General features: G+C 42.7%; 47 protein-coding genes (1 of these 47 running past the window's edge). 16 read left to right on the forward strand and 31 right to left on the reverse strand.

The window, feature by feature from the left end; all coding sequences use genetic code 11:
• On the reverse strand, positions 1-573 hold a 573-nt coding region (locus tag ABYB02_RS00005), incomplete at its 3' end, for a LysR substrate-binding domain-containing protein (RefSeq protein WP_372759861.1).
• A 269-nt stretch (positions 574-842) separates the two neighbouring features.
• On the reverse strand, positions 843-2096 hold the full coding sequence (locus ABYB02_RS00010) for a D-amino acid dehydrogenase (RefSeq protein WP_372759762.1): 1254 nt from the start codon (positions 2094-2096) through the stop codon (positions 843-845).
• A gap of 112 nt (positions 2097-2208) precedes the next feature.
• On the opposite strand from ABYB02_RS00010, the gene ABYB02_RS00015 reads away from it, so the two are divergent.
• Together ABYB02_RS00015 and ABYB02_RS00020 are read left to right on the forward strand one after the other, a co-directional pair.
• Positions 2209-3135: a LysR substrate-binding domain-containing protein gene (locus tag ABYB02_RS00015; RefSeq protein ID WP_372759764.1), complete on the forward strand. Its 927-nt coding sequence runs from the start codon at positions 2209-2211 to the stop codon at positions 3133-3135.
• Between the two features lie 238 nt (positions 3136-3373).
• Positions 3374-4339 (forward strand): TDT family transporter, encoded by a 966-nt coding sequence (locus ABYB02_RS00020; protein WP_372759766.1) that lies wholly within the window; start codon positions 3374-3376, stop codon positions 4337-4339.
• Between the two features lie 25 nt (positions 4340-4364).
• On the opposite strand, the gene ABYB02_RS00025 is transcribed toward ABYB02_RS00020, so the two are convergent.
• Positions 4365-4538 carry a DUF2986 domain-containing protein gene (locus tag ABYB02_RS00025; RefSeq protein ID WP_372759768.1) on the reverse strand — a complete coding sequence of 58 codons (174 nt, stop codon included), beginning with the start codon at positions 4536-4538 and terminating at the stop codon, positions 4365-4367.
• Between the two features lie 174 nt (positions 4539-4712).
• Here ABYB02_RS00025 and ABYB02_RS00030 point away from each other — a divergent pair, with 174 nt between their 5' ends.
• The gene (locus ABYB02_RS00030) at positions 4713-6200 is read left to right on the forward strand and encodes a dipeptidase (RefSeq protein ID WP_372759770.1); all 1488 of its coding nucleotides are present in this window, start codon (positions 4713-4715) and stop codon (positions 6198-6200) included.
• 63 nt (positions 6201-6263) lie between these two features.
• Here the strand turns inward: ABYB02_RS00030 and ABYB02_RS00035 are convergent, their stop codons facing one another.
• The 5 genes from ABYB02_RS00035 to ABYB02_RS00055 form a co-directional block, all read right to left on the reverse strand.
• The gene (locus ABYB02_RS00035) at positions 6264-6701 is read right to left on the reverse strand and encodes an OsmC family protein (RefSeq protein ID WP_372759864.1); all 438 of its coding nucleotides are present in this window, start codon (positions 6699-6701) and stop codon (positions 6264-6266) included.
• A gap of 183 nt (positions 6702-6884) precedes the next feature.
• Positions 6885-8186 (reverse strand): MFS transporter, encoded by a 1302-nt coding sequence (locus ABYB02_RS00040; RefSeq protein ID WP_372759772.1) that lies wholly within the window; start codon positions 8184-8186, stop codon positions 6885-6887.
• A 198-nt stretch (positions 8187-8384) separates the two neighbouring features.
• Positions 8385-9227 (reverse strand): glutathione-dependent disulfide-bond oxidoreductase, encoded by an 843-nt coding sequence (gene yghU, locus ABYB02_RS00045; RefSeq protein WP_372759774.1) that lies wholly within the window; start codon positions 9225-9227, stop codon positions 8385-8387.
• 28 nt (positions 9228-9255) lie between these two features.
• Positions 9256-9837: a rhomboid family intramembrane serine protease gene (locus ABYB02_RS00050; RefSeq protein ID WP_372759776.1), complete on the reverse strand. Its 582-nt coding sequence runs from the start codon at positions 9835-9837 to the stop codon at positions 9256-9258.
• 102 nt (positions 9838-9939) lie between these two features.
• Positions 9940-10623 (reverse strand): type 1 glutamine amidotransferase domain-containing protein, encoded by a 684-nt coding sequence (locus tag ABYB02_RS00055; protein ID WP_372759778.1) that lies wholly within the window; start codon positions 10621-10623, stop codon positions 9940-9942.
• A gap of 152 nt (positions 10624-10775) precedes the next feature.
• Between ABYB02_RS00055 and ABYB02_RS00060 the strand changes: the two genes are divergently transcribed.
• On the forward strand, positions 10776-11699 hold the full coding sequence (locus ABYB02_RS00060) for a LysR family transcriptional regulator (RefSeq protein WP_372759780.1): 924 nt from the start codon (positions 10776-10778) through the stop codon (positions 11697-11699).
• Between the two features lie 197 nt (positions 11700-11896).
• On the opposite strand, the gene ABYB02_RS00065 is transcribed toward ABYB02_RS00060, so the two are convergent.
• The 5 genes from ABYB02_RS00065 to ABYB02_RS00085 form a co-directional block, all read right to left on the reverse strand.
• Positions 11897-13204, reverse strand: a complete 1308-nt coding sequence (locus ABYB02_RS00065) for a glycerophosphodiester phosphodiesterase family protein (protein ID WP_372759782.1) — start codon at positions 13202-13204, stop codon at positions 11897-11899.
• A gap of 68 nt (positions 13205-13272) precedes the next feature.
• Entirely contained in the window at positions 13273-14124 is an 852-nt protein-coding gene (locus tag ABYB02_RS00070) for a DMT family transporter (protein WP_372759784.1), read from the reverse strand.
• Between the two features lie 88 nt (positions 14125-14212).
• On the reverse strand, positions 14213-15643 hold the full coding sequence (locus ABYB02_RS00075; protein WP_372759786.1) for an amidohydrolase family protein: 1431 nt from the start codon (positions 15641-15643) through the stop codon (positions 14213-14215).
• A 150-nt stretch (positions 15644-15793) separates the two neighbouring features.
• Positions 15794-17929 (reverse strand): M3 family metallopeptidase, encoded by a 2136-nt coding sequence (locus tag ABYB02_RS00080; RefSeq protein ID WP_372759788.1) that lies wholly within the window; start codon positions 17927-17929, stop codon positions 15794-15796.
• Between the two features lie 212 nt (positions 17930-18141).
• A complete protein-coding gene (locus ABYB02_RS00085) occupies positions 18142-18351 on the reverse strand; it encodes a hypothetical protein (protein ID WP_372759790.1) in 210 nt (69 codons plus the stop codon).
• A 183-nt stretch (positions 18352-18534) separates the two neighbouring features.
• On the opposite strand from ABYB02_RS00085, the gene ABYB02_RS00090 reads away from it, so the two are divergent.
• On the forward strand, positions 18535-19407 hold the full coding sequence (locus ABYB02_RS00090) for a mechanosensitive ion channel family protein (RefSeq protein ID WP_372759792.1): 873 nt from the start codon (positions 18535-18537) through the stop codon (positions 19405-19407).
• Between the two features lie 36 nt (positions 19408-19443).
• Here ABYB02_RS00090 and ABYB02_RS00095 read toward each other — a convergent pair whose 3' ends face one another.
• A complete protein-coding gene (locus ABYB02_RS00095; protein ID WP_372759794.1) occupies positions 19444-20010 on the reverse strand; it encodes an HdeD family acid-resistance protein in 567 nt (188 codons plus the stop codon).
• A 390-nt stretch (positions 20011-20400) separates the two neighbouring features.
• Between ABYB02_RS00095 and ABYB02_RS00100 the strand changes: the two genes are divergently transcribed.
• The 5 genes from ABYB02_RS00100 (at position 20401) to yegD (ending at position 26117) form a co-directional block, all read left to right on the forward strand.
• Positions 20401-22665 carry a TonB-dependent receptor gene (locus ABYB02_RS00100; protein ID WP_372759796.1) on the forward strand — a complete coding sequence of 755 codons (2265 nt, stop codon included), beginning with the start codon at positions 20401-20403 and terminating at the stop codon, positions 22663-22665.
• A gap of 113 nt (positions 22666-22778) precedes the next feature.
• Positions 22779-23078, forward strand: coding sequence for a hypothetical protein (locus tag ABYB02_RS00105; protein ID WP_372759798.1), 300 nt, complete (start codon positions 22779-22781; stop codon positions 23076-23078).
• A gap of 60 nt (positions 23079-23138) precedes the next feature.
• The gene (locus tag ABYB02_RS00110; RefSeq protein WP_372759800.1) at positions 23139-23795 is read left to right on the forward strand and encodes an HAD family hydrolase; all 657 of its coding nucleotides are present in this window, start codon (positions 23139-23141) and stop codon (positions 23793-23795) included.
• Between the two features lie 32 nt (positions 23796-23827).
• A complete protein-coding gene (locus ABYB02_RS00115) occupies positions 23828-24670 on the forward strand; it encodes a DNA ligase (RefSeq protein WP_372759802.1) in 843 nt (280 codons plus the stop codon).
• Between the two features lie 82 nt (positions 24671-24752).
• A complete protein-coding gene (yegD, locus tag ABYB02_RS00120; protein WP_372759804.1) occupies positions 24753-26117 on the forward strand; it encodes a molecular chaperone in 1365 nt (454 codons plus the stop codon).
• Here yegD and ABYB02_RS00125 read toward each other — a convergent pair whose 3' ends face one another.
• From ABYB02_RS00125 to ABYB02_RS00140, 4 genes are all read right to left on the reverse strand, one after another.
• The gene (locus tag ABYB02_RS00125; protein ID WP_372759806.1) at positions 26118-26582 is read right to left on the reverse strand and encodes a methylglyoxal synthase; all 465 of its coding nucleotides are present in this window, start codon (positions 26580-26582) and stop codon (positions 26118-26120) included.
• A 20-nt stretch (positions 26583-26602) separates the two neighbouring features.
• Complete coding sequence (locus ABYB02_RS00130) at positions 26603-27235, reverse strand: LysE family translocator (protein ID WP_372759808.1); 633 nt, start codon at positions 27233-27235, stop codon at positions 26603-26605.
• Positions 27236-27331: 96 nt separating this feature from the next.
• Positions 27332-29167, reverse strand: coding sequence for a S8 family serine peptidase (locus tag ABYB02_RS00135; RefSeq protein ID WP_372759810.1), 1836 nt, complete (start codon positions 29165-29167; stop codon positions 27332-27334).
• 292 nt (positions 29168-29459) lie between these two features.
• On the reverse strand, positions 29460-30650 hold the full coding sequence (locus ABYB02_RS00140; RefSeq protein WP_372759812.1) for a multidrug effflux MFS transporter: 1191 nt from the start codon (positions 30648-30650) through the stop codon (positions 29460-29462).
• 181 nt (positions 30651-30831) lie between these two features.
• Here ABYB02_RS00140 and ABYB02_RS00145 point away from each other — a divergent pair, with 181 nt between their 5' ends.
• Complete coding sequence (locus ABYB02_RS00145; RefSeq protein ID WP_372759814.1) at positions 30832-31305, forward strand: hotdog fold domain-containing protein; 474 nt, start codon at positions 30832-30834, stop codon at positions 31303-31305.
• A 1-nt stretch (position 31306) separates the two neighbouring features.
• Here the strand turns inward: ABYB02_RS00145 and ABYB02_RS00150 are convergent, their stop codons facing one another.
• From ABYB02_RS00150 to bcsR, 12 genes are all read right to left on the reverse strand, one after another.
• Complete coding sequence (locus ABYB02_RS00150) at positions 31307-31792, reverse strand: polymer-forming cytoskeletal protein (RefSeq protein ID WP_372759816.1); 486 nt, start codon at positions 31790-31792, stop codon at positions 31307-31309.
• Positions 31782-32939, reverse strand: a complete 1158-nt coding sequence (locus ABYB02_RS00155) for a M23 family metallopeptidase (protein ID WP_372759818.1) — start codon at positions 32937-32939, stop codon at positions 31782-31784. Before ABYB02_RS00155 ends, ABYB02_RS00150 begins: the two co-directional genes overlap by 11 nt.
• Before the next feature lie 141 nt (positions 32940-33080).
• On the reverse strand, positions 33081-34394 hold the full coding sequence (fahA, locus tag ABYB02_RS00160; protein ID WP_372759820.1) for a fumarylacetoacetase: 1314 nt from the start codon (positions 34392-34394) through the stop codon (positions 33081-33083).
• Positions 34395-34603: 209 nt separating this feature from the next.
• Positions 34604-35650: a 4-hydroxyphenylpyruvate dioxygenase gene (gene hppD / locus ABYB02_RS00165; protein ID WP_372759822.1), complete on the reverse strand. Its 1047-nt coding sequence runs from the start codon at positions 35648-35650 to the stop codon at positions 34604-34606.
• Between the two features lie 311 nt (positions 35651-35961).
• Complete coding sequence (locus ABYB02_RS00170) at positions 35962-38703, reverse strand: metallophosphoesterase (protein ID WP_372759824.1); 2742 nt, start codon at positions 38701-38703, stop codon at positions 35962-35964.
• 154 nt (positions 38704-38857) lie between these two features.
• On the reverse strand, positions 38858-40342 hold the full coding sequence (locus ABYB02_RS00175) for a peptide MFS transporter (RefSeq protein WP_372759826.1): 1485 nt from the start codon (positions 40340-40342) through the stop codon (positions 38858-38860).
• A 257-nt stretch (positions 40343-40599) separates the two neighbouring features.
• Positions 40600-44418 (reverse strand): cellulose synthase subunit BcsC-related outer membrane protein, encoded by a 3819-nt coding sequence (locus ABYB02_RS00180; protein ID WP_372759828.1) that lies wholly within the window; start codon positions 44416-44418, stop codon positions 40600-40602.
• Positions 44409-45536 (reverse strand): cellulose synthase complex periplasmic endoglucanase BcsZ, encoded by a 1128-nt coding sequence (gene bcsZ / locus ABYB02_RS00185; protein ID WP_372759830.1) that lies wholly within the window; start codon positions 45534-45536, stop codon positions 44409-44411. Before bcsZ ends, ABYB02_RS00180 begins: the two co-directional genes overlap by 10 nt.
• Positions 45536-47785, reverse strand: a complete 2250-nt coding sequence (gene bcsB / locus ABYB02_RS00190) for a cellulose biosynthesis cyclic di-GMP-binding regulatory protein BcsB (protein WP_372759832.1) — start codon at positions 47783-47785, stop codon at positions 45536-45538. The genes bcsZ and bcsB overlap by 1 nt, the downstream gene beginning before the upstream one ends.
• Positions 47778-50447, reverse strand: coding sequence for a UDP-forming cellulose synthase catalytic subunit (bcsA, locus tag ABYB02_RS00195; protein ID WP_372759834.1), 2670 nt, complete (start codon positions 50445-50447; stop codon positions 47778-47780). Before bcsA ends, bcsB begins: the two co-directional genes overlap by 8 nt.
• Positions 50444-51163 carry a cellulose biosynthesis protein BcsQ gene (gene bcsQ, locus ABYB02_RS00200; protein ID WP_372759836.1) on the reverse strand — a complete coding sequence of 240 codons (720 nt, stop codon included), beginning with the start codon at positions 51161-51163 and terminating at the stop codon, positions 50444-50446. Before bcsQ ends, bcsA begins: the two co-directional genes overlap by 4 nt.
• Complete coding sequence (gene bcsR / locus ABYB02_RS00205; protein ID WP_372759839.1) at positions 51145-51366, reverse strand: BcsR/BcsP family cellulose biosynthesis protein; 222 nt, start codon at positions 51364-51366, stop codon at positions 51145-51147. Before bcsR ends, bcsQ begins: the two co-directional genes overlap by 19 nt.
• A 116-nt stretch (positions 51367-51482) precedes the next feature.
• Between bcsR and bcsE the strand changes: the two genes are divergently transcribed.
• The 5 genes from bcsE (at position 51483) to ABYB02_RS00230 (ending at position 57209) form a co-directional block, all read left to right on the forward strand.
• A complete protein-coding gene (gene bcsE / locus ABYB02_RS00210; protein WP_372759841.1) occupies positions 51483-53126 on the forward strand; it encodes a cellulose biosynthesis protein BcsE in 1644 nt (547 codons plus the stop codon).
• Positions 53116-53289, forward strand: a complete 174-nt coding sequence (locus ABYB02_RS00215) for a hypothetical protein (RefSeq protein WP_372759843.1) — start codon at positions 53116-53118, stop codon at positions 53287-53289. Before bcsE ends, ABYB02_RS00215 begins: the two co-directional genes overlap by 11 nt.
• Positions 53289-54860, forward strand: coding sequence for a cellulose biosynthesis protein BcsG (gene bcsG / locus ABYB02_RS00220; RefSeq protein WP_372759845.1), 1572 nt, complete (start codon positions 53289-53291; stop codon positions 54858-54860). The genes ABYB02_RS00215 and bcsG overlap by 1 nt, the downstream gene beginning before the upstream one ends.
• Before the next feature lie 130 nt (positions 54861-54990).
• Entirely contained in the window at positions 54991-56547 is a 1557-nt protein-coding gene (gene tyrR, locus ABYB02_RS00225) for a transcriptional regulator TyrR (protein WP_372759847.1), read from the forward strand.
• Between the two features lie 125 nt (positions 56548-56672).
• Positions 56673-57209, forward strand: coding sequence for a thioesterase family protein (locus ABYB02_RS00230; RefSeq protein WP_372759849.1), 537 nt, complete (start codon positions 56673-56675; stop codon positions 57207-57209).
• A 64-nt stretch (positions 57210-57273) separates the two neighbouring features.
• Here ABYB02_RS00230 and ABYB02_RS00235 read toward each other — a convergent pair whose 3' ends face one another.
• Positions 57274-57671, reverse strand: partial view of an OmpW family protein gene (locus ABYB02_RS00235; protein WP_372759851.1) — the 3' portion only. It continues 259 nt past the right edge of the window; the window shows 398 of its 657 coding nt (coding positions 260-657); its start codon lies off the right edge, out of view; the stop codon is at positions 57274-57276.

The following is a 57671-nucleotide window of genomic DNA, read 5'->3' on the forward strand; positions in this document are numbered from 1 at the left end:
GGCGCTATTCGTTAAGTCGTTAAAGTTAATATGCGTTTTGGTGGCCAGTGGGTGTGAGGGCGGCGCAATGACACACATTTCATCGTGGCTAAAGACACTTGAGATCAAATCAGGGTGGTGCGCTTGACCTTCTATCAGCGCTATGTCGAGTTCAAAGTCGTGTAGTTTTTGACAAATAAGTGCTGAATTTGAGATAAAGATTTGCTGTGAATAATGTTTTTCTTGTTCTCTAAAATCGCTCAGTAAAGTGGGGAGAATATGATTGCCAATAGTATCACTGGCGCCTATTTTTAATGCTCCTGCTACCTGAGCATTATCGGTAAATAAAGCATCAATACTACTTGCCCTATTAAGCAATTCATCGGCTAAAGGCAGTAGTTTTTGCCCCTCTTGGTTTAAAATAAGTCGATGGTTGACGCGATCAAACAACGGGTGCCCCAACTGCTTTTCAAGCTCACTAAGTGCCATACTCACAGCTGCTTTAGATAAGCACAGTGATTCGGCGGCAAGCGTTAGTGTGCTGTGCTGAGTAATACTGACAAACACATTAAGTTGTTTAAGTGAGATATTCACGGCCATAGTTAAAAAGTCAGCAGGCTATTTTAACGATTACAGCAGGCATGTTTAGCATTGCTGCGTCGTTACAATTAGCTTGTTTTAGTTGCATTATTGGCTTTTATAATAGCATTAATTAACGCAGGAAATTGACTATTTAATGCAGCTAAATAGTCAATTAAGCTTGTGCCAGCGCTATACTTAAGCGCATATTATGCTGAAATTGCATTCAGTCAGTCGCATACAAGTCGCATTATCAACGTCGTTTACATACGCAGTACAGCGAGTTACGCATAGCGAAAAGAACTTAAGCCCCTGTTATCAATATCGGTTTCATTGCCCGAAACAATATCGGCCAGTAGCTTTCCTGAGCCGCATGCCATCGTCCAACCAAGTGTGCCATGGCCGGTATTAGTAAATAAATTAGCAATTTTTGTTTTACCTATAATGGGGGTGCCATCTGGGGTCATTGGTCGTAGCCCGGTCCAATATTGGGCTTTAGCAAGATCGCCCGCGCGTGGAAATAAATCATCGGTCACCATGGCAATAGTTGCTTTACGCTTTGCGGCTATGTCTAAGTTAAATCCCGCTAATTCAGCAGTGCCCGCCACGCGAATGCGGTTATCAAACCGAGTAAGTGCCACTTTAAAGGTTTCATCCATCACTGTTGAGCGGGGGGCAAAGTCAGCATTGGTTATCGGTATTGTTAGCGAGTAACCTTTTACTGGATAGACAGGTAAATTAACCCCGAGTGGTTTCAATAGCGGTGCAGAGTAGCTACCTAAGGCAACCACGTAAGCATCAGCACACAGCGTGCCTATTGACGTATTAACTGCGGTGATTTTTTCATTGTCAGTGACTAAATTATTTACTTGTACATTAAATTTAAAGGTCACGCCTGCCTGTTTGGCCAGTTCCGTAAGCTGTTGGCAAAACTGAAAACAATCGCCGGTTTCATCATCAGGAAGGTGTAAGCCAGCCACTATTTTATTTTTCACAAATGCTAAACCGGGCTCCGTTTGCACGCACTCATCAACATTAAGTAGCTTAAAGCGGGTATCGCTATTTGCTAATAATTGCATATCTTTTTGCACCGCATCTACTTGCGATTGATTTCTAAATACCTGCAACGTACCCTGTTGGCGTCCTTCATAGGCGATAGCTTGTTGCTGGCGTAAATCGAGCAGGCATTGACGGCTGTAATTTGCAATGCGTAGCATTCTACTTTTATTGATTTGGTAATTTTTTTCACTGCAGTTTTTTAGCATTTGCGCCGTCCAGCAATACTGCTGCGGCGAGGTGCCTGGCTTTATAATCAATGGAGAGTGTTTTTGAGTTAACCATTTTAGTGCTTTTAATGGCACCCCTGGGGCCGCCCATGGTGATGAATAACCATAAGAAATTTGCCCTGCATTAGCAAAGCTAGTTTCTTCGCCGCTGCGCGCTTGGCGGTCAATAACGGTTACCTGGTGGCCCGCTTGGGCTAAATACCACGCAGAGGTTAAACCAACCACACCAGAGCCTAACACCATCACTTTCATATCTATGTTACTTTGCTAATAAAATATCAGTAGACAATGCAAAAAATTCATTTCTTTAGCAAACGATATTAATTAACATCAGTGTTTAGTTATTCTAAAGGCTGAGGTGGGCATGGCATTATCAGGCAGTATATATTCTGGCTTAGTTACGTTTGAGGTGGCTGCTCGGTTAGGCAGTTTTACTAAAACCGCGGCACATTTAAATATTACCACGGGGGCAATTAGCCAGCAGATAAACTTATTAGAGCAGCAATTGGCATTTAAATTATTTGAGCGCCACTCGCGCGGCATTGGCTTGACTGAGGATGGCAGGCAGCTTTATCAAGTGGTATCACATAACTTTGCAGCGATAGAGAGCGTTATTGATGATTTGCGTCAGGGACAATCGCCGGATGGCGAAATAAAGCTAAAGCTCACCCCCTCATTTGCCTATAAGTGGCTGATCCCTCGATTGCATAAGTTTTATAAGCTGTACCCAAATATAAGCATTCAAACCTATGCTGAAGGCGCTTTAGTTGATCATCAAGATAGTAACTTTGATTTGACCATAGATTATGGGCAATCACCTTACGCCAACCCTAGTGCCGAGCTATTGCTGAACGAACAACTAATTCCGGTGATGAGCCCAAGTTACTTTAAGCGCTTTGACTGGCAAGATAGCACGTTAGCAAATCAACAGCGCATTTGGCAGTCTATCACCTTATTGCATGATGCGATGCCATGGCGACATGCAAAAAAACATGCAGAATGGCGCTATTGGTTTACGCAAATGAACATTCAGGCTGAAAGTAATCAAGGGCATTTTTTTAATCGTACTGATATGGCAATGGCGGCTGCAGAGGCGGGGTTAGGGGTTGCACTGGCGCGCTATGCGTTAATCGCTGACGACTTTAAACAAGGGCGCCTCACATCCCCCTTTAAACCTATCAACGCGCATACCGGGTATTACATTATTCAGCATCGCTCATCTGCAATAATCGAATGCTTTAAATCATGGCTGTTAACGCAAGGAAAAGTGATAAACACAGAGGGAGAATAAACAAACGGCACAGAGGGGCTTAGTCTTATTTTATCAGCCTATCGCGCGTTGTTTAATAGCCACCGCTTAGGCAATGTTTTCGAGCGTAATCAATAGGGCGAATGTTACGCTGTGAGTAGTACGTTGTTGGTTTTGTGTTTATAATTTTTGAACGCTTGTTTTGTTTTATTAGATTTAACTTAACAGATTACCCGCATATACTTTAATTAAATAAGGTAAGTGAGTTTGGAGTTACGTCATGTTTAATAGTATAAAATGCAAAGTAAAAGCTGCACCCACGGCTATGAGTGGCTTAGCATTAGGGATTGCTAGCCTTGGTTGGGCATGGGAAAGCGTAATCAATGCTAACGGTTATAGCCAGTATCTAGGTGCGGCTTTGGCAGCTGTGTTACTGGCGATGCTAAGTATTAAATTTGTGTTACATCCGCGTTTATTAATCGCTGATTTAGCGCATCCAGTAGTGGGGAGCGTGATACCTACTTTTGCGATGGCGACTATGGTGATTGCTAACGCGGTCGGGCAATTTAATCCCGTGCTGGGAGATGCGCTTTGGGTGCTCGCCTTTATGTTGCATTTAAGCTTTCTGAGTAGTTTTGTATACCATCGTACTCGTGATTTTAAACTAGAGCATATGGTGCCAAGCTGGTTTGTGCCCCCGGTTGGTATAATTGTGGCGGATGTGACTTTTTCAGGCAATGCTGCTTTAGCGTGGTTGGCACAAGGGGCATTGGTATTTGGCATGGTCATTTACGCGATTATGTTGCCTATCATGATTTACCGTATTATTTTTGCTACACAAATACCCGATGCGGCGCAGCCAACGCTAGCTATTTTAGCGGCCCCGGCAAGCTTATCGTTAGCAGGGTACTTCACGGTCGTTGAGAGCCCATCCCCGCTAATTGTCGGCTTATTATTTGGGATTGCGGTGTTGATGACCTTTATTATTTATGTGGCATTTTTTAACTTACTGCGCCGCCCATTTTGCCCAGGCTTTGCCGCGTTTACTTTTCCTATGGTAATCGGGGCCACGGCACTCTTTAAAATGGCGGAGTGGATGCTAACCTTGCAAGTAAATACACAGTATATAAACCAAATACAGTGTTTAGCAGTCGTCGAATTGCTCATTGCCACTGCGGTTGTCGGGTATGTTGCTGTGCGTTATCTCGGGCACTTTAGTCCGTTCACAGCGAAGCAGGTAGGGTAAATAAAATAAGCGCCGTAACCGGCGCTTATTGTTGCTCTAAATTTACTGCCGTTTCCACTTCAGCCGTTAGTTGTTGTGCAGCAAGCTTTTCACGTTCAGCTTTTGAAATATAAGCAGGTTTACTGCTTTTATGCAGTTTAGCGTTGGCACGCTTGTCTTTCTTTTGAAATTTGGTAACAATTTTTTTGCGGCGGTTCATAGTTAATACTCATCATGTTAAGGGGCGTATTATATCGCAGCTAATGTAAAAGCAACTAATTAAATATGAAGCTATTTCACTGACACTGATGTGGCTTTATCGCAAAGCGCTGTAGATAGGTTGTAGATAAGGTTATAGTTGCGTTTATGAGTGATTAATTAACTGGAAATTGTTTTGCAAAAATTAGCTTTAGCCTGCGCTGCGTTATTATCGTTTCATGTTGATGCCCAATTAAATAAACGCGTTGAAGATATTGCCGAATACGCGGTAAATACTTATCAAACAACCCAAGTGCATACGCTCACTAACTTAGTCTCTTTTCCTACGGTAAATAAAGCAACGGTAAAAGCACCGCAAAACCCCGACTTTATCGGCTTTAAAGCCTTATTAAAAATGAAGGCCGCCGAGCTTGGGTTTGATTATCAAGACTTAGGTTATACGGTACTTATCGGTATGGGGGAGCAAAGTGAAAAAGTGACGATTGTAACCCATGGCGACGTACAACCCGCTAATGCGAGTAAGTGGCAACAAAGCCCATTTATTATTGATACGTCAGAGCCGGGCAAGTTAATTGGTCGTGGCACCGAAGATGACAAAGGCGCTATTGCCACCGCACTGTATGCAATGAAAGCGATTAAAGATAACAACATCAGTTTAAACAATCGCATTGAACTGATGATTTACCTTGCTGAGGAGTCTGACTGGGGCCCACTGCAAGAATTTATGAAACGCTATTCGCAGCCTAAGTATGCAGTGACTATTGATGCCTCTTACCCGGTGGTGGTGGCTGAAAAAGGCTGGAGCTTAATCGCCCCGACTTTTGCAAGCACTTCAGACCAATCAGGGGTATACGTGAGTGATGTGACAGGCGGTGCGTTTGCCAGCCAAATCCCAGAAGATGCGAGCTTAGTACTACATAATGCAAGCACTGAGTTAGTTGCGCAGCTTAAACAAAAGGCCACTACACTGAAGCAAGTAGAATATACTTTTACTGAGCAAAACGGCGGCGTTTTAATTAGTGTGAAAGGCCGGTCGGCGCATTCATCTGAGCCCGAGTCTGGTGATAACGCGATTGCTTATTTAGCTGAAATATTTAGAGGCATTGAACTTGAAAATAACAGTGATGGCCAGCTAATTAAATTTGTAAATCAGCTGATTGGCCTAGATATACACGGTAAACAATTTGGTGATATTGCCTATCAGCATGATTTTATGGGGCCGATGACCGTGGCGCCGACGGTAATAGAGCGTGATGGTAATAAATTAACCCTTGTGGTGAATGCTCGACGCCCGATGGGCAAAGATGAAAGCTTACTGCAGCAGCAAATTGAAACGGCGTTAACCCAGTGGCAAAGCCACAACCAAGTGACACTGCAGGGTATAAAAGTTTCTATCGGCACGCCTATGTTGCTCGATAATGCGCCGCATGCGCAAAAGCTACTTGATATTTTTAAACATTTTACTGGCGATAAAGACGCGGGCTTTGTTTCAATTGGTGGCGGCACTAATGCTAAATTGTTCAATAACGCGGTGTCGTTTGGCCCATCAATGCCGGGTAAGCGTTACACTGGCCATTCTGAGCATGAGTTTATAACGCTTGAGCAATTAGAGCTTAATTTGCGGATGTACACCGCAATGATGATTGAACTGGGTAATATGTAGCCTAAATTAGATGCCAGCGTGATAAGCTGGCATCTAATTTATTATTACGTTTTCAAACTCAGCTTAAAAACTTGTTTGCAAGTTTGCTGTAAGTGATATTTCGGCGTTCATTAATTTGGAAATAGGGCAGGTGTTTTTCGTTTTTTCACATAGAACCTGAAATTGCTCATCTGAAATGTCATCGATTTTAGCATTCACTTCAAGTGCAATGTGGGTGACGGCAAAGCCATCGTCTACCTCATCTAAACTTACCACAGCTTCGGTATCAATGTTATCAGCGGTAAATCCGGCTTCTCCAAGCTCAAGTGATAACGCCATACTAAAGCAAGCGCTATGCGCAGCGGCAACTAATTCCTCGGGGTTTGACCCTGGCTTGTCTTCAAAACGGGTATTAAAGCCAAATGGTTGCTGTTGTAACGCGCCACTTTGAGTCGAAATACTCCCTTTACCCGTTTTAATGGCACCAGACCATGAGGATTTAGCCGATTTTTTTATAGTCATCATTTTCTCCTTGTTACGAGTCATGTAATTTTTTCAGTGTTGTCATCGATTATGAGTAAAATAAACCGACATTGACGCAAAAATTCATGTGCTAACTAACCCGCTGCAAGAACAGCGCCAATGGCTATTTATTGCCTTTCAGCACGGTATACAATAAAGCAGGCGTTGCTCATTGTGTTGCAACTATTTTGTTTGCGGTAAAAAGAACGCACTGATAGCACCTATAAAACCAAGCACACTGTAGAGTAAAATAAGCTCAGCGGTTGATACAAATGATTCCAACAAGCCAATACTGCCTAGCATCAAGAGTAAAATACCAATAACGGTATTACTGACCGACACATAGTCGGTGCGTTTGTTTCCCTCTGCCATATCGACAAGGTAAGTTTTGCGTCCTAAACGCACACCCTGATGCGCAACCGAGAGTAAAAAGTACAACATTGGCATCAGCCACCAATTAAGCAGCAGATCGCCATACCAAGTAGCAATAACAAATACAGCCAGCCCATTAATAGTGACCAAAACGGCACTGAGTACCAGCACTCGTTGGCTAGATAAGTCGCTTAAGCGCCCCCAGATAGGCGCAGAGACTAAACTAGCAAAGCCTGAAACGGCAATAAAGGTGGCAAGTAACGAAAATTCAAACGACTGTTTACTGGCTAAAATAATATAAAATGGGGCACTTAGGGCTGAGCAAAGCAGTAACGCTCGAGTAATGACAAAATGAGCAAATTGTGTGTCTTGGTATAAAATTCTCAACTTCGCAAGTGCATGCAACAGGCCATTGTTAGCCCCTTCGGTGGCGCCGCTATACTCGTTAATTTGTGCGTAAAAAAATGCGGCAATGAGCCACATAAAAGCACCCAGTAATAACGCGGTGATCACTATGTCTTGATCTTTTTGCTGTGAAAAAAACCACATCATTAAGCCAAACGTTAAGGTGGCAAAGCCTGCAATACTTGCAGCAAGCCCACTAAGGTTACCACGTTGTTGTTTAGGAATAACCTTGCCCAGCACATCTTTTGCGGCCACGGAATTAAAGCCTCTGGCCAAGCTAAATAAAATTAATAGGCTAATAATGGCGTAGCCTGCTGGTGTACCTTGGAGTGTAAAAGCCACCCCGACCATAGCTAAAATACACAGCGATTGCACACAAGCACCTATTACCCATACCCATTTACGAATAGGAAGTTTGCGCACAAAACTGGCAATTGCCAATTGCGGTAGCATTGAACCTGACTCTCTAATGGGCACCAGCCACGCAATAAAACTTGCCGGTACGTTTAAGCTTTGCATTAACCATGGCAAGGTGATTTTAGGGTTCAGTAAGGCATCGGCAAATTTACTAAACAGCTGACTGAATAGTAAAATAATAAAGTTGCCAGGGACTTGCCGACAGGCGTTGGCATCTATTGCTTTACAGGCGCGCGCGTCTTCTTCATTGCTTAAACGTTTATATATTTGCTCTTTATTCAGCTTTTTCACAATCGGTTACCCAAGTAAAATAACGCTATATTTAAATTTACGACTGTTCGACAGCGCGTGCAGATATTGTGCGGTAAATTAAAGTTAATCAAAAGCAAGTGGTATTAACCCTAAAATTTACAACACAGAGGGGCCATAACAGGGCGTTATAGGTAACAGCAAAAAATCAGCGCACGCTGATTTTTTGCTGTTGTGTAATCAATTAAAGTCGCTTGCATCGTGGCGCTCTGGCATTTGTTCTGCTTCAGGCCCCCAGATACGATTCACTCGGCGGCCACGTTTTACCGCAGGTCGCTCTGATATTTGTTTGGCCCAGCGCTGTACGTGCGTATATGAGGCAACATCTAAAAACTCTGCGGCATCGTACAAGTTACCAAGTACTAAAGAGCCATACCACGGCCAAATAGCGATATCGGCTATTGAGTATTCATCGCCCGCCATGTATTCATGCGCGCTTAAGTGGCGGTTTAATACATCAAGTTGGCGTTTGGTTTCCATGGTGAAGCGGTCTATCGGATATTGCATTTTGCTGGGTGCATAGCTGTAAAAGTGACCAAAGCCACCGCCTAAATAGGGCGCCGAACCCATTTGCCAAAATAACCAATTGCGGCACTCTGTTTTGGCTTTAAAGTCTGTGGGGACTAAAGCACTAAATTTTTCAGCTAAGTATTGCAATATAGCACCGGACTCAAAGATGCGCGTAGGCGGGCTGGTGGAATGATCCATTAACGCTGGAATTTTTGAATTTGGATTAATCGCCACAAAGTCACTGCCAAATTGATCACCTTGGTTAATATCAATTAAATAGGCGTCGTACTCGGCAGCGGTTAACCCCAGCTCTAATAGCTCCTCAAACATAATGGCCGCTTTTTGACCGTTAGGTGTTGCCAAAGAATACAGCTGAAAAGTATGTTTACCAATTGGCAAGGTTTGCTCATGTGTAGCCCCTGCGATGGGGCGATTAATACTCGCAAACTTACCGCCACTTCCATTTTCCCAGCGCCATACTTTTGCTGGCGTATACGTATCTTGATCACTCATAAATAACCTCAATGAATATTGATTACAGTTACCGACTTTTACGTTTGTCGGCTTTTGCAAGTTTATACCCTAAAAGTAGCCCACTGATTGCGCCAAACATGTGGCTTTCAAACGATACATAAAAACGTTGTGGTAGTACCCCCCAAATAAAGCCACTGTAAAGTGCAGCCACCACCACAGCGATAATAATTGATTTAAATGAGCGCCTCACTATGCCATAACACAATATAAAGCCCCACAGACCATAAATGACACCGCTTAAGCCTAAATGAAAGCTGCTACGCGCAAACAGCCAAACTAAAAGCCCTCCCAGTAACGCTGTCACCACAAACACCGTATAAAAACGCTTTACGCTGTACTGGCAAATTAACCAACTTAACACTATAAAGGGCAGCATATTACTTGCAAAATGCCACCAACTACCATGTAAAAATGGCGCACAAAGAATGCCAACGAGCCCTGTAATACTGCGTGGGTAAATGCCGAAACCATGCAGGTTAATACCCGGTAAGCTATTGATAAGTTGCAATACAAAGCACAGCATCACAATGCTTACAATAGCAAAGCGGGTACTGTTGAGAGGTAAAGCTGCGCGTGGTTTCGCGGCCATAATGTCGTCCTAGTTAACTACAAGAAAGGCCAGTATAGGAGTTGTTGTTAACAATGAAAAGCACAGCTTAATTGCTGTGCTTTTCATGGTGATTAATGTTAATTAACCCAGTTTGGTAAGTAGCTTTTTAGCCGCTAATTCTGAACTGGCGGGGTTTTGACCGGTGATCACTAAGCCATCTGCAACGGCAAGGATGCCCCAATCATCTGTTTTTTGATAGTCGCCGCCTTTTTTAATGAGTTCGTCTTCCACTAAAAATGGCACTATGTCAGTTAGCTCCACAGCAGCTTCTTCGCTGTTAGTAAAGCCGGTGACTTTTTTACCCGCAACTAAGGCATTACCCTCGTTATCTTTTACGTTTAACAATACGGCGCTGGCGTGGCAAACCGCCGCAACCGGCTTTTGCTGTTTAATAAAATTTTCGAGCAGCGTAATAGAAGTTGTGTTGTCGACTAAATCCCATAATGGGCCGTGGCCACCGGGATAAAACACGGCATCAAAGTCGCTGGCATTCACATCACTAAGCTGCTTGGTGTTAGCCATTAATGTTTGTGCGGCACTGTCGTTGTCGTAGCGTTTAGTGGCGTCTGTTTGGAAGTCAGCCATAGTACTGGTTGGATCTATCGGTGGTTGCCCGCCCTCAGGGGAAGCTAAGGTGACTTCTGCACCTGCATCAATAAAGGCATAATAAGGAGCGGCAAATTCTTCAACCCAAAAACCTGTTTTTTCGCCTGTGTTGCCCAGCTCGGCATGAGAGGTAAGTACCATCAGTATTTTTTTAGCCATTAACGTATTCCTTTTGCTGGTTTAAATGAATTAATTTTGCTTAACACTCACTATATGCACTAAGTGATATTTTAACAACGATGATAACTTTAACAATATTGGTTTAATAATTGATACAATTGGTAGGGGAATAGTAAAACAGTGGCATATTGATGAAAGTATCGTTTGAACAGTTGAAAAGTATGGTGGTGTTTGCGCAAATTGTAGAGCAGGGCAGTTTAACAGCGGCGGCCAAACAATTAGGCTTAACGCGCGCTGTGGCGAGCTATCATTTAAAAAAATTAGAAACTCAGTTAGAGGTCACATTGCTTAATCGTTCTACTCGCACTATGGCACTGACTGAAGCGGGTATAGCGTATTACGAGCGTTGTCGAATAATTACCGAGCAAGCCAATGCGGCTAATCAGCAAATTGAAAATATAAAAAGCGAGCCTCAGGGGTTATTAAAAATTAGCTGCCCAGTGAATGTAGGTATGCAATTAATTGTGCCGGCAATTAATCACTTTAAACGTCAATACCCAAAAATCCACATCGATTTACAGCTTAGTGACGATGTGGTTGATATTATAAAGTATGGCTTTGACTTCGCTATTCGTGGAGTAGCGCTGCATGACTCTAACTTACAAGCCGTTAAACTCACCACTATGAGTACCTGTATTTGTGGCGCTCCTGATTACTTTAGCCATTTTGGCAAACCAAAAAAACCGGCAGATCTTGCTGCGCATCAATGGGTGGTTTATCAGCTTGGCAGTTGCACACTGACGTTACAAAAAGAAGGCAAAAAACACAGTATTGAAATGCAAGGTAGTTTAAGCACCAATAATGCCGCAGCCCGTACCGCGTTTGTTGAAGCTGGGCACGGCTTGGGTCGCATTCCTCTGTATGATGCGTGGCCAAAAGTACAAGCTGGGGTGCTTGAAATTGTTTTAGATGATTATAAAAGCAAAGACATTGATCTATATGGGGTGTTTCCCCCTGGGGCTGCGGGTTCTAAAAAATTACGTGTGTTTATTGATTATTTAAAAGCCTACTTTGTTAAACAGCAGACTGCCTTGCGTGTGCATAACAGTGATTAAGCGCTGTTACACCCGTGAGGTTAAAACTGCGATGGGAGCAAGTGCTGCATCGTAGCGATTGCTTCCATCGCGCATAAAAGCATGCTGTGCACTCATTGCCTGGCAGTGGTAGTTTATTGCTGTAATAACGACGTGTTGATAAATTTTAACAGGGCTTTATGAATTGTGTAATTGAACGGCGTAAATGATTCGCTTAATTACTGGCTCGCAGGCATTTTATTACAGCTGGCGTAGTAACTGACAGTGGCAGGCCAGTCGGAAAAAATACCCATTACCCCCACTTGTTGGGCAAGTACATCAACGACTTTCATCATGTCGCCATCGTTAGTTATTACATCTGCAATGGATTGATAGTAATAGCCGCCGCCTTGGTTTAGAGGGCCTGAACGCTCAAGGCTCCATGTCATCAGTGCTAATCCCGCCGCTTTGGCGTCAATTGCGTATTGTGATGGCACAATATTACGGTCGCTATCTATAGTTAGCAGCATCCAAATGGGGGGAGCTAAAATCTTTATCCCTGCTGCAGCCAGTTCATTCATGCTAGGTTGCCACGTTGTTGGGTTGTTAGCATCAAACCCCGTATCTCTGTCACGGCCATCAAGGTAGACACTTTTATTAGCAAAATCCGGATTAGTATTAATCCAGTATTTTACGTCATCTAAATTAAATGATTGCGGAAAAACATGCTCAGCGGGTACGTTCAGTTGCGTATATTCATTCAACATTTTTTGTGCGTATTGCTGTTGCGACATACCATTGAAAGGCATGCTTACTTGGGGGGATTTAAGTTCTGGCGTCATTTTTACCCCAAGTGTTTTAAATAGCGCAATACTTTGTTTATGCGTCATTAGTGTGCCGCTCGTTGCGTATAAATCGGTACGCCAACGGGGTGTGCCTTGCATATACTGCGCAGCGGTCGTAGCTTGTGTATTCGCGCCATCCATTTTTCCTTCAAGGGTTAAAAACTCCGCAAGGGTAATATCGCTGGTACAGCACTTAGCAGAAGCAGGCGTACCACTGTTAGCATCCGCAGGTGTAAAGGGCACACTGCACTTTGCAGCTAGTTCGGGCACCGCTAAAATATTGGTAGTAGTGTGTAAATCGCATTGCGAATGGCGGCAAACAAGCTCATTATCGCTGGTAAAAGTAACATCGCACTCTACCACGCCTGCTCCCATTCGAGCTGCCGCAATATAAGCTTCTTTAGTGTGTTCAGGGTACTGCATCGCGGCACCACGATGGCCAATTGAAAAATCGGTGCGGTAAAAAGGGCCTTCACTACACGATGCTAATTGCGCTTTTAATTCGCCAGCGTCCATTTCGTTAATTAAATAATAGGGGCGAGTACCTAGTTGAATTGCAGCAGCGTCACCGTTAGGCACTTTTACAATAACAGAGCTAGGCACTTTAACAATGAGTTCTCTTTCTTGTGTTTTTACATTGTTTTTGCAGCCAGCCTGAAAGGCTAACAATAGGCAACTGGCAAGTAGGGGAGTCAGCTTCATTATTGTTCCTTAAAAAATTAACGCTTACTACCCTAACTAAGGTTAATGACAATTTAGCGACAAAGTGATTAATTTACTTGTTTATTAAAGTATTGATTCACTAATAAGGCGGCGAAAATAATGCCTGCGCCAAGGCTCAGTCTGAGTAGATCGGCGTCTCTGTTCCAGATGACAACATTAACCACAATACCGGCCGGAATAAGCATGTTATTCATCACCGCCAGTGTGCCGACATTCACCTGAGTAATGCCTTTATTCCAGACAAAGTAACCCACTCCCGATGCAATGGCGCCTAAATAAATCAGTATTCCCCATTGCGTGGCTGTGGTGGGTAATTTTTCACTATTACCAAATACGCTATAGCACACGACTGCGACACACAGTGCGCCAATAAAGAACCAACCAAACACCGTTTTTTGTGCTACCGCGCTGTGGTGCATGACGCGTTTATAAGCGACTTGCCCTGCAGCAAAGCAAAGGTTAGCCCCTTGCACCAGTAGTAAACCAAGCACAAAGTCACTGTTAATACCTTCATAGCGGATCGCAATCGCGCCCGCAACGGCAATTAGCGCGACAATAAAAAAACGCGGGTTAAAGTGTTTTGCTAACGCATCATTAAGTAAAGTGATGTAAATGGGAGTCATAACGGTAAATAACAGTACTTCTGGCACGGTTAAATATAAAAAGGAGTGATAGTAAAAGCCGTACATAGCCCCCAGCTGCACGGCACCGATGAGCATTAGTTTAAACGCCAAAGGCTTAGCTGTGTGTTTAAACTTTAAGAACGGTAAGAACACTAACGCTGCCATTGCGACACGCATTAAAACACTAAACCATGCATCCACTTGGCCTGCTAAATACACCCCAATTAAACTAAACGAAAAGGCCCAAAGTAAAGTAACGGCAAATAAATAGCCCATAGTATTGTTTGCTCCAAACTAAAAATGCGAGTGTATACCACAACGGGTATGAAAGGGAGGGCTCAGCAAGCTAAGCCCATTAGTTGATTTACTGTTGTGAGCTAACGAATTGCTTGGCTTGTGCTTTAAGGTTTTCTAATGCAGCTTTATCGTAATAGCGATTGTGGCTGATCACCCCTTGTAATGATTGGGTATTACGCACGTTGATTAATGGATTGCTATCTAAAATAATAATATCGGCCACTTTACCAACCTCTAAAGAACCAAACTGTTGTGCTTTATCTAAAAAGGTTGGCCCTGCTTGGGTCGCACTGTGTAGTATTTGTTGAGGGGTAAGGCCATAGTCACTAAAAATAGCTAGCTCCTGATGAAGCGACAGCCCAGGGTAAATATAAGAATTTAAAAAGCCTGCATCGGTGCCCGCAATAATAGGCACACCCGCCTCTTGTGCCCAAGGTAGCAGTTGAGCGGTTTGAACAAAGCGTTGTTTGCGTGCTTTTATTTGTGCGGGGGTATCTTTATTTGCACGATCAACACGCCACTGGTAGGTGTCTTTTAAACCTTTACCTAAGTAATTTAAAAACTCATCTTGCTGGTGGTTATCTTCGTCAATATAAGCGGTAACTTGGCCGCCAATTAAGGTTGGTACAATCGCAGTGTTATTTTTGGCTAAAAGACGGTACTTTTTCATTGCGGTGTCTTTATCTATGTTATCCATCACAACGGGTAAGGCGCTGCGATAGCTCAGTTCACCCGCTTTTACTTTAGCTGAAATATCATCTTCGTTTTTAGCTGCCGCCTTGAGTAAATAAGTCATATGCTCTATTGCGTCTAAACCTGCGCTAGATACATCAGTAACGGATAAAGAAAACGGAATATGACCTGATATTTTGTAACCACGCTTTTTAACTTCTTTTACTGCTTGTAAATAAAGTTCTGGAGTTAATGCGCTATCAGTAATTTTAACAAAGTCGACATTCATCGCATCTAGTTTATCAATAGCTGCATGCATTTCTTGGGTTGTTTCAACCTCAAGATCGCCTGGCCAAATAGAGTCTTTACCCTCTAGTTTGGGTCCTGAGGTATAAATAGTGGGACCTATTAGCTCACCTTTAGTTATTTGCTCACGCCAGCTTAAAACCGAGGGGCTTAAATCAGCAGCCGCATCACGCACCGTAGTAACGCCGTAGGCTAAATATAAAGGCAGCAATTGTTTGTTTTCTTCAATTAATGCGTCGCCACCGCCAAAGTGTACATGCATATCCCAAAGGCCTGGCATAACAAAGCGCCCTTGAGCATCTACTTGTGTAGTGGCATGGTAATTTAACTTAAGAGCGTCATCGCCACGGGCAATAATTTTAGCATCGGTAATAGCAATAGTCTGATTGGGGATCACCACTGCATTTTTAATATCAACCACATTGGCATGATGAATGAGTAGGTCGACATGTTGTTTTTCATTAGCAAAACTCAATGTACTTAGTAACAATGAGAATGGGAGTAGGAGAGTGTATTTCATAAAGGCACCTTAATTTTTTATTAAGGTTAACATGGGCAAGCTAGGTTGTGAGTAAGTTTGAGTTTAAGTGTGTTGTAAATCAGCTAAAGTGTTTGATATACATAAAATAAAAGCCCGCGAGCGGGCTTTTATTAACGACATTATGGTTTATTAGTCAACTAAACCACGGCGCTTAAGCAATGCGTCAGTGGTTGGTTTTTGACCTCTGAACTCAATGTAGCTTTGCATTAAGTCGCGGCTGTTACCTTTAGACAGGATCTCTTTACGGAACTTGTCGCCATTTTCACGGGTTAACCCGCCATTATTTTCCATATACGCAAAAGCATCTGCTGCGAATACTTCAGTCCATAGGTAGGCGTAGTAACCTGCTGAGTAGCCCCCAGCAAAAGTATGGCTAAAGTAGTTTGATTTATAACGCGGCGGCACCGGGTAATACGCAATACCATGGGCTTCTAACGCTTGTTTTTCAAACTGTTGCACATCGGTTACTTTTTTATCTGAACCAAATGAGTGCCATTCCATATCAAGTAACGCGGCGGCTAAGTACTCAGTGGTGCCAAAACCTTGGTTGAATTTTTGCGCTTCAAGCATTTTATTAAGTAAATCTTGTGGGATTGGCTCACCGGTTTTGTAATGCTTTGCATAGTTTGCCAGTACCGTAGGCTCAATCATCCAGTCTTCGTGCGCTTGTGATGGAAATTCAACAAAGTCACGGGCTGTTGCTGTGCCTGCTAAGCTTGGGTATTTAACGTCTGAGAATAACCCGTGCGCCGCATGACCAAACTCATGGAATAAGGTAGACACTTCATCGAAAGTCATCAGGGTTGGCTCGCCTGCGGCAGGCTTTGGAATATTTTGCGCGTTATAAATAACCGGCTTCGTGCCTTTTAAGCCACTTTGGCCTACGTAGGCGCTCATCCATGCACCACCACGTTTACCTTCACGTGCATAAGGGTCCATGTAAAATAAACCAATAGCGCTGCCATCGGCATTAAATACTTCAAATGCCATTACATCTTCGTGGTATAGCGGTAAGTCTTTACGCTCTTTGAAGGTAATGCCGTACAGTTTCTCCATTGCAAAGAATAACCCATTATGGATCACCGACTGCATTTCAAAGTAGGGCTTAACAAGTGCTGGGTCTAGGTTGTATTTTTCGGCACGTACTTTTTCAGCATAAAAAGCCCAATCCCATGGCTTAAGTTCAAAATTTTCGCCAGAATCGTAAATAACTTTTTGAATTGCTGCAGCTTCAGCTTTCGCTTTTTCAACGGCTTTTGGTGCCAGATCATCTAAAATGCCGTACACATTTTCAGTGGTTTGTGCCATACGGGTAGTCATTACATAAGAAGCCCAATCTTTATAGCCTAATAGCTCCGCTTTTTGCGCGCGTAGATTGGTTTCTTTAATAATGATAGGGCCGTTAGTTTTGGCGGCGCGATTGGTAGAGGCTTTAAAAATTTGCTCACGGAGTTCGCGGTTTTCTAGGCTGCTTAAAATAGGCTGCTGAGTAGTATTAACTAGCGTGATCATGTAACCGTCTTTGCCGGCTTTTTTAGCTGCGGCAGCAAGACCGGCAATTTCACCGTCAGAAAGACCAGCTAATTTGCTTTTATCAGTAACAACAATCACATCTTCTTTAAACGATTTTAATACGTTTTGCGAAAACGCGGTCGATAGCTTGGCAAGCTCAGAGTTGATCTCACGCATTTTAGCTTTTTCGGCTTCGGTAAGTTTTGCCCCAGCATTAACAAACTTTTTATAATAAAAATCAACTAAGCGTTGATCTTCGGCGTTTAACGCCGCTTTATTGTCATAAATTGTTTGTACACGGTTAAACAACGCTGCATTGAGGTAAATGTCGTCAGAGTGAGCAGATAGCACCGGTGCCATTTTTTGGCTAATGCGCTGATACTCGTCATCAGAAATCAAACCCGATAAGTTGTAAAAGGCGGTAGAAACGCGGTCCAGCAACTCACCCGACAGCTCCATTTCAACTAAGGTATTTTCAAAGGTCGCAGCAGCCGGGTTGTTTGCAATAGCTTGAATTTGTGCTGTGTGCTGTGCAATACCCGCGTCAAATGCAGCTTCGTAATCTTTGGTGCCGAATTTATTAAATTCAGGTGCCATATATTGCAATGGACTTGGCTTAAACAATACATTGTTTGCGTTGATATTTTGCACTTGTGTAGCGCTCTCTTTTGCCATGTTGTTTGAATCGTTTGTTGTACAGGCAGATAATACAAGAACACTAGCAATGGTAGTGGCGATCAATGTTTTACGCATAGTAACTCCATAAAAGATGAGCCGAAATAGGCTGTGTGAGTCGAAAAACACAGTTAACTTACCAAATTTGCAGTTATATACAACAATGTTTATCGGTATTAAGCGGGGTTTAAACGCAAATAACGCAGAATTTTAGTGAAGGGTGAGCAAAAGTAGCTCTAAAAGTATTCGCGAGCTACTTAAAGTTAATAAAAGAGGAGGTCGGTAGAAAATTAATTGTAACCCAGTACAAATTTTTTATCGGCTTCAAAATTAGGCGATTGCTGTTGCCCGAACTGTTTATTAATGGATGCGATTTTTTGCTCTTGTATGGCCAGTAAAGATAAAATTTTATTACGATACTCAAGGCTGTTTTCAAATAAAGTCAGGTCTACCTGAGGCTGCAAAATAGCGACTCTTTGCGTTAACGTTAGTTGCGTCATAATGATATTCTCCCATGCAGTTACACTATTTATATAGCACTTAGTGAGCAATAAAGTTAGTTAAACATGCACTTTATGTTAATTGATTTTAATCTCTTAATAGTATGGCGTGCTAAACTTAGCAGACCCTGAACCTTATAATTTACGCATAAGTAAGGTTTATTAACTAAATTTGGACAATAAATGACATTAGAACAATTCCAGCAAATACTCGCCTTTGTACTGTTTAGCTATAACGAGGTACAAATCACGGTCGCTAAAATTATTCAAGTTCCACTCATTTTATTTACTTTATGGTTTGTCGTAACTCGCATTGGGAAGTTGATACGTCGCTCGCTATTAGCGCGTAAAATTAGCCAAGATGCGGTGCACTTATTTACGCGTTTTTATTTCATTTTAAGTATTACCATTTTAGTTTTTACCTCGCTAGAAGTACTTAACATTCCGCTCACCGCATTTGCTTTTGTATCAGGTGCTATTGCGATTGGGGTTGGTTTTGGTGCACAAAATATTATCAATAACTTTATTAGTGGCTGGATATTAATGTGGGAACGCCCCATACGTATTGGCGACTTTTTAGAAGTTGGTAACGCCAAAGGAGTTGTAGAAACGATTAATACCCGTTCTACCCGTATTCGTCGTAACGATGGCGTGCATATGTTAGTTCCTAATAGTCAGTTATTAGAAAACACCGTGACTAACTGGACGTTAATTGATCGCAATGCGCGTACTTCGGTGAATGTTGGGGTTATGTATGGCTCAGACGTGGAACTGGTGGCAGATATCATTAAGCAGGTTGTTGGCGAGCACCCGGCGATATTACCTAATTTACCCAAAGCGGTGTTGTTTGACGACTTTGCTGAAAGCGCGTTAATGTTTACTGCTATTTTTTGGGTATATGCCGAGTCTGAAACTATGTTACGCCAGGTACGTAGCGATATTCGCTTTAGCCTTTATAAGCAATTTAAATTGCATAATATTAAAATTGCCTTGCCGCAACGGATTATTCATATTGATGAAAATAAATTAACCCCCACGGCCAAATCGCATAGCTAAGCTGTATTAGTAAAGTGCTTAGACTTTAAATGAGGCTTAGTTATTCTGAGTCTCATCAATAGTATGCTGTAGCGTTTTTAACTTTAACGCGAGGCCAATCGCTAAGCTACCAAATATAACGGCGTAGGTTGCCACCAACCACAGCAAGGTTATGATGCCGGCCCCAGGATTAACGATTAAGTAACCACCAAATAATATTGAGATCACACCACTGAGCACTAATATCCATTCGTTACTGATTTCATGGCGTAACTTTTGTGCTAATAGAATTTCAACGGCACCAATTGCAATTGCCCAAGCGGCAACATAATAAAGTAATAATAACGCCGTTATATTAGGCGCAGTTAAAGTCACAATGGCGGCAATAATACTCAGTAAACCGGCCACTAACAGTAACCCCCAAAACGGATTGACATTTTTAGAGTTAATCGCCACCCAAACACGCAGTATACCATCCACTAAAAAGTAGCCGGCAAAAATAAGCAGTATCAGCTGTAGAGATGCTTCCGGTGCAAACCACGTTATTACTCCAAATAGCACGGCTAAAATACCGCGCACTAAAAGCAGTGACCAATTTTTGCTGAGTGTGCTAGTAAGGTTCATTTCTATCCTTAATAAAATAGTATTAGCGCATGAGTTAAGGTATCGCTTGTGGTGATTTTGGTCAACGGATTAATGTAAATTCCTACATGATAAATAGCGTTAAAAACAGGTCAAATGTCCGCTCCTAGTGGGTATTTAAGAGTTTATTTTGCATTTTTTTTTGCTCTGTAATTTTTTTATATTAATTGTACTTTTTATGGCTGTTTTATGACGTAAAAGGATATCAGGGTGTTATAATATTAACCGCTCATTCAGCCTCTTTAATTCGTTTTGCACTCTCGATAAAGAGGTCCGCGTAGCGTATCGCGAAAAATTGTTTGAGTCCGCTATGTAAGTGGCGCAACACATCAACCGTTGAACAAGAGTGCACTAAAAAGGTTAATCCTCGACATGAAAGCAATGAAAAGATCTACGTTAGCAACCCTAGTTAATGCAGCGTTATTCTCTGCTGTAGCAGGTACTTCATTTTCAACACTGGCTGCTGAGCAAACGCCAGCGGTAAAGAAAAATCAATTAGAAGTTATTCAAATTACAGCGCGTAAACGTGTAGAAAATGCACAAGAAGTACCCGTCGCTGTTTCTGCACTGCAAGGCGATAGCTTGGATGCTTACAGCTCTGCTGGTATGGATATTCGCTTTATGAATGCGAAAATCCCAAGTTTATCAATTGAGTCTTCGTTTGGTCGTTCATTCCCACGCTTTTATGTTCGTGGTTTAGGTAATACAGATTTCGATTTAAATGCATCGCAACCAGTATCGTTAGTTGTCGATGAAGTGGTACAAGAAAACGCAATATTAAAAGGTTTCCCTGTATTTGACGTTTCACGCGTTGAAGTATTACGTGGACCACAAGGTACATTGTTTGGTCGTAATACACCGGCAGGCCTAGTTAAGTTTGATTCAGTAAAACCAAGCCAAGAATTTGATGGCTATGGTTCGGTATCTTACGGTAGCCGTGGCGCAGTAGATTTTGAAGGCGCGGTAGGCGGTGGTTTAACTGACCGTTTATCAACGCGTGTATCGCTATTATGGCAAGATAAAGACGATTACATTGATAATCGTGCACCAGGCCATGAACAAAAAGACGTACTAGGTGGTTACACCGATAAAGCAGCCCGTATTCAGTTTTTATACGAAGGCGATGACTTTACCGGTTTATTTAACTACCACGTGCGCGACATGGACGGTAAGCCGATTCCTTTTTTCGCAAACTCAATTAAGCCAGGCACTAATGAACTGGTTGATAACTTTAAAAACGACGTGGTATACCACGATGCGGCAGCACGTGCCACACAACAGGTTGAGTCACAAGGTGCCAGCTTAAAACTTGAGTGGGACTTTGATAACCATACCCTAACCTCTATTTCGGCATGGGAAAGTGCAGAAATATATTCGCGTGCGGATATTGACGGTGGCTACGGTGCAGCGTTTTTAGATGACTATATGGGACCTGGCTTCATTCCTTTCCCTTCTGAAAGTGCCGATGGCATTCCTGACCACGATCAATATACTCAAGAACTGCGCTTATCAAGTAACTTTGCTGGTGACGTAAACTACCAAGTGGGTGTATTTTATTTTGACGAAGCACTGACCATTGAAAACTTTAGCTATGATACGTTTTCAACACCAGCAGGTGAGTTGAACGGTTACGTGCTGCAACAACAAGATACTAAAGCATGGGCGGTATTTGGCTCGGTTGATTACACCATCAGTGATGATTTAAAAATAACCGCTGGCTTGCGTTATTCAGATGACGAAAAAGAGTTTTCAGCCAACCGTACGCTAAGCCCAATTGGCGGTGATCCGTTATTCATCGAGCGTAACGTGAGTGATGACCATATTAGCTGGGATTTATCGGCTAATTATAAAGTAAATGCAGATGTAAACTGGTATGGCCGTATTGCTAATAGCTTCCGTGCACCGAGCTTACAAGGGCGTATATTATTTGGTGATGATGTTACTACCGCAGAAACTGAAACCGTTACTTCATATGAAACAGGTATTAAGTCAGACGTACTAGACGGGCAAGGCCGAGTAAATGCGACTATTTTTTACTACACTATGGATGACCAACAGTTAACAGCGGTAGGTGGCGGTGCTAACTTTAACCGTTTAGTGAATGCAGATAAAACCACAGGTTACGGCTTTGAGCTAGATTCTGAGTGGGTATTAAGCGACGAACTTAATGCTACATTTAACTTAAGCTATAACAAAACCGAGCTTAAAGATAACGACTTAGCAGTAGCTGTATGTGCACAATGTATAGTGAAAGACCCTATAAATGGCTCAGGTCTTGCTGTATTAGATGGTAACAGTTTACCGCATGCACCAGAGTGGATCTCTAACGTTACATTACGCTACACCAAAGAATTAGCCGAAGGTGATTTCTTTGTTTATGGTGATGTATCTTACCGCAGCAAAATTAACTTCTTCTTATATGAATCAGTTGAGTTTGAAGGTAAGCCACTTATCGAAACAGGCATACGTGCTGGTTATGCTTGGGCTGAAGGCGATTACGAATATCAAGTATCGGCATTCGTACGTAACTTATTTGATGAGCAACAATCAATTGGTGGCGTAGACTTCAATAATAATACTGTCATGGTAAATGAAGAGCGTTACGTTGGTGTCGAGTTTAAAGTTAACTTCTTTTAAGCTAACACATTAACTATGCTAAGCCCGCTTTAAAAGCGGGCTTTTTCGTTTTATATTGGCCTAATTTACTGCTAAAGTAGCGCTAATTAATTAGCTAAATAAAGAGAGCACAGATGGCTGGATTTTGGAACTATCGCGTTATTTATTGTGAAGCCACCAAAGATGAAGCGGCGCAGTATCAAATACACGAAGTAGAATATAATTTAAACGGCAAAGTTACTAATTGGTCTGAAACCGGTGCAGCGCCGTTTGGTACCACACTAGAGGCACTAAAAGATGATGCAGAGCGTTTAAAAACCGCATTTGAAAAGCCTGTATTAAAAGTAATGCGTAAAACACGCGGATATGAGTTAGTTGACGTTGAAACTGAGCAAGAGGCTTTTGCTGAGCCACCTGCAGGATTGACTGAATAATACATAAATTAATTAAAGGTGCTCAGGCGCCTTTTTTTAGCACTGTGTTAAGGAATAAAGATGACGTTTAAAGCGGTATTATTTGATATGGATGGCACACTGGTTAATTCAGAAGTGATGCATTATCAGTGTTGGAGCCAAGTACTTACGCCTTATGGTGTAAATTATGAAGAAGATGATTTTTGTCAACGCTTTGCAGGGCAAGCAACACTGCAAGCGGCCATTGAAATCAAGCAAACGCATAATCTAATAGTAAGCGCACAGTGTTTAGCCGATGAAAAATATCGCTTATTTGGCGACTATGTAAAAACGCATTTGCCCCCTTTGTTGCCTTATGCCAAACAGGTGTTATTAGCGGTCAAAAAAAGTGGCTTAAAAATGGCTTTAGTAACTGGCAGTGCGCGTCATGAAGCAGAGCCCATTTTAAAAGGGCTGGAGTTTTATGATTTGTTTGATGCGGTAGTAACAAAAGATGATGTAACTCACTCTAAACCTGCCGCAGAGCCTTACCTGTTAGCGCTGCAACAGATAAATGTAGCCGCTGAGCACGCCATAGCTGTAGAGGATACCTATACGGGAGTAACGGCCGCAAACAACGCCTTAGTGCCTGTGGTGGCAATAGCTAATAGTCATACGCAGCAGCATGACTTTAGCCGCGCAACACGGCAAATGAATAACTTAGCAGAGTTTTGGCAATGGCTGCAATCTCAACTATAGTTTAAGCCTGAATACCTTGCTAGGACGCAGCGATGACCCTTTCAAAATGGCTAATTCTGTTCAGTACACTATTTTTTTGTAATTGCGTCAGCGCTTCGCCGCCGCAGGTATTACTGGCCAATGTTTATGATGAAACTAAGCACAGTAATATTTCTGATTACTTAGTCAGTGAGAAGTTTGATGGGGTACGTGCCATTTGGACAGGCAAGCATTTCTTGACACGACAAGGTAATAAAATTACCGCGCCTACCTGGTTTACAGCGCCTTTACCTGATGTGTGGTTAGATGGCGAGCTATGGAGTAAACACCAGCAGTTTGCCACACTCAGTGGCATAGTACGAACGCACATACCTAACAATCATGACTGGCAAACAGTTAGCTATCAGGTGTTTGACATGCCGAATGCTAAGTTGCCATTTAGTCGCCGTTACCAAAACTATACCACGCTGATAAGCCAGTTAAATGCGCCACATATTCAGGCGGTTAAGCAACATCAATTTGCTAATAATCAATTACTAACCCAGTATTTTGAGCAAATTACGGCACAAGGTGGGGAAGGGGTGATGTTGCACTTAGCAGCCGCCAAGCACACGGTAGGACGCAGTGACGCATTATTAAAATTAAAGCCTTATTTCGACGCTGAAGCGACCGTGGTGGCGCACTTGCCAGGTAAAGGGAAATATCAAGGCCAGTTAGGGGCGTTGAGAGTAACAACATCGCAAGGGCTATTGTTTTCAATAGGTACCGGGTTTAGCGATGCAGAACGCAGCACACCGCCAAATATAGGCAGCACTATTACCTATCGCTATCATGGTTTCACCAAAAATGGGCTGCCACGTTTTGCCAGCTTTTTACGCGTAAAGCAGCCAGAGTAGCGCTCTATAGGCACTATATGAGTATAAATTAATTGCTAGGTGTGCTAAATTGCGCGGCCTTTTTAATGATGTCTGGTGATCTATGTTTGTTGGTTTTGATTATGGTAGTTCAAATTGTGCTATGGGTGTAATGAACGAGGGACACGTTCAGTTGGTGCCACTAGAGCAAGGAAAACATTATCTACCATCAACACTCTATACACATCATAGTGCACTGGTGGTTGATTATGTTGCCAAGCATTTGCAAGGTAGTGGGGAAGAGCAGGCGTTTAAAACGCAGCGCCAAGCACTGCTAAATACTTTACCACGAATTAAATCTGATCTTGATTTACAGCCCAGCGATGAAACTTTGTTTATTGGTCGTGAAGCGATTAGTGAATATGTGCAATTTCCAGAAGAAGGTTATTTTGTCAAGTCGCCAAAATCATTTTTTGGTGCGACGGGCTTAAAGCAAGGACAAATTAACTTTTTTGAAGATATTGCTACGGCAATGATTTTAAAAATTAAACATCGCGCCGAGCAGTCGTTAAACGACACGCTAACCCAAACAGTGATAGGACGGCCGGTTAACTTTCAAGCGGTCGGTGGCGAAGAATCGAACCAGCAAGCAATTGGAATTTTAGAGCGCGCAGCGAAACGTGCCGGCTTTAAAGAGGTGGCCTTTTTATATGAGCCACTGGCGGCAGGTATTGATTATGAAAGTAATTTAGCTGGCGATAAAAAAGTACTGGTTATTGATATTGGCGGTGGTACCAGTGATTGTTCATTTGTACAAATGGGGCCAAGTTTTAGAGGTAACAGTGAGCGCGATGCTGACTTTTTAGCCCATAGTGGTAAACGTATCGGGGGCAACGATTTAGATATTGCGCTGAGCTACTATGGCTTAATGCCGTTGTTAGGTATGGGCAGTACGTTTAAGTCGGGCTTACCCTTACCTAATCAACCCTTTTGGCAAGCGTGTAAAATTAATGATGTAAATTTACAAAGCCAATTTTACAGTGCCCAGCATCATCGCGAGCTAAGTGCGCAATTACGTGATGTTAGCGCCCCTGAACTCTATCAGCGGTTAATACATTTACAACAAAATAAGCAAGGGCATCAATTAGTGCAACAAGCCGAAGCGGCAAAAATCGCCTTATCGTCGGCCAATCAGTTTAGTTGTGTTCTTAGTTTTTTAGAAACAGCGCTAGATAAACAACTCACAGTGAGCGACTTAGCACAGGCTGTTGATGATAGCATTAGCCAAATAGTGAGCCTCGCAAAGCAAGCGATAAGCGACGCGGCAACCACCCCCGACGTTATATATTTAACCGGGGGCAGTGCACAATCGCCATTAATTAAAGCGGCGCTGAGTCAACATTTAGGTGCTATAGAGATGGTTAACGGCGATCACTTTGGCAGTGTTACCGCCGGACTCACCAAGTGGGCGAATATGCTTTATAAGTAACTATACCGTGATGTGTCGCGTTGCCAGATACTTTTCGTAATCGGGTAGGCTTCGCTCTAGCTCAGCATTCATAAATGGTGAGCTGAGCAGCATATCAGCACTCACTTCATTACACGCAACCGGTATATTCCACACCGCGGCTAAACGTAGCAAAGCTTTAACATCAGGATCGTGTGGCTGTGACGCCAAGGGATCCCAAAAAAAGACCAGCATATGTATTTCATGCTCGGCAATTTTTGCCCCTAATTGTTGATCGCCGCCCATCGGGCCACTTAAGAGCTGAATAACCTCAAGCCCAGTGGTTTTATTGATTAAGTGCCCAGTGGTGCCAGTGGCATAGAGCGTATGTTGGCTCAGCGTCGTTAAATGTTTACTACACCACAGTTTTAAGGCTGCTTTTTTGCCATCATGAGCCACTAAAGCGATGTTTTTTTTAGCCGGTAGCGATTGTATTTTTTGATCCATAAATAATGTTCTTTTTATTGTTAAAGTAATAAGTTGATAGCCAGGGCAATAAATACAATGCCGGTGATACGATCAATCCACAGTTGGCTATGGGGGTTATCCCGAAAAAATTGTGCAATTTTATCGCCAAAGTAAATATAAGTGCAGTCAATTGGAAAGGCAAACAGCGGATACAGTAAACCAAAAAAAGCCAGTTGAAAGGTGGCAGACGACAAGTTAGGGTCAACAAACTGTGGTATAAATGCAATAAAAAATAACGCGACTTTGGGGTTGAGTACCTCGGTCATCATTGCCTGAAACATCACATTTCGCTTTTTGTTGGTGCTCACGTGAGGCTTATCACAGTGCTCGGGCTGCGCTGTTTGTAAGGTACTTTTTAGCATCATAACCCCTAAATAACATAAATAGGCAGCACCCGCATACTGTACGCTTGTGTAAGCCAATTCTGAGGCTTTCAGTATTGCGGTTAACCCAACCACAGCAAAAAAGGTATGCACCACGCCACCTAAGGCAAAACCAAACGCACTTTGCATCCCCGCCGTGCGGCCATTAGCAAAGGTTTGTGCCATTAAAAAGGCATTAGATGGTCCAGGAGCAACAGCAATTAAAAAACTAGCAAATAAGAACGAAACTAAATATTCAGGGTTGATCATGAGATTTAACAGTAGGAAGTAAGGAGACTAATACTAGCAAGTTTATAAAAAAATAAAAAGCGGGCCCATTAGCCCGCTAGAGAAGATGATTAGTGGTTAAAATACAACGGTTGCATTGCTTGAACAAGCAGTTGTGCTTTGTGCTTCACATACTTGGTAGCTATAAGTACCACCGCCTTTACCGGCAATAGTGTCTGTATAGCTGTTATTATTGGCAGTGCTGGTTACTTTTGTACCATTACGATAAATATCCACTTGGCTGGTTGTTGCCCCACTCCAATTTAAATCAACAAACTTATTACCTTTCGACTTATAGCCATTTGCCGATAAGCTAATATCGCTTGCAGTCGGATCGCCACCACCTTGGCTTCCGCCAGCACAGCCATTGGCTGTTAAGTAGGCGTTTGCATCGGCGGCTTTAACAATACCATAGCCAAAGTAATCATCTTTACCCGTTGCGCCTTGATCTTGTGCCGTTGCTTTTAATGCATTACGAATTTCTGTGCCGGTACATTGTGGGTGGTTTGACCAAACCAGTGCCGCAAGGCCTGCAACCGCAGGGGTTGCCATTGAAGTGCCACTCATAAAGCCGTAATCACTGCTACCAATGTTTACGCTGATTGAGGTACTGGCAAGTAATGCTGAGCGATCTTCAAAAGCGGCACCAACTGCTGGAATGCTAGTATCATTGGTTTCACCTAGGGTACCGTATAGCATGCCAGCTTCGTTATTGATAATAACGGCGCCTACGCCACCTGAATTTTCACAGTTTGCTACCTTGTCATAAAATGACACCACACCACGGTCGATTAAACATACTTTTCCTGCCGCATTGCTATCGCTGCTTTCTGCCGTTCCCATGTAGTAAGCAGTTGCTGTTACATCACCAATATTTTCCATCGCTGATGAAGCATAAGGAGTGCCATCTGCGGCAAGGTTTGCAGCACTTGCTAAGCCTGCCGGATAGGTTGACAGCGTATCGACGCCACCCGCGGTGACTTCAACACAAATTGTTTCATCATTGGTCGCGTGTTTACCGCGGCCAGATGAACAGCTTGGGAATTGTGAAAAGCTTGCAATATCATTATTGGCGTCGTTAGCACCTATCATCATCACTGAAGAGTAACCAGCAGGATATGAACGAACGTTATTGCCATCGTTACCCGCTGCTGCAACTACTAAGCCACCGGCATTAGTAAAGTTAGCAAAGGCATTTGACTCGGTGCTATTTGAACCACCGCCGCCTAGGCTCATATTAATAATATTAGCGCCTGCTTGAGCACATAAATCAGCGGCATGAGCTAAATCAGAAGAATAACCCCAACCTGCTTCGTTGAATACTTTAATAATATGCATAGCTACACCGGGTGCCATACCGATAACACCTTGGTTATTATCGGCAGCGCCTATGGTGCCGGCGACGTGGGTGCCATGCGGGCCGCCATGTTCAAACCAATTACCGGTTCCGGCATCGTTATCACCAGTAATATTGCCCCAAATAAAGTCGGGATTGGAATTATCTAAGCCAGAATCAATTACACACACTTTCATGCCCGCATTGGCATCAAATGTGACTTGGTCTGCTTGAGATTGGTAAACAGCATAAGGTGTTAATTGCTGTTGCATTGGGTCGCCCATATCATCGCTATATTGCGCAAAAGGGACGCGTTTATTATCTTCTTCTATCAGGGTGATGTGGGGGTTATTCAATAACCCTTTAACACTGGCTAAATCGTGGCCGCTAAATTGCGCAGCAATAAAACCGTTACCGTCAACTTTAATCGTTGCGCCTAACTTTTTAGCTAAGGCTTTTACTACGCCTTTTTTGCTATTGTCTACTTGAATAATATAACGATCATTGTCTGCATACGCATTGCCTGCTGTACATATACCGCTTAACAAAAGTGCTAGTGCTAATTTATTTTTATTCATCTTTTACAATCTCACTGTTATGTTTGTTATGTCACTGCTACGTTAATATAGTGTTGCATAAATAACAAGAAAAGATTAATGAAAGATGTGAATGAATGTAAATCAATGATTTTTACTCATTTTAATTATTGCAAATAATGTGAGGTTGATGTTTTGGCAATAATAGCAGTTTATAGTGAGCAGGCGGGATAGCGGCTGGGAGCGTCGTTTAGTATTGCTTTTAGTTCATTTAGCAGGCTATTTTGCATTAAAACTGGAGCACGCTGTTTGAATGCAAAATAGCGATATTTAATTAACCCTGTGGGTGCAAAGCTTGGCCTCTTTTTGTTATTAAAATGAGCCATAAGGGCAGCAATAATAATAAATGAAAGGCGATTAGCCAAGGTGTGCTTAAGCCTAAATACTGCGTCGCAAATACCAGTACACTGGCGCCACTCATTTGCATGGCACCAAGTAGTGCAGACGCGGTACCAGCTTGTTTTGCAAAGCGCGACAACGCCATGCCCGCCGCAGAGCCCAAGCTTAAAGCAAAACCCAGTGCCGCAATTAGCATGGGCAGCATCATTGCTAAGGCGGTGTGTATATGGCTGAGCGCGAGCATTAACAAGCCCGAAAAAATTAACAAACCCACTCCAAGACGTAGCGCATTCTGGCTATTATTTTTTATATACAGCGGAGCAATAAAGCTAGCCACTATGCTAAATACCGCATTGAGGGTGAACCAAAAGGTAAAATCAGTCACCGTACCGCCTAAATGAGTTATCAACCAGCCTGGCGCGAGGGTTACATACACTAGAATTGCCGACATGGCGATCATACACAGCAAACTATTAAACAAAAAAATCGGTGAGCTAATGATAGGCAAAAAACGCCGTAAATCGAGTATATGGCCTTGGTAATGGCTATCTTCAGGACGGGTTTCTTTAAACAGTGACAGCACCACGACTAAGCCAATTAGCGCAAACAAGGTTAAAAATAAAAAATTCATTCGCCAGCCAAACTGAAGCGTTAACCACGCCCCTAAAATGGGTGCTAATGCCGGTATAAAGCAAATAATGCCATTTAGGTAGGTGATCATTTGGCCACTACGCTGTGGCCCAAATTTGTCGCGCACGATGGCAAACGCCACTACAAATGTGGCACAAGCGCCAAGGCCTTGCAGTGCGCGTGCTAATAACAAAACGTTAAATGAGGGGGCATAATAAGCTAACAGCGCTGAGCCTGCATATAGGCTAATACCAATTACCGCCACTGGTTTGCGGCCAAACTTGTCCGCCAATGGCCCTGCAATGAGTTGTCCTAACCCAACGGTAAGCATAAAAATAGCCACACTTTGCTGTACGTGTTGTTCAGACACCGAAAATTGCTCAGCAATAGTTGGAAAAGCAGGTAAGTAAATATCGATTGCCATTGGGCAAAAAATAACGAGTAGCGCTAAGATCAGTAACAACATTAAGTTTGGTTTAGCGGGCTGTGTTTGCATTGGTTCTCCTTTTGCGCGTATTTTAGGTGGGCACTGCTAAAAAAGAAAGGCCTTATGACCCTAGTACCGAGAGGATTACTACTTTTTAATTAAAATACGTGTAAGCAAAGGGGGGGAGAGCTGCTTTTGCAAGCTGGTCAGATGTGTTAGTTTAAGCCAAGTTTAATGATGGAAAATTATAATGAGTAATAAAACGTCACTTTTAAGTGTTTGGCATCGGGTTAAAACGTTACCTTTGGGTCGTTGGCTATTTACGAAAGCGGTGTGTTTTAAAGCCCCTTACTTTGGCTCTATGAAGCCTTATATACTGGAATTGCGAGCGGGATATTGTAGTGCGCGGGTAAAAAATAGACGCCGAGTGCATAATCATATCGGCACAATACACGCTATTGCGCAATGTAACTTAGCCGAATTGTGCGCTGGTGTGATGGTGGATGCCACCGTACCGGCTACAACCCACCGTTGGATCCCCAAAGGCATGACAGTGCAGTACTTAGCTAAGGTTGATACTGATGTTACCGCTATTGCTGAGATTGCGTTACCGCATCAATGGCAAGATAAGGAGGATCTTGTGGTGCCGGTAAAGCTTTATAATACCCGCAATGAATTGGTGTTCACTGCGGATATTACTATGTACATTACCGCTAAAAAGTAACTTAGCTTTGATCTGTGGCCGGTTTGTTGACAAATGACAAGCCGCTGTCGTCCTCGTCAAATAATGTTTTTACGTCATCTACCGACTTTAGTTCTTCGCTTGTTGCGGTTAGGCTTTCTTGTTCAAAGCGTTGCTTTAAATTACCTTCAATGGTGGCACCGGCTTCTATGCTCAGTGAATCATGAAAAATATCACCATGCAGATGGGCACTATTTTTTATAGTGACTTCACTGGCATTCAGTGAGCCAATAATTTTGCCTTTGACAATAATGCTTTTGGCCTCAACAATACCTTCAACAACGCCACTGGCACCAATGACTAAGTGTGCAGCTTTAATGTCGCCGTCAATACGGCCATCTAGCTGAACTTCACCTTGGCTGGTCAATGAGCCGGTAATGCGCATATCTTGTGAAATAATCGAAGGGGTATTATTAACACGCGCTATAGAGGCGTTATTGTTTACTTGCTTTTTTTTATTACCAAACACGAGAAAGCGCCTTTGTTATTTTAAGAGGGTTGACATGCTCACCATCAATGAGCACTTCATAATGTAAATGAGTGCTGGTACTGCGACCTGTGCTACCCATTAAACCAATCACATCATGCTTATTGACAGTTTGCCCTTTTTTAACGTTAATTTTATTTAAATGACCGAAACGAGTCACTAAGCCATTTTTATGTTCTAGCTCAATAAAGTTACCATATCCGCCGTTACGCCCAGCACGCAGTACTGTGGCATCTGCTGGGGCAAATATTTCGGTTTTATGCCAGCCCGCCAAATCAACGCCTTTATGGAACGCACGGCGGTTGTTCATCGGATCTTTACGCAGCCCAAAATTACTTGAAATATAATATTTAGCCGCAGGCAATGGCAAGGTGTTAGGTAGCTCACTTAAAAAACTTTCTAGAGTGTTAAGTTGCAGTAACTTATCGGCAACAGCTAAAAAGGCGCTCGGAATTTTAGTTTCATCAAACATGTCTAACGGGCCACCTTGTGCCACACTGGTGTCGCTTAAGGCTAAATGTTGTTCAAGCGCTGATTCAAGTCCCGCGCCTTTTAACATGGCTAAAATGGCTTGATGACGCAAGTTAATTTGCTGCTCTAGTAAAGCAAAGTTTTGTTGGTAATGTTGATTTAATTGCGCGTAACGCTCAGCAAAAGCGTTTTCGCTCAGGTGTACATGTTTATCAAGCGGCACTTCATCAACTAAAGGTTCATGAAACTCGTCCTGATCTTCCTCAAAAGGTGAGCTAAGCTCATCTTCGCTGAGTACATCTTTACTAATCGAAGCCGGTAATGACTCAATCATGCTTTGTAGCAAAGCTTGTTTTTGTTCTAACTCGGCTAATTGTTCAGCTTGTTGCGCGTGCAACGCTTGTTGTTTGCTAGCCTGCTGCTGCCACAATTTTTGTTCATCGAGCTTAGCTTGTTCAATGGCTGAGATTTTAGTTGTTTGGCTGTATACGCGATAACTCGAAATGCTCACCCAACTAAGAGTAATCAATACCAGCAACACGGCAAAAATTTGTAACCAAGGCGCTAAAACAACGTGCTTTACCTCACCATTTTGGCGGATAAGTAGTTGGCGAGGTGGAAAAAAATGTTCAAAAAAAGACTTTATAAATACAGGCATGGCACACAAATACTGGCTATTAACTAGGCTAAGATAGCAATTTGAGTTGAAAAAGCCAGAAAAAAATTGTAACTGAGAAAAAATTAAGCAAAAAAGGCGGCAATGTTTGCCGCCCTTTTTGCGCTGGCTTTATGTGCAAACTTACTTAGCTGGAAGCACAGTGCTTTCTACAAAACCAAAGCCGATACGCGCAAAGCCTTCTTTTTCACACCAACCGCGCATAATGACATTATCACCGTCTTCTAAAAAGCTGCGTTGCTCACCATTACTTAGGGTGATTTTCTCTTTACCACCGCGAGATAGCTCAAGTAACGAGCCAGCCTCTTCATGGGTAGGACCAGACTGAGTGCCTGAGCCAAGCATATCGCCGGGCATAAAGTTACAGCCATTAACGGTGTGATGGGCAACCATTTGTGCCACAGTCCAATATGAGTGCTTAAAGCTTGACGCAGAAACACGTGTTGGTTTGTGGCCCGCGTCGCGCATTTGCTGTGTTTCAATGCTCACATCCATTTGAATATCAAATGCACCTTGCTCACGGTTTGCTTTTGATTCTAGGTAGTCTAGTGGCTGCGGATCGTTTTCATCGCGAGTCCATTGTGTTCTAAAGGGGGCGAGTGCTTCTGTGGTAACAATCCACGGCGACACAGTCGAGGCAAAGTTTTTAGCTAAAAATGGACCTAATGGCTGGTATTCCCACGCTTGTAGATCGCGCGCCGACCAATCATTAAAAACACAGAAACCAAAGACGTGATTTTCAGCATTTTCAATCGCAATAGCATCACCCATAGCGTTACCTTTACCTAAATAAATGCCTAGCTCTAGCTCATAATCAAGGCGTTTACACGGGCCAAGTGATGGCGCATCGGCATCGGGTGCTTTAGTTTGACCATTAGGGCGGTGAAATTGTTGCCCCGATACACCAATAGAGGATGAACGGCCATGATAGCCAATCGGTACCCATTTATAGTTTGGCAATAACGGGTTGTCTGGGCGGAATAAGCTACCTACAGCAGTGGCATGGTAAATCGAAGTGTAAAAGTCGGTGTAGTCACCAATATGACACGGTAATGCAAATTCAATCTCAGCTTGTGGAATAAGTGCTTGTGCTAACTGCGCTTGGTGCTCAGAGCCGGTGCGCAATGCTCTAGACAAGGCTAGACGCAGTGCAGACCAATATTGCTGACCTAAACCCATAAATTCATTAAGGGTTTCTTTACTTGCAGCCGTTACAGCGGTTTGTGCATCGCCACTAAATAGCGCCAGTTCATTGAGTTTAGCTAAATCGATAACTTGATCGCCAATCGCAACAGCACCGCGAAAAGCCTCGTTGCTGTTTTTACGACGCACTTCAGCAAAAGGAAGGTTTTGAATTGGGAAGTCGCAATTAGCTACGTTAGCTGAGTCTACCCAGCTAGTTAAATTTATATCGTGGGTTTCATTTATTAAACTCATTACATTTCCTTTGGTTTAGTTGGTCGTGCCGTTCAGTATAAATATCAATTTATTAAATAAGTCGAGCGCTGTAAATACAGTGCACAGTACTCACTTATATGGTGATGAACAACACGATTTAAACAGACAGCGCACAATAGGCGCTCATTATCAGGGTAAAACGACAAAAAGCAGCGAGTTACGCTGCTTTTTAATGGTGTCAAATGGACTTATAAAACGCCGCGGCGCTCTTGGTCACGCTCAATTGATTCAAATAACGCTTGGAAGTTACCTTCACCAAAGCCGCCGTCATCAACACGTTGGATCATTTCGATAAAGATAGGGCCAAACAAGTTCTTAGAGAAAATTTGCAGTAGGTAGCAATTCTCACTTTGGCTATCGACCAGTATTTGATGCTCACGAATTTTGTCTTTGTCTTCTTTAACCCAAGGTACACGGTCAAAAATAGTCTCGTAATACTCAGGAATAATATCCAAAGTGGCAATAGTCGACTTATCCAACTTATCCAGTGAGCTTACTAAGTCATTGGTTAAGAATGCTAAATGCTGTACACCCGGGCCATTATATTCGCCAAGATATTCATCGATTTGGTTATTGTCGTTGCCTTTCCCTTCGTTAATTGGAATAGAGAAGGTGCCACAGGGTGACTTAAGGGCATACGAAATTAACGCCGTTTTTTGGCCTTTAATGTCAAAGTAGCGCACTTCACTAAAACCAAATACGTCTTTATAAAAGTTAGCCCATGTTTCCATGGTGCCTTTGTAAACATTGTTGGTTAAGTGGTCGATACGAATAAAGCCTTTATCTTCAACAATGTTTTGCTGTTCTAAATCTTCAAAATCTTGTGCGTAAATAGAGCCTTTGTCACCAAATTGCTCAATAAAGTAAATTAAGCTATCACCAATACCGTAAATAGCTGGGTAAGGTAAATCTTTATTGGCCGAGTCGGTAGCAGGTTTTGCACCACGCTCCACAGCAATATCAAACGCTTTTTGGGCATTTTCTACGCGCCAACCCATAGAGCAAATAGCAGGGCCATGATCTTTGGCGAACTGGGCTGAAAAACCTTCACGTTCGTTATTTAATAAAAAATGAATATCATTTTGGTTGTAATAAACAATGTCTTTACCTTTGAATTTTTTTAGCTTTGAGAAGCCAAAATCAGTAAACACTTTGTCCATGTAATCGGCATCTGGTGTTGCATATTCTGTAAATTCAATACCAACCAAACCTAAAGGGTTATTTACTTCACTCATTTTCATTACTCCCGCAATAAAGTACTGCGCTTATTTGTTGTCGTATTACGGTAGATGATTAACCAGATTAACAGTTTGGGGAAGGGGGCGTTGTTATTTAGTAAATGGCGCGTGTGTACATTTTATAGGACGGTTAGCAGTTGGTTACTTTTTTGTAGTGCAGTTAAAATGAGCAACGCGCTATTATGATTTGACAAGACAGTGTTTGTTTTATTCAAGTTATTGATTTATATTTATTTTAAATGCAAATAACGAGGCTGAAAATAACTTCAGCCTGTTTAGCCGTTGTATATTTATAGCTTTTATTGTAATTAATTGTTTACACTTTTGTGAGTACCAAAGAAGCGCTGACGTTGCTTGAGCCATAAATTAGGCTTTATAGCTGGGGCCTGTTGGTAATGGCGCTTAATTGTTTGATTAAGCGTGCGCGTTGCTTGCTGAAAAGTGAGCTTTGTTTTGGCATGGCCCATGCTTTTTATTTCAGCGCGGGTCATTGCACGGCCAGCATAAAGTAGCGCATTTAAATAGCCGGGCTCAGTTTCGTAGTTATTATCGGTTAATAATAATACCGCTTGATCGAGTGACCACCGTTTACCTATATCACCGTCTCTTTTAACGCCTTTAAACTCACCGTCAATATACACTTCAAATACGCCATTTTCAGGGGCGCTATAAAACACAAAAGCAATTCGATGCCAGTTATCCGGCTGTGAACGCCCAAAATAACCGCTGTCAGTGGTTGATATGCCGAGCCCACCGAAAGGGCTAATAAATATGTCGGCGTCGTTATTCAAATCATTTGTTGCATCGGTTTGAATAAGTGCTCGGTATATGTCCTTTGTGGCATAGGGCCAGTAAATATCCATAACGAGGGTGTAGTCTGACACTCGGCCCTCATTGGCAAAATCGCCATTAGCCGCAGTGTTTAAAGTAATCTCTAAGCCTTCAGTAGGAGAGTGATCGGTAAATGCCATTACCGTAGCTGGGCCATCGGCTAAATCAGCAATATTAAATGCGCTGGTGCTACCAAAGCGGGTTTTTTCTGGGCCCCAACCTTTATTATCAGGATCGAAATAACTCAGGGTTGAAGGACCAAAATCGGCTTTAAGTGGATTGCTGCTATCAGTAAAATTCCAAATAGTGATATTGGCGCTATCTTGACAGGCATTAAGTGGGGTATCGGTATCTATATGCAAACATTGGCTGGTTCTAAAGCGAGCGTATTGGTCGAGTAACCACCATGCTTCGGCTATCGGCGCTACATCGTTAAACGTAACGCCATTAAAAAATAACTCCGGATTAAGTGCGGGCCCCTTAAACAGTGCAACTTGATAGTTAGCAGCGGCTTCAATGGTGTCTGGCGTTAATAAAAACCAATCGGGCTGGTCAGCTAACATGGCGTTTAAGTCGGTGCCGCTCACCGTTACTGTGTATAACGAATTAAACCCCGGTGTATTAGATGGCTGTCTTTCTACATAATAGGCTTTATGAAAATCTTCTTGTGTTAGTGCGCCGGGAGTCCAGCGTTTTTGTACTAACTCAGGGTTCAGTAACGCAGCTGAAATAGTTTGCTTTGAATGCTGCACAGCGGCAGCGGTGACAGCGGTTAATTGCATTGCATTTAAGTAGTTTTCAGATATCGCAATCTCGGTTTGTGCATCGGGGGCATAACGGCCCATAATGGTATCAATGGCCTGTTGGGTAGCAGCATCGCGCTCGGTAATGGTGTCGGTTTTTAGTGTTTTGTAGTCAATGTTTTTTAGTGTTTTATCACCGGTGCTGAAGGTTAAATTGAGGTCGGTGATACCTTTTGCATAAAAGTCAGGCTGAATAACAAGGGCGCCATTATTAAGCGTAGTAAAACTTTCACCACCATGGGTATGGCCGCCTAACACGAGGTCAATACCCTGCACATTGGTGGCAATTTTAGTATCCAGGCCTTCACCTAAATGGCTCAGCATTACCATGTAGTCAACTTCGGCTGCGTACTGGTTAACAATACTTTGTGCTATTTGTTGCCACTGCCAGCTCATTTTAAATTGTTTGATAAAATCAGGTATGGGGTCGTCTTGTAGTGGCCTATCTAGCTCATTCCACGGTACTGAAGTCATGCCAAATACGCCTAACGTTATACAGCCCACTTGCACTTTGGCGAAATCGACCGCGCCAAAATCCGTTTTACTTTCACCTTCGTAGCGCGTGTTACTGGCCAGCACGGTAGCATGACTGTCTTGGGAAAAATTAATCAGTGTTTCAGGGCCCCATGCATAATCATGGTTACCTATCACACGTAAATCAAAACGCATCGCTTTAATTGCTTCATCGGTGGCAAGCCCCTGTGATATTTGCTCTGCCACGGTGCCTTTTTCGTAATCATCGCCGCCATTAGTAAATAAGGTATAGGGCGTCTCAGCTAATACCTGTTTATGGTACGCTTTGATACGGCTAAAATATTGCTGTTGGTAACCAAAACGCGCATGTAGGTCGGCTACATGTACAAAGCGTACGGCTTGTTCGCTGGCATTAGCGTCACAAGCGGTGCCCATATTGCGTTGCTCTACAATACGCTGCATACGTATGGCGAAGGTGCCCAGTTGGCTAACTTGGGCACTAACAAAACGCTCTGATACGGTGGAGTTGTCAATAGTAATCCAGCCTGCTGCCGTTAAACGGGCAAGATACAGTTGCCCACCTAGTGCATAATCGTCGGGAATTTTTAAACTAATAGTAATTGGTTTTTGAAAGGTAAGGCTTTCAGGAGCTAAAGTATGCAGCGAGGTAATAATCCCTTGCGCTGTTGCAGCCTCATCAAGCGCCGTATTTTCATAGCTTATTTCAGTATCACTATCCACACTGTTAGCGGCTACTGTAATTTCGATATTTTCGTTGATGCTAACGGATAAGCCGCTGCTTGAGGTGATCAGGTAATTGTTAGCTTGAGGTGGTGTTGGCAAGTTGGGGTTGGGAGTGACTGCATCGCCTGCGCCGCAAGCCGATAACAAAACACTCAAAGAGATGATTACAACTAACCTAAACCATGTTAATGCCAACATTTAGCCGCTATCCATATTATAAACAATCAATTGTTTATAATACCAGCTAAGTTACTAGTGGCAAAGAGTATTAAACTAACAACCCGCACTTTGGGGTGGGGTTGTTAGTTTAAAGCTAACAGTATGATTAGTTAGCTATTGTTGTGACTAAGTATTAATCGCTTAGCCCTTGTCTTTCCCATACCTTAGATTTGAAGGTCATCAGTACTAAGATAATACCCACGCCGATACTAAATAGTGCTATTTGTAAGTAAAGGTTAGGAATTTCATCTACGTTATTAGGATCAAAGCCGCCTGCTAGCAGACCCGCAATAATATTACCGATTGAATAGGTTAATACAAATACGCCCATCATTTGTCCTGAGAAGCGTCTTGGTGATAACTTGCTCACTGCGCTGAGTGCCACAGGGCTTAAACAAAGCTCACCCACGGTGTGTAAAAAGTAAGTTGTAACCAGCCAGTAAGGAGCAACTTTTAGTCCTTCTGCAGCATAATGCGCAGCCATAAACATCACCAAAAAGCCAGTAGCCATGATGATTAAGCCTACCGCACATTTAGCGCTGTAAGAAGGCGATACAAGGCGCTTTGACATGTTGATCCATAGCGCAGCAAAGAAAGGTGATAAAACAATAATAAAGATAGAGTTTAGTGATTGGAACCAAGCTGTTGGGATCTCAAACGTGCCAACAAAGCGGTCAGTATAATCACGGGCAAATAAATTTAAAGAAGAGCCCGCTTGCTCAAAACCAGACCAAAAACACGCAGAGGCAATACAGACTAAAAATAATGCCCACATTCTCTTTTTTTCAGCATCAGTTAGTTCACCACGGAAATAAATAGCGCCAAAGTAGGCAAAGAAGATAATAGTAAAAGCAACAGCCACATAGCCGGCAATAACCACAGGGTTAATCACCAGGTGACCGGTAAGCGTGGCAGTGGTAATTGCAGCAGTCGTAATGACAAAGGCGGCAATTGCACCCCAAGTACGCGTTGTCGCTCTAGGGCTTAATGGGTTAGCCGGTTTTGCACTATGATCAGGTAGGTTCTTAAGTGAAAAATGGTATTGAATTAAGCCTAACCCCATACCTACGGCAGCGGCGCCAAATGCCCAGTGCCAGCCAACATTTTCCATGAAGTAGCCACACACGTAATAACCTATGATAGAGCCTAAGTTAATCCCCATGTAGTAAATAGCATAACCACCATCACGGCGCTCATCGGCATCACTATATAGCTGACCCACCATGGCACTAATATTCGGTTTTAGTAAACCGGTACCAGTAGCAACAAAAATCAAACCGATAAAGAATGAGTAGTCGTGAGGAATGGCCAAAATGATATGACCACACATAATAATAATACCGCCATACCATACTGCTTTTTGGCCACCAAATAAGCGGTCAGCAAGCCAACCCCCAGGTAAACCTAAAAAGTATACTGCACCGGTATACAAACCATAAATAGCGGCTGCAGAAGCGACCGTAAAACCAAGACCTTCTTGTTGTAAACTCGCGGTCATAAATAAAACGAGCAACGCTCGCATACCGTAATAACTCATTCTTTCCCACATTTCAGTGAAAAATAGCGTGGAAAGTCCTTTAGGGTGGCCAAAAAAGCCACTATCTGGAGCTGAACTCATATTTACTTCCTAACTTTAAGTATTGTTATGATGATGTTATATATTTTTTCTGTCGCTATTTAACGCGTTGATTATTCGTTAAATGCTGGATCATCAGTAGTGTATAATGTAGCTAAGGTAATGGTTTGCTGTATGGTTTTTGTTACCAAAAGGTTAGAGTCACACCCTTATCCTAGCTACAATTGGCCTCAAGTATACATATACCTTACAGTCAGGGGAAGTATTGCGCGGTGACTCACTGTGTACCGCGCAACGTATTAAAAGTCAGCGTAAGGAATTATTGGGGTACCAGGAAATTCTAATCTGCCGTACACCGGGTTAAAATAGTAGCGCAGATAAAGCTGGCCAAAATTGGGCTGGTAAAAATCAGCACGATCTATAGAGAGGTAGCCACCGAAAAACCAATGTGGAGTGACGCGGTACTCAAAGCTTGCCCCTAAGTTGTAAGACACACCGCTACTGGTGCCGCCCTCAAAAACAGGGCTAACACCGGTTATAGGTTCTCTATTGTATGCCGCTATTTGTAAGTCCCGATCATTAGGGAAAAAGTCGATACTGTGAGTTTTGGTAGTTGACACGCCAACACCGGCCCTGAGTCGATAAACAAAATCGTCTCCCCAGCGCGCGTCATAACTTAATGGCAGAGACAAGCCAATATAGTTCTGTGGGCTGTAATAGCCGCCGTGTCCATATGTTTCTTCGCTTAAATTAAATTTATACGCCCAATGCAATACGCTGGCACCCACAGTAAACTCACGCTGTTGATTGCTAATGACGCGATAATAACTGCCGCCCATAAGGCGGTAACGCTGGTTATCTTTAACATTTTGGCCATTATAGAGTTGGAAGTCGGCACTTGACCAAAAGCCCCAATCGCCGCCTAAGTCATGAGACACGTTCAAACTTAACCCGGTTGAACGCACGCCGCCCCATACCTCTCCAGTTTTAATGTCGGTGAGTCCCGCATAAGACAGTACCGAGCTGGTCACTGGGCGTTTTTCAAGTTCAAATCGATAGCCAAAATCACCTAGCTTGTTGTTATAATTAATACCCCAGACAATGTCTTCTACTAAAAATCCCAGTGGCGTGGTGCCGATATCAAAGCGCCAGTTATCATTTTGCCAACCTAGGCCAATATCAATACCACTTTGCTCTGGCGTTATCTCGCCCGAGCAGCTGTCAAAAATACACAGTGCACCTTGCCCGTAGCGACTGCCGGCAAATTGCTCATCAAAACGGGTTGTTTGTGCGCTCACCCTCGTGGGATCTAGTTTTACAAAACCTTGGCCTTGCCAAAGGGGAAAGTAAGCCTCAATCGGCACTTGTCCAGCGCCAAGGGTAGCCTCGCTGGCAGTACTGGTTTGACCGCTAAAGTTAACCCCAACGGCAATATACGCTTGGTTTTGCTGTTGTTGGTTGATTAACGCGCGCTTAGCACCGTTGATATACCACGCATCCTGCTCATCGAGTTGCGCTAAACTGGCGTACAATTGCTGCTCAGTAAGTGTTTGCTGTGGCGCTAACGTTTGTTGATACCAGGTTGTTGCTTGTTGTTGCTGGTCAAACTGCTCTGCAAGCTGCGCGGCTAAATAACGTAGCTGTTGATCATTGGGCGATATATCTATTAGTTGTTGTGCGAGAAACAGCGCGTCATCAGCGGTATTAAATTCGTTTAACGCGGTCATCATTTGCTGTTGCAAATAACCTTGTTGAGCATCCGTTTGGTTAATTGCTTGCAGCATTACGTTTGTTGCCGCGGTATCATCACCTAGCGCCTGATAAGCTGTTGCAATAGTCATTAACGCTTGCGGTTCAATTACTTGATTATTATGTAACTTTTGCTGATACAAAATAATTGCAGCTTGGTGGTGGCCAAGTGCTACATTCGCGTTGAGCAGTGCCGTGGTTGTGGTGGCGTTGTGTTTATAGCGTTGATCGAGTTGATTTAATTTCGCTATTAAATCATCGCCACGGTAATACTGCTGAATATAAGCAGTGCGTAATTGTACATACTGGTTAATGTCACTTGCAGATGCATCTTCGGGTAATTGATAGTCACTGAGCCATTGCTCGGTGCTGGTTTTATCACCTTGGTTAAGTAACCACTGGCCATACAAAATGTGCCAGTAGGGAGCAAGGCTGGGCGCTGTAGTCAAGGCGCGATTAAGATGCGTTAACGCTCGCTGATGCTCATCTATTTGATACCAGTTACTGGCTAGTTTTGCACGCATTAAGGGGGTTAACGGCTGCGCTTCTAAATTAGTGAGCTGATAAATCGCAGTACTTTTTTGTTGGGCGGTTAAATGCCGCTCGCTTTGTGCCAGAGCTTGATTGATTTTTAACTGCTGCTCAAGGTTTATAACCTGCTCATCTCTGTCTTTAAAAGGGATATAATCAAGGGTTGTGAGTGCACCCTCATAATCATCAATAGTGCGTAAAAATAACGCGTGACTATAGCGCAGTTGCGCGTTCAGTGGGTACTGCCAAAGTACATTATTATACACGCTGCGCGCTTGCTCAGTTAAGCCTTGTTGTTGATAAACTAAGGCTAAATCATAATACAACCAAGGCTGTTCGGGTGCGAGTGAAATAGCCTGCTTGAGGGTGTTTTCGGCATTAGCAACATCCCCCAGGTTATAATAATCGTTGGCTTTATCTCTAAGATTGCTCGCCATCGCCGTGCGATAATCGGCTGCAACTACTTGTTTTTGTGCTGCTGTTAGGCCAGCATAAAATGCAGTTAATGATTGTTCACTGTTATCGAGTTTAACAATATTGAGTAAGCCGGTGAGGGCACTGCTATTGAGTGGTTGGTCATTTAATATTTGTTGGTAGATGCGTGCTGCTTGCGCATAGTGCCCCTGCGAATACAGCACGAAACCACGGTGATATAACACCGTATTTGGGTCTTCTTGCAGCGCATCCGCTAAGTTAAGTTGCAACTGGGCAGCATGATAATCATCGGCAGCTATTGCTTGTTTGGCTTCGCGAATGTATAACCAAAACTTCGCTGTTTTGGCTAACCCTTTTAATACCTCGCGCTCGTTGAAATCTACAGCCTGTTTTTGTGCATTGCTAAAATAGCGGTGGGCTGTTTCATGCTCACCTAAACGTAAATACAGTGTACCTAAGCTGCGCATAATAGCGCTATCTGTGGGGCGGCTTTGCAGCGCTTTTAACAACAGCGGCTCAGCGGCTTTAAATTTATTCTCTGTTACCAGTTTGTCGCCACGTAACCAAAGTTGGTAGCCCGGATCGGCCAGTAATTGTTGTTGAGCAAGCAGGGCTTGTTTAAAGTTTTGAAACTGTAAACTGCCTTTACTACTAAACGGATAAACAGTGAAATAATGCTGGTATTGTTGTTCAGTACTGCGCGCCACCGGCATGTTTTTGAGGGTGTTTAGCCAAAGCCCTTCTACTTCATTAGAGAAGCGCGATGTTGTGCCATATTTACTCAATATATCAATTGCTTGTTTATCACTGTTATCACGTCTAAGTAAATGACGTGCGTGGGCGATGGCTATTTCTCCGACCCCAGGGTAGCGTTTAAATAGTTGTGTATAGCGTTTATTAACAGGCTGCCAGTGCGTGCTGTCTTGTGCGTACCAACTTAAGTGTTCTAACTCATAATTGAGGCTCGGGTAACCTTGCTTGAATAACCGTGTATATATAGTACTTGCTTGCAGGTACTGGCCTGCCCGTGCTAATAACTTTGCGCGCTGCACTTCGGCCTGACTCTGACCTGTTATATTGGCAATAAGCTGCAATTGAGCAATACACGCTTGCGTTGAAGTTGTTTGTTCAAGCAGGTTGGTTAATAGCTGCTCGGCTTTAACTATGGCGTCGTTATTAAAATAATAGCGGGCTAATGCGCATTGCGTTTCGATATGCTGAGGGGCAACGGCTAACAACTTTTGCAAACTGTCTGCTACAAGTTGTTTATTTTGCTGCACTTCACCAATATTTATTTGGCTCAGCAGCCAGCTAACTGACTCACTATCAAGGTCGTTTACTGTTTTGGCCGCTAACAACGGGCTGATTGTTAACGCACAAACCACTGCCAATCTTAGCGGCATTCAGTGCTCCATGCAGGTTGCAGGGTCCCGTTAATTGACATAGTAAACCGCTTACTAATACTGCCATTAGCAAATAAATTTAACACACTGTCGTAATAACGGGTTTGACTAAACGAGTTATCTACCATCAGCTGTTGCTGAATCGCCATTTGGGTTTCATTATGCCCTTGAGTTGCTAAAAGTGGCAATAATGCCGCTTGGAAACCCGCAGGGCCCTTGTTGTTATCAACCTTGCCTGTTTTAGCATAACTGTTTAAGGGCACATAACCGCGTTGCTGAACGCTATTAATAAACGGTGAAAACTGGGTAATAAGTTGTTTTTTATAGGGCGCGTTATCTGCCATCATTGCTGCCCATAAATAAACTCTAATGGCATTATAGCTCCCTAAATCAGAGGTGTTTTTATCAAAGTAAAAACCGCTATTCGCATCATACATCACCCAGTCCGGCGAGACACCGTGTGGGCTGGTTGCAATTAATAATTCAGCAGAATTATCATGCAGTTGTTGCCAAGGGCTATGCGGATAAAGCTGACTAAATTGCTGGTAAATAAACAGTGGTGAATAGCTTGGGTTTAGCTTAAAGCGAGCATCAGCAAATTCAAAGCCGCGAGGTCCCGGCAGTAAAGATAAGCCTAAACCCGGTATATACGCGGTTTCTTCACGCATGATCCGCTGTGCCAACACGGCAGCTAACACACTGTAGCGACGCTCGCCCCACAGTAAAGCCGCTTGCGATAAGCTATACGCAATCCATAAATCAGAGTCTGACGCTGGAGTTGAGTCTAAAATACCCGCCGTGTTGTCGTTATTAATTCCCCACTGCCATGCGGGAAGTCGAGTGCTTAAATCACCTTCCGCTAAATGTGTTTGCGTCCAGTTTAATACTCGGTCAAACGTGACTTTGTCGTTGGCAACTAAGGCAAAAAATAGCGCATAAGACTGCCCCTCAGAGGTGGTGATCTGCTGCTTACTGCCCAAGTCGATTACTCTGCCATCTTTGCTAATAAAGTGGCTTTTAAATGTGTGCCATTGTTGCCAGGGGGAGCACTGCTGCGCCTTGAGCATGGGTGAAAACACCAGTACCACAAGGAGTAGTTTAAATATTAATAACTTCATTACTTATCTCCTTCAGCTAAGCGTTTATGGGTGAGTGCTTTAAGTAAACGCCATATTATAAATGACACAAGTATCAAGGTAAGAATCGATAACAGCGCTAATATATAAGGGTGATCAGACAGATGGAACCACACTAATGTATGCACCGGAATTTGACCCACATAGTATTGTTTGTCTGTTTTTATAGTATTAATCGTTTGCTTGGTGATCACCGCTGCACTGCCTTTTATTTGGTTTAAGCGTTGTGGATCAGTTAATGCGTTGCCTAATAAAGCAAACGTTCTATTGGAAGTTGCCGTTAATGAAACAATGGAACGCTCAGCGTCAAAAGGAGATTGAAAGCCGGTAATAACCGCTAAATCACCTCGACTTGTGACATTTACCGTCACTTTTTCAGTAACTTCATTATCATAAGCCCCGTTATATATTGCTTCAGTGATAGCTCGTTGCTGATTACTTAACAGCACGTTGGTGGTGTCGTTGATTTCACCAATCGTATCAAATTGCTTGTTAGCAGGAGTAATAATAAGAATATCTTTATCGGCAAAGTGGGTGGCTTCGCTTAAGCGTTGTACCGTGAGCCGGTGACCTGGGTAACCGGTAATTGCGCCAAAGCGCGCCGTGAGGTTGAGTAATAACGTAATGGCTTCAGGACTTGGGTTGTCGTCAATGAGTAATAATGTTTGCTGCAGATCCGCATACTTAGTGAAAGGAAAACCACTGTTGGCGAATACATTTAAATCAGGCAGGGCGATATAATGGTGAAAACTGCTAGCATCTATTGTGGAGTTACCATCAATAATTCCGTATTCACCACCTGCGGGCACTGACGTACACTCTCCGGGTTTTACCCTACCAAACCTAAAATCAAACGCCAGCTCGTTACGTGCCGCCAAGTTAATCCCATTCACCGATACGTTTTCAATGTTTTGGGTTGTTTCGGTATTACCTAATAACGGCATAAACGTTTTGGTTGCTTTAACCAAAGAGTCATCGTTATTAAGCAAGAAACCACTTATAAACTCTTGGTTTATTAGCATGTTTAAGCGAGAGTCTAAAATGATATTCTCGGGCGTATTACGGTATTGTAAGGTAATAGGTATGCCTTTTTCACGCCAAGTAAACAAGTCGGGTGCAAAGCGTACATTGAGCTTCACCGGCCCATGTTGTAAGCCTTGTGCTTGCAGTTGGGTTGGGTAATCAAGCAGCTCATCAAAACTAACGGGACGGTCGCCTCTGAGCCAGCGCGGAGCATCATACGCTTTTCGTCGTGGCAATTTATTTATCGCCTCGATGCTAGCACTTCTGCCGGTCATTATTTTATGGCCAAATACCAAGCCGTTGACGGCCGCTTTTAGATCGGCTGTATCTCGACCTAAAATAAGTAACATTTTATTATAGCGGTTGATTGGACTAGAAATAATTTCAATTGTTGGCTTATCAACATCGGGATAATCAACTAAAAAGTCTGGTTTACTGTCGTTGGTAACAAACACCACGCTGTGGCTGTCTGCGCTAGTATTTAGCAGCAGCGGGAATTGCGCGCCACGCCAATCTGCTTTTGCGCCAAACCAACTAGATAAAGTGGCTGCGGCTTCAATCGCCTCATTATTTGGGGGCTGCGCAAATACAAATGGCAGCGTTAATTTATCGTAACTTTTACTATCAAAAAACGGTGCTGGTAAATACTCAAGTAAGCTATCTATGGCTAATGCTGTTTGATCAAGCGTAATATGACTCGATTTACTGATCTCAGTCCAAATAGCGCGATTATGGTAATCATGACAAGTTAAATCATAATAGCCGACTAATTCAAAGCGGATTTGATTATAGTCTTTGATGTATTTAGCGTTTAGTTTAATACGGTGAGAAACGGTATTTTCAACCATACTTAACTGCTTATTGATTGGTAATACGGTCACTAAATTCTCATTAAAGTAGAGTTTTAAATGCGACACATGGCTAAGTAATGAAGGAGAGTTTGTATACGAAAAATTCAGCATTAAATTTTTGCTGATTTTATCTACAGGGTTAGTAAAATCGACGCGCGAATTATTATTGATGCCATCTAATTTATAGCCATTAAATCCCAGTGCACTAAAGTCTAAACGTAAGCTTGAAACCGGAGCGCGCTCAGGGTAGCCATTGTTAAATATAGACTTATCGGACAAAGGTTCGGTTGCAATTGCTTGCCACACGAAACTAATTAGTAAAAATGTAACAACGGTATTAAGCCATGTTTTAATCATAATTATTATGCACTATTGGTTTTTTTGGAATAAAAGTGTTTAAGTAGCTAAGCACTTCACTAATAAGCTTTATTATGGGTTGTAGTGGTCTGGGTGCGTGAAATAATAAATTGCTAAAGCCCCTAAAACTGGTTTTTTGTACTTCTTTAAAACTATACGCTGGGCGATCGTGTCTAAAGTTATCTTGCCAGTCTAGCCATGCGTCAGCACGTGAAAACGTACATTGTATATATTCACCTTGTTTTGCAAGTGATAAATCACTCAATGTAAGCCCTAAGTGATGTGTATTAGTGTTACACACATAGCTAGTGAACGAAAATTGCTTAGTGCCGCGACTCATTAATAGTTCTATTTTATCATTAACTTGGCAAAAGTGGGGCTGTAAAGTTTTAATACCTACGCCATTATCGCAAAAATCAGTAATTTTTACTTTTAAAGTATGGCCATTGGCTAACCGTATTCCTGCGGGAAAATTTGCTTTAATGCGGTGCGACTGCCTTACCTGACGCGCTTCGGCAGCCACCGCTACCGCAGCGCCTAGAATAATAATATTATAGCTGGCCCACGCCATACTGATGAGCAACACACCATACTGATTAGCATCACCAAATATAAGCCGAAGAATACCGACTAGCATGCCTAATAGATTGATAACTAATAAGACCAAGTAAGGTTTGGATATTTGCCAATCATAATGCTCTTTTTCGTTGAGCCCACCTTTTTCGGTGACATTAAACTTACCTTTATTGGGATTAAATAATGCCACAGTCGTGGGTTTTAAAATGTACCACGCTAACACCGACTCATAGACTTCCCCCCAAAAAGAATAGCGGTACTTTCCCTGTATTCGCGAGTTGGTGGTTTTTATTTGGATCAGGGTGGGGACGACATAGATAAAAATAGCGATAAACGGCGCGTAAATAATATAGGCATTGAAATATATCAGTGCCAACGGCGCGGTTAAAAATATTATTCGTGGAATACCCGATAAAAAATGCAGCATGGCATTGATGTAACATAATCGCTGCGCTATGTTTAGCCCTTTGCCGAGTAACGGATTGTCGAGTCTAAATATTTGCGCCATACCACGCGCCCAGCGAATGCGTTGCCCTATGTGCGCCGACAAGCTGTCGGTGGCTAACCCTGCGGCTTGTGGAATATTGATGTAGGTTGTTTTGTAGCCGGCGCGCTGCATGCGCAGTGCGGTGTGAGCATCTTCAGTCACGGTTTCATAGGCAAAACCACCGACATCATCCAACGCTTGACGTTTTAACACCGCGCAAGAGCCACAGAAAAAAGTGGCGTCCCACATATCGTTGCCATCTTGGATCAAGCCATAAAAAAGCATGTTTTCATTGGGTATTTCACTGTGGTTATTTAAATTGCGCTCAAACGGGTCGGCTGAAAAAAAGTGATGTGGTGTTTGTACTAAACACACTTGGCTGTCTTTTAAAAATTGCCCCATGGTCACTTGTAAAAAAGAGCGGGCAGGAATATGGTCACAATCGAAAATAGCAATGTATTCGCCCTGAGTATAGCGCATCGCATTATTCATATTGCCCGCTTTAGCATGGTTATTGTTAGAGCGAGTTACATAGCCGACGTTTACTTGTTGGGCAAATTCACGGATCTCATCGCGTTTGCCATCGTCTAATAAGTAAACATTGAGTTTATCAGTAGGCCAATCAAGACTTAATGCCGCCAGGGTGGTTGGTTTTATTACACTTAGAGGTTCATTATAAGTGGGAATATAAACATCAACACTGGGCCACAAGCTGGTGTCGGCAGGCAGCGGAATTGGTTTGCGTTCCAGTGGGTTAATCGTTTGAAAGAAGCCTAAAATTAACACCACCCAGGCATAAGTTTCCGCAAACAGCAGTGCCATGCCTAAAAACAGCGACAGGGGATCATTCCAGTTCAAGGTTTCGGTGTAACGCCACCATAAATAGCGCGAAGCGGTAATCACCGACAGCGTGATCATAATAATGGTGGCAAGCTGGCCTTTAACGCGCTTTAAAGAGTAGGCTACCAGTAAAATAAAACTAATAAAGACAGCTTGCGCTTCTAAGCTAAATGGCACAGTGACAAAGGTGGCAAGTAAAAACAATAAAAAGGCGATAACGGTATATTTTACTACGCTGTTTTGCCAAATTTTAGCATCGGCCATGGTTTGAAACGCACTTTTTTCCATTTTACGCTGGGGCGTGGAGAAAAGTCGCTTTAACAGCTTGCCTAATTTTAAATCTAACCAACGCAGTTGCCGAAAACAGTAGCTGATCGCCGCATAAAAATAGTTAATAGCAGGGTCTATAATGGGACTCGGCTTAGGGCTGCGTCTAAAAAATAGCAAGAATAAGCTTTGCAGTATAAAGCGGATAGAATTTGAATATATATAGCTTCTAAATGGCAATCTTAAGTGTGGGTAATAGTCATATAAAAATAACTCATAGCTGAGCTTATCCCGTTTAACTTTAACCAGTAATGAACTAAATAAGGTAAAAAATGGCATTAAAAACGACTCAATCACATTGACCCGGTGTTGATTAAAGTAGCCATGAAATTGAAACGAGATATAGCGCACTAGCTTGTCGGTAAATAGCAGCATTAGCACCAGCGTCATGGTGCTATGTATAGGGCGTTGTCGAAATTTCTTAAAGTTCATGGTATTAGCGCTGCTTTACTTATTAACCAACCTACCAATGTTTCAAAGTCATCGTTCGCTATGCTTAGGGGAGCACAATTTACCGCAACATTTCGTGCTGCGGTTGACTCTTTAACTGCTTCATCATGATTGATAAAAAACGATGCCATCAGCGGCAGCGTTGATTGCCACAAGCTAAATAGATCAAACTCCAGCGTGGAAGCTGAATTATATTTATTGATTAAAAAAAAGTGCTTCCAGCGTGAGCTTGCGCCTTTTAAGCTTAATAAGCGCTTATAAATAAGGCTGTGGCATACGGCATCGCAGTTTACTAGCTCCAGCACAATATCATTGGGTTGCAGCGGGATAGTTGCTAAATCAAGGTGGGCAGGGCAGTCGAATAACAACCAAGTTGTTGCTTTACAGTCTAGTTGTTGGCAATTGTTAATCACGTTGATAATGTCATTTTCATGTTTCGACATGGTGCCGTAAGGTAGAAAAACTACCCCATCATCATCTTGATAAAAATAGCTCAGTGCCGCTGCAAAGTTATCGGCGTTACTCCAGCCAAATGTATTGTCCCACGGTAAACCAAAGTGTAAGCTTAAATCGCTTTTCGCATCTAAATCGATGGCAATCACATCGACGTCAGCTTTTTTTAGCGCACACGCAAGATTGGCCACTACTGATGTGCTGCCAGTTCCGCCTTTAATTCCTTTTATAAAGACTCGTTGCACGCTGCGTCGCCACCTTTTGCTGAAGTATTCGCTATTACACGTTCAATGTCTTTTAATAAAGGGTACTTATTAATGGTTGCTTTATTATATTGGGTGTTAACAATTTCCACATAGTCTTGTTGCCTACCACCAAAATGTTTGCTCAGATTGGTTACATCGTTAGATGTTAACGTTTGTGAATCTTTTAAAACGATATTTTGCATTACTACGTATACCACCCAAACTAAGTAGTTAATATTTAAAGTAGACTTTATTTACCTATTATATATAAAATAGCAGCCAAAACTAGTAACAAGTTATTAAAACGAGAGGTGTTTAAGTGTTCAAGTTTCATATTTCGGGATTAGAACCAACAGCACAACAGCTAATGAGCACCTCTAATTACGCGCTGCTCGCGCCATTGGATAGCTTTGTGATTGAGTTAGCCTTGCAGGCAATTAGTGATGAGACCGCAGAAAATATATTTATAGTCTCCTCGCAAATCGAGGCTTTTTTTGAATCTCCCTTTTCAGATAAGCTAAATGGTGCATATCAAGATCAACGTGTTTATCCCTTTTCATTTACTGCATTAGCCTCAGGTTGGACGTTGCAACACAGTTTGCAAAGAGCCATTGATGAGTTAACAGTGTATCCGCAAAGCCGTAATTCTTTAGTAATGCTGCATTTAAATACCGAACAATTGCAAGGTATTGATGAGGTAAAGTTATCAAACACGTTGAATTATGTGCAAACGTTTTTAACACAAAGCAATGCCACCTTATTATTGTTAATCTCGGGCCCTGAGATTGCTAATTACCGTTTTATGATACGCCGGTTGAATAAGCAGTTTGACGGCAGCGTGTTTATAGAAAGCGATGCCGCAATGCGTATCTTCGATTTTGACTTTTGGCGCCATAGCGCAGGCATTGTCACTAATAAACAATATCAATTAACGATAAAAAATAACCAATTGATAGCGCAGGCATCGCTTGCAGAAACGCAGTCTACGTTTACTCACAGTGAAAAAAATGATGATGAAGATGACGTCTGGCTAGTCGCTAATGCGGTACCAGAAGGCACCAAATTACCAAGCTCTTATCATTTAGTGAAAGATAATCAGCAATTATTTAATAAGGGACCCAATGTAACAGCGGCCACTTTGGTATTTTCAGTCAGTCGTTACACCGATTTAGCGGAGTTAGCCAATCAGTGTTTTCAATTACGCAAAAATTGCGGGCGTTGGCTTAAACTCGTTATTCAAAATGTAGATGGCACTATTCGCCACCAAGATGAATGTCTGTTTTTGAACCTAGGGGTAAATTTAATTTTATACAGCTTTTCTGAACCGTCACGATTGCTCTCACAAATACAGTCAATACAGGGATTTCAATACACGCGACCATTACCTCCTTCTGCTGCTGATGTATTGAAATACACAGAAAATACCTTTGCCAAAGGCTATTTACCGTTTTTAGAGTTCACTCGCCAAGTTGAAGTTCATAGTGACTCAGCGGTTAATTTAGGGGTCAGTGGGGTGCTGGTGATATTTGAGTTACTGCCAAGGATTAAACCCATACATGGGCTGCATTTATTTCATATTAAGCGTGCCGGTGACATATTTAGTATTGTTGATAATGAAATTTACTTATATTTGCACGCGTGTAGAGAGCATGACGTGGGGAATGCAATTCAGCATACCTTTAAGCTTAAAACCGGTGATTTTTTTGGCCATGAAAATTTAATTACCGACCATTTTTATATTCAACAAAAATGCAAAGAGTTAAGGCGTCGTTATAAAGGTCAGTCAATCATTGATTATACTAAGCAGTTAACAGAAAATAACCGCAGAGAATTTGCAGCGGCACAGCGCGTTGATAGCAATCGTGCAGATAACCAAAGCACTGCAGCGAGGCTAGCTTTTAAAGAACGTAAAAATGCCACGCCTTATGTAATGACGTTAAAGGAGTGTCAAGATGAGTCTTAATCAGTTTATTATGACAACTGTTATCGCCATGCTGTTGGGTGCGGTATTGTGTTTAGTAGGGACATTTATACTTACAAAAATAAAGGCTTATTACCTGAAGTTGACCTTTAAGCATGAGGTTTTAGCGCCTTACACACCAAATACAATAAAAAAGGATAAATAGTGAAACTATCGGGTTTAGGTGTTTGGAATCTATATTTTTTAATTAAATTTGTGCTGTTTTATTACGGGGCCATTAAATTTGATGTACTGAGTAACGCAGCACTTGCCGCTTTTTTAGTGCTGCATTTCTCAAAGCCACTATTAGAAAAACTAAAGCATGTTATCGGTGCTGTGCTTGCGATTAATGTGCTTTACCAAGACTCTTGGTTGCCGCCAATTAACCGGCTATTAAAACAATCAGACTTGCTACAAGAGTTTAACCTAGGTTATCTATTAGAACTAACCGGCAGAATGATTAATGTTGATTTGCTACTTGGCTTGTTTGTACTCATTGTTTGTTTTTGGTATACCTCACAATGGATCCGCTTTACAACAGTGACGGTTCTTGGCTTGGCGCTGATAAGTTATCAAGGCAACCAGCAAGCAGAACCAGTAGGGCAACCGGTGGTAAGTGCTCACTCCAATCAGCAGCAAGTAAGCTTAAACAACCCTGCTGAAGTGAGTAAATCACGCTCACCCAATCAACAATTAAATGATTTTTACCAACAACAAAAACAACTTGTAACGCATTTCCCGGCCCAGCTTGAAACACCGTTTGATGTTATTATTTTAAATATTTGCTCTATGGCCACCGCCGATTTAAATGCTATAGGCGTGAGTGTTGATACCCTTTTTGAAGATTATGATATTGTTTTTTCAGACTTTAATACTGCAACATCTTACAGTGGTCCAGCCGCTATTCGTCTGCTGCGGGCAAGTTGTGGGCAAACAAGTCAAACCGCGTTATTCGATCCCGCGCCACAGCAATGCTATTTATTTGATAACCTCGAAAAGCTAGGCTACAGCAGCCACATTGCAATGAATCATGATGGTCATTTTGATGCGTTTAAAGAGTTGATAAAACAGCATGGTAATTTAACTGAGCCGGTATTCAATAATCAATCATCCCCCATTATGCAATACAGTTTTGATGATACACCTATCTATTCCGATGGAGCAGTGTTACAGCGTTGGCTAGCAGAGCAAGGCGATGATTGTGCGCCTTGTGCGCTCTATTACAATTCAATCAGTTTGCACGATGGAAACCAACTTGCCAACCAAGCACGAATGAATAGTAAGCAAAGCTATCCACAACGCCATGCCAACTTATTTGCCGACATCACGCAGTTTATTAATAGCTTAGAGCAACGTGGGCGCAATGTCATGCTAATGATAGTTCCCGAGCACGGTGCGGCATTAAAAGGTGATCGCGTGCAGTTTGCAGGGCTACGCGAAATACCCAGTCCAGCCATAGTATCGGTACCGGCGGCAATTAAGTTTATTGGCCCCGATGTGCCCCGTTTCGAGCAAATTAAAATTGCTAAATCGAGCAGTTATTTTGCCTTGTCGGAGCTGGTCAGTGGTGTCATGAAAAGCAACCTTTTTGCTGGTAATAACAACCTGTTAGACATAGTAACTCGATTGCCTGCAGCGCCTAAAGTGGCCGAAAACAGTGGCACCATTATGATGTACATAAATCAGCGCCCTTATATTCAGCTTGATGGCGGTCAGTGGACTGCTTACCCAGAATGAGAGTGGATACCGCGCTGGGCTTGATTAGCTAAAGGTAAAGTTTTGTCCAATTTTGTTTACAATATGCTATCCAGCAGATCAGAGTTAGCGTATTATTCAGGTAATGTAGTTTTACCTTATTTGAGGGTGTATGCGATTAGATATTCACTGTGCAGACCGAGTTGGTATTGCTCAAGAAATTCTTAATATTTTAGTTAACTATAATGTTGATCTAAAGGGAATTGAGGTCGATTCAGTTAATTGTCGTATGTATGTGAGTTTTCCTGAAATTGAGTTTGAGCAGTTTCAAAAAATCATGCCATCCATTCGCTTAATTGACGGTGTTCATGACGTGCGCACCACCGCTTTTTTACCTTCTGAGCGTGAGCATAACGAGCTTAATACTTTACTAAGAGCACTTCCCGATGGCGTTATTTCGATTGATGCTAAAGGGTGGGTGCGTTTATGTAATGACGCGGCATGTAAAGATTTACAATTAACAGAAAAAGAAGTGATTGGCGCAAATATTAATAATTTGCTCAAAGGCTTTAACTTTACCCGTTGGCTTGAAGGAAAAGAAGTGTTGGGCCAAACCACGCGCGTAGAAGTGGCGGGGGAAGATTTTATTGCTGATATATTACCCATTGCCGTACCGCAAGGCAAAGAAGGCGATGTGCTTGCCGGTGCAGTAATAAACATAAAATCGCAAAGCCGTTTAGGGCAACAAGTCAGTGCCTTTAGACGCTATGGGCAAGAAAGCTTTGCTACTATTCATAACTTTAGTACCGCTATGCGCCGTGTAGTGCGTGAAGCACGTAAAATGGCGCAGCTAGAAGCCCCTATTTTAATTACCGGCGAAACCGGAACCGGTAAAGAGCTACTTGCGCGGGCATGTCATTACGCGTCTAATCGCTCTGTTAAGCCCTTTATTGCGTTGTCGTGTGCGTCACTGCCCGATGATGTAGCCGAGTCTGAATTATTTGGTTATGCCGGATACGAAGAAAATGCAGCCCCAAAACGTGGCGTGCTTGAGCAAGCTGATGGCGGCACGGTCTTTTTGGATGAAGTAGGCGAAATGTCTACGCAGTTACAAACCAAGCTGCTACGTTTTTTACAAGATGGCACATTTAGAAAAGTAGGCGATGAAAACGAAGTAAAAGTAAATGTGCGTATAATTGCTGCCACGCAAAAAGACTTACCAGCTATGGTGCAAGAAGGGGTTTTTAGGGAAGATTTATATTATCGTATCAATGTACTTACCCTTGAGATAGCACCATTGAGGGATCGTAAAGCCGATGTGGGCCCCCTTGCTGAACACTTTATTCAAAAGTATGCCCAGCAAAATGGCCACGATGTTCCGCTGTTATCGCAAGAATGCTTAAGCTTTTTACAAGCCTATCCGTGGCCTGGAAATGTGCGCCAGTTAGAAAATGCGATTTACCGTGCTGTGTCGCTGTTAGATGACAGTGAATTACGCGTAGAGCATTTGCAACTGCCTACCTTTACCCATGATTTAGGCTACTTAGAGTCAGATTTTGAAGGCACACTCGATCAGGCAGTGAAGCGTTTTGAAGCAACGTTACTCCGTAAGCTTTATCCGGCTTACCCAAGCTCGCGTCAATTGGCAAAACGACTTGGCCTAAGTCACACCGCGGTGGCCAACAAATTACGTGATTACGGGATTAACCGTAAAACAGTTAAAGTGTAGTCGCTTGCCACAGCCGTTATCGACTTGATCGCACGTGGAAAGTGGTTTTGTATGCTTTAATACACTAAACCTAGCTAAACACGTGTGATACACTTAATTTAACTTTAACTGGTAAGACCTCTACTGTGAACTTATATATTCGACTCATTTTATTATTTTTTAAAATCAAGCGTAACCGCGACTATCAACCACTGCTTGATAGCATAGATATTGATTACAAAGCACTGCCTACAGATTGCGATATTAATTTGCATTTAACGAACTCACGTTACTTAGCAATGATGGACTTATCGCGTACTTGGATGACTGAGCGAGTGGGGTTATTAAAACAGATATTAAAACGTCGCTGGTTTCCTATTGTTAACGCCACTGCGATCACTTATATTCGCGATATCAAACCCATGCAGCGCTATACTATTAGTACCCGCTTAGTGGGCTGGGATCATAAGTACTTTTATATAGAGCAAAAATTTCACTCGCAGCGTGGTTTGCACGCAATCGCATACGTGCGCGGGGTGTTTAAAAGCAAAAAGGGCATAGTAAGTATTGAAGAAATGCTGGCAGTAGCTGGCTTTGATGGCGTAGCGCCTATTTTACCGAGCGAAGTCATGCACTGGAAAGAAATGCTAGAGCAGAAAAAAATCACTAATTTACCGCGCTAATTACTTATAAAGTTTTAGTTAAAAAAGGCCTTACGGCCTTTTTTAACAGAGATACGTAATACCACTAAAAGTGGTATTTAACCGCAAACATGGCCACAACAGGATCAATTTTTACGCTAGATGTTAATGCTTGTGCACCATCAGCGTACACAGTGGAATCCGTTTCAATATCCATTACCGACACCATAGCGTGTAGCCCCCACTTTTCTGCTATTTTATAGTTAGCACCCAGTTGCGCGACAAAGCCAAACGAATCTTCTAATTTAACTTCTACATCCGCTGTGCCAAGTACTGTTTTAAGTGCCTGAGAAGGTTGCTCATCAAAGAAAGTGGTATAGTTAACACCGACACCAATAAAAGGACGGAATGCGGAGCTTGAGTCTAAAAAGTGATATTGCGCTACTAGAGAAGGCGGTAAATGCTTAATGTTAGCGATTTTATTCCCCGCTAAACCGCCCGCAC

Source organism: Pseudoalteromonas sp., assembly GCF_041613455.1.
In the GTDB taxonomy this organism is placed as follows: Bacteria; Pseudomonadota; Gammaproteobacteria; order Enterobacterales; family Alteromonadaceae; genus Pseudoalteromonas.

Excerpts from the sequence above, each read along its gene's own strand:
- ABYB02_RS00010 (WP_372759762.1), bottom strand. The coding sequence starts at position 2,096 with ATGAAAGTGATGGTGTTAGGCTCTGGTGTGGTTGGTTTAACCTCTGCG.
- ABYB02_RS00015 (WP_372759764.1), top strand. The coding sequence starts at position 2,209 with ATGGCATTATCAGGCAGTATATATTCTGGCTTAGTTACGTTTGAGGTG.
- ABYB02_RS00020 (WP_372759766.1), top strand. The coding sequence starts at position 3,374 with ATGTTTAATAGTATAAAATGCAAAGTAAAAGCTGCACCCACGGCTATG.
- ABYB02_RS00025 (WP_372759768.1), bottom strand. The coding sequence starts at position 4,538 with ATGAACCGCCGCAAAAAAATTGTTACCAAATTTCAAAAGAAAGACAAG.
- ABYB02_RS00035 (WP_372759864.1), bottom strand. The coding sequence starts at position 6,701 with ATGACTATAAAAAAATCGGCTAAATCCTCATGGTCTGGTGCCATTAAA.
- yghU (WP_372759774.1), bottom strand. The coding sequence starts at position 9,227 with ATGAGTGATCAAGATACGTATACGCCAGCAAAAGTATGGCGCTGGGAA.
- ABYB02_RS00050 (WP_372759776.1), bottom strand. The coding sequence starts at position 9,837 with ATGGCCGCGAAACCACGCGCAGCTTTACCTCTCAACAGTACCCGCTTT.
- ABYB02_RS00055 (WP_372759778.1), bottom strand. The coding sequence starts at position 10,623 with ATGGCTAAAAAAATACTGATGGTACTTACCTCTCATGCCGAGCTGGGC.
- ABYB02_RS00060 (WP_372759780.1), top strand. The coding sequence starts at position 10,776 with ATGAAAGTATCGTTTGAACAGTTGAAAAGTATGGTGGTGTTTGCGCAA.
- ABYB02_RS00065 (WP_372759782.1), bottom strand. The coding sequence starts at position 13,204 with ATGAAGCTGACTCCCCTACTTGCCAGTTGCCTATTGTTAGCCTTTCAG.
- ABYB02_RS00070 (WP_372759784.1), bottom strand. The coding sequence starts at position 14,124 with ATGGGCTATTTATTTGCCGTTACTTTACTTTGGGCCTTTTCGTTTAGT.
- ABYB02_RS00075 (WP_372759786.1), bottom strand. The coding sequence starts at position 15,643 with ATGAAATACACTCTCCTACTCCCATTCTCATTGTTACTAAGTACATTG.
- ABYB02_RS00080 (WP_372759788.1), bottom strand. The coding sequence starts at position 17,929 with ATGCGTAAAACATTGATCGCCACTACCATTGCTAGTGTTCTTGTATTA.
- ABYB02_RS00085 (WP_372759790.1), bottom strand. The coding sequence starts at position 18,351 with ATGACGCAACTAACGTTAACGCAAAGAGTCGCTATTTTGCAGCCTCAG.
- ABYB02_RS00090 (WP_372759792.1), top strand. The coding sequence starts at position 18,535 with ATGACATTAGAACAATTCCAGCAAATACTCGCCTTTGTACTGTTTAGC.
- ABYB02_RS00095 (WP_372759794.1), bottom strand. The coding sequence starts at position 20,010 with ATGAACCTTACTAGCACACTCAGCAAAAATTGGTCACTGCTTTTAGTG.
- ABYB02_RS00100 (WP_372759796.1), top strand. The coding sequence starts at position 20,401 with ATGAAAGCAATGAAAAGATCTACGTTAGCAACCCTAGTTAATGCAGCG.
- ABYB02_RS00105 (WP_372759798.1), top strand. The coding sequence starts at position 22,779 with ATGGCTGGATTTTGGAACTATCGCGTTATTTATTGTGAAGCCACCAAA.
- ABYB02_RS00110 (WP_372759800.1), top strand. The coding sequence starts at position 23,139 with ATGACGTTTAAAGCGGTATTATTTGATATGGATGGCACACTGGTTAAT.
- ABYB02_RS00115 (WP_372759802.1), top strand. The coding sequence starts at position 23,828 with ATGACCCTTTCAAAATGGCTAATTCTGTTCAGTACACTATTTTTTTGT.
- yegD (WP_372759804.1), top strand. The coding sequence starts at position 24,753 with ATGTTTGTTGGTTTTGATTATGGTAGTTCAAATTGTGCTATGGGTGTA.
- ABYB02_RS00125 (WP_372759806.1), bottom strand. The coding sequence starts at position 26,582 with ATGGATCAAAAAATACAATCGCTACCGGCTAAAAAAAACATCGCTTTA.
- ABYB02_RS00130 (WP_372759808.1), bottom strand. The coding sequence starts at position 27,235 with ATGATCAACCCTGAATATTTAGTTTCGTTCTTATTTGCTAGTTTTTTA.
- ABYB02_RS00135 (WP_372759810.1), bottom strand. The coding sequence starts at position 29,167 with ATGAATAAAAATAAATTAGCACTAGCACTTTTGTTAAGCGGTATATGT.
- ABYB02_RS00140 (WP_372759812.1), bottom strand. The coding sequence starts at position 30,650 with ATGCAAACACAGCCCGCTAAACCAAACTTAATGTTGTTACTGATCTTA.
- ABYB02_RS00145 (WP_372759814.1), top strand. The coding sequence starts at position 30,832 with ATGAGTAATAAAACGTCACTTTTAAGTGTTTGGCATCGGGTTAAAACG.
- ABYB02_RS00155 (WP_372759818.1), bottom strand. The coding sequence starts at position 32,939 with ATGCCTGTATTTATAAAGTCTTTTTTTGAACATTTTTTTCCACCTCGC.
- fahA (WP_372759820.1), bottom strand. The coding sequence starts at position 34,394 with ATGAGTTTAATAAATGAAACCCACGATATAAATTTAACTAGCTGGGTA.
- hppD (WP_372759822.1), bottom strand. The coding sequence starts at position 35,650 with ATGAGTGAAGTAAATAACCCTTTAGGTTTGGTTGGTATTGAATTTACA.
- ABYB02_RS00170 (WP_372759824.1), bottom strand. The coding sequence starts at position 38,703 with ATGTTGGCATTAACATGGTTTAGGTTAGTTGTAATCATCTCTTTGAGT.
- ABYB02_RS00175 (WP_372759826.1), bottom strand. The coding sequence starts at position 40,342 with ATGAGTTCAGCTCCAGATAGTGGCTTTTTTGGCCACCCTAAAGGACTT.
- ABYB02_RS00180 (WP_372759828.1), bottom strand. The coding sequence starts at position 44,418 with ATGCCGCTAAGATTGGCAGTGGTTTGTGCGTTAACAATCAGCCCGTTG.
- bcsZ (WP_372759830.1), bottom strand. The coding sequence starts at position 45,536 with ATGAAGTTATTAATATTTAAACTACTCCTTGTGGTACTGGTGTTTTCA.
- bcsB (WP_372759832.1), bottom strand. The coding sequence starts at position 47,785 with ATGATTAAAACATGGCTTAATACCGTTGTTACATTTTTACTAATTAGT.
- bcsA (WP_372759834.1), bottom strand. The coding sequence starts at position 50,447 with ATGAACTTTAAGAAATTTCGACAACGCCCTATACATAGCACCATGACG.
- bcsR (WP_372759839.1), bottom strand. The coding sequence starts at position 51,366 with ATGCAAAATATCGTTTTAAAAGATTCACAAACGTTAACATCTAACGAT.
- ABYB02_RS00215 (WP_372759843.1), top strand. The coding sequence starts at position 53,116 with ATGAGTCTTAATCAGTTTATTATGACAACTGTTATCGCCATGCTGTTG.
- tyrR (WP_372759847.1), top strand. The coding sequence starts at position 54,991 with ATGCGATTAGATATTCACTGTGCAGACCGAGTTGGTATTGCTCAAGAA.